General features: G+C 48.1%; 45 protein-coding genes (1 of these 45 running past the window's edge). 35 read left to right on the top strand and 10 right to left on the bottom strand.

What is annotated here, in order from left to right; genetic code table 11:
* From H7A02_08990 to H7A02_08940, 11 genes are all read left to right on the top strand, one after another.
* Positions 1-120, top strand: the end of a protein-coding gene (locus H7A02_08990; protein MCP5172387.1) for an enoyl-CoA hydratase/isomerase family protein. Its footprint begins 666 nt before the window's first position; the window shows 120 of its 786 coding nt (coding positions 667-786); its start codon lies off the left edge, out of view; it ends in the stop codon at positions 118-120.
* A 35-nt stretch (positions 121-155) separates the two neighbouring features.
* Positions 156-1,133 carry a nitronate monooxygenase gene (locus H7A02_08985; protein ID MCP5172386.1) on the top strand — a complete coding sequence of 326 codons (978 nt, stop codon included), beginning with the start codon at positions 156-158 and terminating at the stop codon, positions 1,131-1,133.
* Positions 1,134-1,304: 171 nt separating this feature from the next.
* Positions 1,305-2,372, top strand: coding sequence for an AraC family transcriptional regulator (locus H7A02_08980; protein MCP5172385.1), 1,068 nt, complete (start codon positions 1,305-1,307; stop codon positions 2,370-2,372).
* Between the two features lie 149 nt (positions 2,373-2,521).
* On the top strand, positions 2,522-3,790 hold the full coding sequence (locus tag H7A02_08975) for an MFS transporter (protein ID MCP5172384.1): 1,269 nt from the start codon (positions 2,522-2,524) through the stop codon (positions 3,788-3,790).
* A gap of 53 nt (positions 3,791-3,843) precedes the next feature.
* Positions 3,844-5,019 carry an alpha-hydroxy-acid oxidizing protein gene (locus tag H7A02_08970; GenBank protein ID MCP5172383.1) on the top strand — a complete coding sequence of 392 codons (1,176 nt, stop codon included), beginning with the start codon at positions 3,844-3,846 and terminating at the stop codon, positions 5,017-5,019.
* A gap of 319 nt (positions 5,020-5,338) precedes the next feature.
* Positions 5,339-7,714: a TonB-dependent receptor gene (locus tag H7A02_08965; GenBank protein ID MCP5172382.1), complete on the top strand. Its 2,376-nt coding sequence runs from the start codon at positions 5,339-5,341 to the stop codon at positions 7,712-7,714.
* 24 nt (positions 7,715-7,738) lie between these two features.
* Complete coding sequence (locus tag H7A02_08960; GenBank protein MCP5172381.1) at positions 7,739-9,823, top strand: PQQ-dependent dehydrogenase, methanol/ethanol family; 2,085 nt, start codon at positions 7,739-7,741, stop codon at positions 9,821-9,823.
* A gap of 326 nt (positions 9,824-10,149) precedes the next feature.
* Positions 10,150-11,298, top strand: a complete 1,149-nt coding sequence (locus tag H7A02_08955; protein MCP5172380.1) for an acyl-CoA dehydrogenase family protein — start codon at positions 10,150-10,152, stop codon at positions 11,296-11,298.
* 105 nt (positions 11,299-11,403) lie between these two features.
* On the top strand, positions 11,404-12,918 hold the full coding sequence (locus H7A02_08950; protein ID MCP5172379.1) for an aldehyde dehydrogenase: 1,515 nt from the start codon (positions 11,404-11,406) through the stop codon (positions 12,916-12,918).
* Positions 12,919-12,968: 50 nt separating this feature from the next.
* Positions 12,969-14,168: an iron-containing alcohol dehydrogenase gene (locus tag H7A02_08945; GenBank protein MCP5172378.1), complete on the top strand. Its 1,200-nt coding sequence runs from the start codon at positions 12,969-12,971 to the stop codon at positions 14,166-14,168.
* Between the two features lie 478 nt (positions 14,169-14,646).
* Positions 14,647-15,678 carry a GGDEF domain-containing protein gene (locus tag H7A02_08940; protein ID MCP5172377.1) on the top strand — a complete coding sequence of 344 codons (1,032 nt, stop codon included), beginning with the start codon at positions 14,647-14,649 and terminating at the stop codon, positions 15,676-15,678.
* Between the two features lies 1 nt (position 15,679).
* Here the strand turns inward: H7A02_08940 and H7A02_08935 are convergent, their stop codons facing one another.
* Positions 15,680-15,856: a rubredoxin gene (locus H7A02_08935; protein ID MCP5172376.1), complete on the bottom strand. Its 177-nt coding sequence runs from the start codon at positions 15,854-15,856 to the stop codon at positions 15,680-15,682.
* Positions 15,857-15,871: 15 nt separating this feature from the next.
* On the bottom strand, positions 15,872-17,155 hold the full coding sequence (locus H7A02_08930; protein MCP5172375.1) for a cytochrome P450: 1,284 nt from the start codon (positions 17,153-17,155) through the stop codon (positions 15,872-15,874).
* A 232-nt stretch (positions 17,156-17,387) separates the two neighbouring features.
* Here H7A02_08930 and H7A02_08925 point away from each other — a divergent pair, with 232 nt between their 5' ends.
* The 7 genes from H7A02_08925 (at position 17,388) to H7A02_08895 (ending at position 23,010) form a co-directional block, all read left to right on the top strand.
* Positions 17,388-18,503, top strand: a complete 1,116-nt coding sequence (locus H7A02_08925; protein ID MCP5172374.1) for a hypothetical protein — start codon at positions 17,388-17,390, stop codon at positions 18,501-18,503.
* Entirely contained in the window at positions 18,500-19,549 is a 1,050-nt protein-coding gene (locus H7A02_08920) for a phosphotransferase (GenBank protein MCP5172373.1), read from the top strand. The genes H7A02_08925 and H7A02_08920 overlap by 4 nt, the downstream gene beginning before the upstream one ends.
* A 17-nt stretch (positions 19,550-19,566) precedes the next feature.
* Positions 19,567-20,202 carry a Crp/Fnr family transcriptional regulator gene (locus tag H7A02_08915; GenBank protein MCP5172372.1) on the top strand — a complete coding sequence of 212 codons (636 nt, stop codon included), beginning with the start codon at positions 19,567-19,569 and terminating at the stop codon, positions 20,200-20,202.
* 157 nt (positions 20,203-20,359) lie between these two features.
* A complete protein-coding gene (locus H7A02_08910) occupies positions 20,360-21,379 on the top strand; it encodes a nitronate monooxygenase (protein MCP5172371.1) in 1,020 nt (339 codons plus the stop codon).
* A gap of 329 nt (positions 21,380-21,708) precedes the next feature.
* On the top strand, positions 21,709-22,431 hold the full coding sequence (locus tag H7A02_08905) for a hypothetical protein (protein ID MCP5172370.1): 723 nt from the start codon (positions 21,709-21,711) through the stop codon (positions 22,429-22,431).
* Positions 22,432-22,501: 70 nt separating this feature from the next.
* Positions 22,502-22,789: a BrnT family toxin gene (locus H7A02_08900; GenBank protein ID MCP5172369.1), complete on the top strand. Its 288-nt coding sequence runs from the start codon at positions 22,502-22,504 to the stop codon at positions 22,787-22,789.
* Positions 22,786-23,010 carry a BrnA antitoxin family protein gene (locus tag H7A02_08895; GenBank protein MCP5172368.1) on the top strand — a complete coding sequence of 75 codons (225 nt, stop codon included), beginning with the start codon at positions 22,786-22,788 and terminating at the stop codon, positions 23,008-23,010. The genes H7A02_08900 and H7A02_08895 overlap by 4 nt, the downstream gene beginning before the upstream one ends.
* A gap of 79 nt (positions 23,011-23,089) precedes the next feature.
* Here the strand turns inward: H7A02_08895 and H7A02_08890 are convergent, their stop codons facing one another.
* The 3 genes from H7A02_08890 to H7A02_08880 all read right to left on the bottom strand — a co-directional run bounded on the left by H7A02_08890 (position 23,090) and on the right by H7A02_08880 (position 28,737).
* The gene (locus tag H7A02_08890) at positions 23,090-24,631 is read right to left on the bottom strand and encodes a long-chain fatty acid--CoA ligase (GenBank protein ID MCP5172367.1); all 1,542 of its coding nucleotides are present in this window, start codon (positions 24,629-24,631) and stop codon (positions 23,090-23,092) included.
* A gap of 171 nt (positions 24,632-24,802) precedes the next feature.
* Positions 24,803-27,469 (bottom strand): AAA family ATPase, encoded by a 2,667-nt coding sequence (locus H7A02_08885; GenBank protein ID MCP5172366.1) that lies wholly within the window; start codon positions 27,467-27,469, stop codon positions 24,803-24,805.
* A gap of 245 nt (positions 27,470-27,714) precedes the next feature.
* Complete coding sequence (locus tag H7A02_08880) at positions 27,715-28,737, bottom strand: AraC family transcriptional regulator (protein MCP5172365.1); 1,023 nt, start codon at positions 28,735-28,737, stop codon at positions 27,715-27,717.
* Positions 28,738-28,937: 200 nt separating this feature from the next.
* Between H7A02_08880 and H7A02_08875 the strand changes: the two genes are divergently transcribed.
* The 7 genes from H7A02_08875 (at position 28,938) to H7A02_08845 (ending at position 35,718) form a co-directional block, all read left to right on the top strand.
* Positions 28,938-30,122 carry a thiolase family protein gene (locus tag H7A02_08875; GenBank protein ID MCP5172364.1) on the top strand — a complete coding sequence of 395 codons (1,185 nt, stop codon included), beginning with the start codon at positions 28,938-28,940 and terminating at the stop codon, positions 30,120-30,122.
* 10 nt (positions 30,123-30,132) lie between these two features.
* A complete protein-coding gene (locus H7A02_08870; protein ID MCP5172363.1) occupies positions 30,133-31,287 on the top strand; it encodes an acyl-CoA dehydrogenase family protein in 1,155 nt (384 codons plus the stop codon).
* A gap of 70 nt (positions 31,288-31,357) precedes the next feature.
* Positions 31,358-32,179 (top strand): SDR family oxidoreductase, encoded by an 822-nt coding sequence (locus tag H7A02_08865; GenBank protein ID MCP5172362.1) that lies wholly within the window; start codon positions 31,358-31,360, stop codon positions 32,177-32,179.
* A 34-nt stretch (positions 32,180-32,213) separates the two neighbouring features.
* A complete protein-coding gene (locus H7A02_08860) occupies positions 32,214-32,633 on the top strand; it encodes a DUF4345 domain-containing protein (protein MCP5172361.1) in 420 nt (139 codons plus the stop codon).
* A 103-nt stretch (positions 32,634-32,736) separates the two neighbouring features.
* The gene (locus H7A02_08855) at positions 32,737-33,414 is read left to right on the top strand and encodes a nitroreductase (GenBank protein MCP5172360.1); all 678 of its coding nucleotides are present in this window, start codon (positions 32,737-32,739) and stop codon (positions 33,412-33,414) included.
* 95 nt (positions 33,415-33,509) lie between these two features.
* On the top strand, positions 33,510-34,610 hold the full coding sequence (locus tag H7A02_08850; protein ID MCP5172359.1) for an AraC family transcriptional regulator: 1,101 nt from the start codon (positions 33,510-33,512) through the stop codon (positions 34,608-34,610).
* A 343-nt stretch (positions 34,611-34,953) separates the two neighbouring features.
* Positions 34,954-35,718, top strand: coding sequence for a response regulator transcription factor (locus H7A02_08845; protein MCP5172358.1), 765 nt, complete (start codon positions 34,954-34,956; stop codon positions 35,716-35,718).
* Positions 35,719-35,858: 140 nt separating this feature from the next.
* Here the strand turns inward: H7A02_08845 and H7A02_08840 are convergent, their stop codons facing one another.
* From H7A02_08840 to H7A02_08825, 4 genes are all read right to left on the bottom strand, one after another.
* Complete coding sequence (locus H7A02_08840; protein ID MCP5172357.1) at positions 35,859-36,416, bottom strand: hypothetical protein; 558 nt, start codon at positions 36,414-36,416, stop codon at positions 35,859-35,861.
* Between the two features lie 4 nt (positions 36,417-36,420).
* Positions 36,421-37,584: a phosphotransferase family protein gene (locus H7A02_08835; GenBank protein MCP5172356.1), complete on the bottom strand. Its 1,164-nt coding sequence runs from the start codon at positions 37,582-37,584 to the stop codon at positions 36,421-36,423.
* Between the two features lie 22 nt (positions 37,585-37,606).
* Positions 37,607-38,539, bottom strand: coding sequence for a hypothetical protein (locus tag H7A02_08830; GenBank protein ID MCP5172355.1), 933 nt, complete (start codon positions 38,537-38,539; stop codon positions 37,607-37,609).
* 132 nt (positions 38,540-38,671) lie between these two features.
* Positions 38,672-41,047 (bottom strand): TonB-dependent receptor, encoded by a 2,376-nt coding sequence (locus H7A02_08825; GenBank protein MCP5172354.1) that lies wholly within the window; start codon positions 41,045-41,047, stop codon positions 38,672-38,674.
* Between the two features lie 614 nt (positions 41,048-41,661).
* On the opposite strand from H7A02_08825, the gene H7A02_08820 reads away from it, so the two are divergent.
* The 10 genes from H7A02_08820 (at position 41,662) to H7A02_08775 (ending at position 54,304) form a co-directional block, all read left to right on the top strand.
* Positions 41,662-45,201 carry an indolepyruvate ferredoxin oxidoreductase family protein gene (locus tag H7A02_08820; protein MCP5172353.1) on the top strand — a complete coding sequence of 1,180 codons (3,540 nt, stop codon included), beginning with the start codon at positions 41,662-41,664 and terminating at the stop codon, positions 45,199-45,201.
* 177 nt (positions 45,202-45,378) lie between these two features.
* On the top strand, positions 45,379-46,782 hold the full coding sequence (locus H7A02_08815; protein ID MCP5172352.1) for an aldehyde dehydrogenase family protein: 1,404 nt from the start codon (positions 45,379-45,381) through the stop codon (positions 46,780-46,782).
* A gap of 31 nt (positions 46,783-46,813) precedes the next feature.
* Complete coding sequence (locus tag H7A02_08810; protein MCP5172351.1) at positions 46,814-47,575, top strand: SDR family oxidoreductase; 762 nt, start codon at positions 46,814-46,816, stop codon at positions 47,573-47,575.
* 141 nt (positions 47,576-47,716) lie between these two features.
* The gene (locus H7A02_08805; GenBank protein ID MCP5172350.1) at positions 47,717-48,133 is read left to right on the top strand and encodes a nuclear transport factor 2 family protein; all 417 of its coding nucleotides are present in this window, start codon (positions 47,717-47,719) and stop codon (positions 48,131-48,133) included.
* Positions 48,134-48,206: 73 nt separating this feature from the next.
* A complete protein-coding gene (locus tag H7A02_08800) occupies positions 48,207-49,406 on the top strand; it encodes a cytochrome P450 (GenBank protein MCP5172349.1) in 1,200 nt (399 codons plus the stop codon).
* 54 nt (positions 49,407-49,460) lie between these two features.
* The gene (locus H7A02_08795; protein MCP5172348.1) at positions 49,461-49,775 is read left to right on the top strand and encodes a Rieske (2Fe-2S) protein; all 315 of its coding nucleotides are present in this window, start codon (positions 49,461-49,463) and stop codon (positions 49,773-49,775) included.
* A 55-nt stretch (positions 49,776-49,830) separates the two neighbouring features.
* Positions 49,831-51,234, top strand: coding sequence for an FAD-binding oxidoreductase (locus H7A02_08790; protein ID MCP5172347.1), 1,404 nt, complete (start codon positions 49,831-49,833; stop codon positions 51,232-51,234).
* 35 nt (positions 51,235-51,269) lie between these two features.
* Complete coding sequence (locus H7A02_08785; protein MCP5172346.1) at positions 51,270-51,944, top strand: glutathione S-transferase family protein; 675 nt, start codon at positions 51,270-51,272, stop codon at positions 51,942-51,944.
* Between the two features lie 52 nt (positions 51,945-51,996).
* Positions 51,997-52,962, top strand: a complete 966-nt coding sequence (locus H7A02_08780; GenBank protein ID MCP5172345.1) for an EthD domain-containing protein — start codon at positions 51,997-51,999, stop codon at positions 52,960-52,962.
* A gap of 85 nt (positions 52,963-53,047) precedes the next feature.
* On the top strand, positions 53,048-54,304 hold the full coding sequence (locus tag H7A02_08775) for an MFS transporter (protein ID MCP5172344.1): 1,257 nt from the start codon (positions 53,048-53,050) through the stop codon (positions 54,302-54,304).
* A gap of 544 nt (positions 54,305-54,848) precedes the next feature.
* On the opposite strand, the gene H7A02_08770 is transcribed toward H7A02_08775, so the two are convergent.
* A complete protein-coding gene (locus H7A02_08770; GenBank protein ID MCP5172343.1) occupies positions 54,849-57,305 on the bottom strand; it encodes a TonB-dependent receptor in 2,457 nt (818 codons plus the stop codon).
* Positions 57,306-57,671 lie beyond the last annotated feature (366 nt).

Below are 57,671 nucleotides of genomic sequence, written 5' to 3'. Positions count from 1 at the left end.
TTGAATCACGCCTTTACCTACGAAGCCTCATTGCAATCGATAGTCACTGCCAGTGAAGATGCCAAAGAGGGTATTAGCGCATTTGTTGAAAAGCGCAAACCTGTCTTCAAAGGTCGATAACAATAAACAATCATGAGTAGAGGATGGGACGTACGATGAAAACGCGCATTACGGAATTGTTAGGTATTAAGTACCCCATTGTTCAGGGCGGTATGATGTGGGTCGGTACTGCTGAGTTGGCGTCGGCAGTTTCCAATGCTGGCGGGCTGGGAATTCTGACGGCGCTTACCCAGCCAACACCGGAAGATTTAAGAAAGGAGATTTTGCGGTGCCGGGAAATGACCGACAAACCTTTCGGTGTGAATTTAACCATTTTGCCATCCATCAAGCCCCCGCCCTATGAAGAGTACTGTCAGGCAGCTGTCGAAAATGGCGTCAAAATTATTGAAACTGCGGGTCGCAACCCTGAACCTTTTATGCCTTTCTTTAAGAAAAATGGCGTCAAAGTGATTCATAAATGCACCTCTGTCCGGCATTCGTTGAAAGCCGAGAGAATCGGTGTGGATGCCGTCAGCGTTGATGGTTTCGAGTGCGCCGGTCACCCTGGTGAAGACGATGTACCCAACCTGATATTACTGGCCGCCGCCAAGGAGAAGCTAACCATACCCATGCTGGCTTCCGGAGGAATCGGTAACGGTTACCAAATGGCCGCAACCATGGCGCTTGGAGCGGAAGGCGTGAATATGGGCACCCGGTTTGTGGCGACCAAAGAAGCACCAGTGCATCAGAACATGAAGCAGGCAATGGTCGATGCTGACGAGCGTTGCACCACATTGATGTTCAGAACGTTGAAGAATACTGTCCGGGTTTACCGAAACCCCGTTTCGGCAAAAGTCCTTGAAATTGAAGGGCTTCCCGGAGAAACCGATTTTGCCGACCTGCAAGAGCTGGTGGCAGGCGCGCGCGGCCGCGAGCGCTGTATCGAGAAGGGAGATATTGACGATGGCGTCTGGACTGCCGGGCTGGTGATGGGCCTGATTCACGATATTCCCAGCTGTGAAGAACTTATCGAAAGAATGGTGGCAGAAGCTCGTGAAGCGATATCTGATCGTTTGATGAGGTTGCTTGACTGAGCGAGTCAATGACAGAGTAGGTGGCGATACTTAATCTTTTTAACTGGGATAACGTAGTTAATGTTAATAGCCAACTGCATGATCACGATCTAATTTCTAGAGGAAGAAGCCGAATAAAAGTTAAGGTTTTGTATCGCTAATAATTATAGTTCAACTGGACATATACCAATTATGGGGAACTCAGCGTTTGACTCTTTATCAGAGGTAAATCCTACCGGGCATACAACATTGTCCGGTTATGTTCTGGCCATTTGCCATGCTATCGAAGATGCTGGTGTGGACTACCTGCGCTTGTTGACCCAAGTGGGTATCGATCATAACCATTTGCGAGATTTTGGGTTTCGGTTCAGTCAGGAAAAAGTAACTGCCCTATGGCATGCGGCGATAGAGATTACCGGGGATCAAAACTTTAGTTTAAAAGTGGCACGTCAAATTCGACCTTCCAGTTATCATGTTGTTGGCCAAGCGATGTTGTTTAGTGGAACTCTGCGTGCAGCGAGTCGAAGGTTTGCACGCTTTTCCCGTCTAATTTCTGATTCTGCGAGCATCGATCTTGTAGAAGATAGCGACATGCTTAAACTTAGTATTACAGTCGATACCGGGGGCGCACTGTTACCATACCAAACGGTTGATACAGTCTTGGCAGGTTTTTTGGAGTATTGCCGGTGGATAATGCAGGGAACGTTCGATCCGCTGGAAATCTATTTTTCGCACCAATTGTCAGAGCATGCGGAGGAGTATCAACAATTATTCCGTTGCCCTATACATTACGGGCAGAGCTTTGATGCCGTTATCTTCTCAGCTGCAGATATGGACCAACCAATACCTTGTGCGAATGAAGAGCTTGCCTCCCTTTTGGATCAATTGGCTGCTCGGTATATGGTCGAGCGTTTGGGTGGACGATTCTCCCGTAAAATTCGTGAATTTCTCCTTGTTAAGCTGCCTGATGGTGAGCCTTCTCGCGCTGATGCCGCAGAGAGCCTTCATATGTCAGAACGAACGTTGGCGCGACGATTGAGTGATGAAAATACCACTTATTATGAAATCCTGAAGCAGGTGCGAGAGGAAAAGGCTTACGGCTACCTCAAACATACAGAGGCGAGTATTGAAGAGATAGCTCATTTGTTAGGTTTTTCTGACGGGGGCAGTTTTTCCAGGGCTTTTAAAGGTTGGAGTGGTAAGCGACCAAGTCAGTGGCGCATAGAACAATTACAATTTTTAGACCTTTCGACTAGTTAATGTCCCCCCGCTGTCCGTAATTGCGACATATTGACCTCATATAACCTTATTAGACCTGTACTGCCATAATATCCATTCCCGCATTATTGTAGATTATTCGCGTCATTTTACGTGTCTGTACGAGGTTCAAATCGGATCTTTAATCGTTGATGCAAAATTGGCATAAGAGAGTCAACAGCAATGGTGATGTTGAAACGATAATCAAAGGTCGGTCTATGGGTGTCAGGACTCAGGTTCAAGAATTGAAAGGTAAGTCCCTACTATTATTTGCTTCAGCGTTGGGACTCACGACAGGTATGTCAGCCACCATGTTTTATAGTTTGGGCGCCTTTATTCCTTCGTTGCAGCAAGAGTTTGGCTGGAGCCGAAGCGAGTTATCTTTTGGTGCTACGGTGCTTACCCTGTCACTTTTTATCGTAGGTTCTTTTGTCGGTCGATTGTGTGATCGTTACGGTGCAGCTTTAGTCGGGACTGTTAGCTTAGTGAGTCATGCTTTGGCCATTGTGCTGTTGGCCAGTCAGATGAACAACCTCTATCAATTCTGGATTGGTTATTTTGTTATCGCGGTATTAGGCGCGGGTTCGACACCTATTGTTATGGTCAGGCCCATTAGTGCCTGCTTTGACCGGGCGAGAGGTTTTTCTCTGGGCCTGGCATTAACTGGCGCAGGCGTTGCCGGTTTTTGGGTGCCACGCTTGGTGGCGGGAGTAGTGGAAACCTATGGGTGGCGAGAAGCTTACTACGCGCTGGCTGCTGTGGCGCTGGCAGCGTCGCCTATTGTTTGGGCAGGTTTTCGGCATTTGCCGGAACTGACGCCTCACCAAACTTTTCAGCAGACGCAGGGGGATACTCACTCTGCGGCACGCCGAACCGCTGTTTATTGGTTGTTGTCAGCGATTGGTCTAATGATGGCTCTTGGCGTGGCCGGGATTATTGTTCATTTAATACCCATTTTTATTGATCTGGGTCTGACGATGGTGAACGCGGCCGCCATTGCTTCAATTCTGGGTATCACCAGTGTGGTTGGTCGTTTGGTTATCGGGTATTTGCTAGATCACTTGCCTATGGTGCTCGTGAGTTCGGCAGTGCTGTTGTTGGCCAGTACCGGTATTTTTCTGTTGTGGCAGTTTGGTTTGCAGTTTGCGTGGTTAGCTACGGCATTGCTGGGCTTGGCTGCTGGTGCAGAAGTGGATTTGATTGCATATCTCACCGTTTCCTATTTTGGGAGGCGTCACTACGGCGCCATTTATGGTTGGCAATACAGTGTTTTTATTTTCGGTTATGGCCTTAGTCCCTGGTTGTTGGGGATGTTGCACGATGTCTATGGCAGTTACCAAAGACCATTGATGTTCAGTACATTTTTAGCTGGCTTGGCCGTACTGCTCTGCCTTGCTTTGCCAAAAACGCAGCGCGCATAACGAAAGAAGACGAAACCTCAAACACATGTATATGATTCCAGGAACTGCGCGTTATGTCGAAACTAGATCGATGTTTTAATATTAATGATCTGCGTGACAGGGCTCGACGCTATTTGCCTGCACCATTGTTTCATTACATTGAGGGAGGGGCAGACGATGAATATTCCCTCGCAAAAAATACCGCAGCTTTTAACAAATTCGAGTTTATACCCAATTATTTGAGAGATATGTGTGATGTGGATATGCGTTCCACTGTGCTCGGCAGGCAGTTGAGCTGGCCGTTAGTTTTGTCCCCCACAGGTATGACTCAGCTGTTTCATCCGGGCGGTGAAAGTGCAGTAGCGGTGGAGGCTGCCAGATCTGGTGTGGGATACAGTTTGTCCACTATGGCGACAACGAGTATTGAGGATATTGCCAAAGTCAGTGATGGCCTGAAAATGTTTCAGCTGTATTTGCTCACTGATGACGGTTTGAATTACGAGACAATTGATCGCTGTAAAGCTGCGGGTTATGACGCCTTGTGCCTCACCGTTGACACCGTTGTGGCTGGTAATAGAGAGCGCGACCATCGATCGGGTTTGGCGGTGCCTCCAAAAATGGGTCCGCGCGCCTTAATGAATTTTTCATTAAGGCCAAAGTGGTGTTTGGATTATTTGCTGGGCAAGAAATTTGATTTGCCAAACTGCAAACGCCAAGAAGTTAATTGCGATGCGGACTTGTCGACCTTAACAGCGTTCTTTTTGTCTATTATGGATCGCAACTTGAATTGGGATCGAGCAGAAAAGCTGATTGAGTATTGGGGTAAACCCTTTGCAATCAAAGGTATTCTGTCTGTTGACGATGCTCGTCGTGCGGTTGGTATTGGTGCTTCAGCTATTATCGTTTCCAATCATGGTGGCCGCCAATTAGATGGTGCAGTAAGTGCTGTCGATGCTCTACCAGACATTGTTGATGCCGTAGGTGGAGAAGTTGAAATCATTCTGGATGGTGGTATTCGCAGGGGTTCGCACATAGTGAAAGCGCTGGCTTTAGGGGCATCTGCTTGTATGGTAGGCAGACCCTATTTATACGGGCTGGCTACGGCAGGGCGCGAGGGTGTCGAAAAGGCCTTGTGCTTGTTGCACGCAGAGACTGAGCGAACATTGGCGTTATTAGGTTGTGCCAGTATTGCCGAAGTCGGTCGAAGTCATTTGCGAGCCGCCAATTCGCTGCCGTCTTTTCTTCAATAAAATGCTTCTGAAATCAGCGGGCTGAATACCTGTGCCTCTTTTTCCCGTAAGTTTAAATTAATCAATTGTTTCTAGTGCAACGCTATTAACTTTCTGGCTTGCTGAAACCTTTCTAGGCACTTTTTATGGCGGCTCTTGGAGAGAAAGGGACGAATAAAGTGACCTTCAATGACGGTTTATGACACATAAGGGCATGCCCATAAAGGTAGTGTCCTCCTAGAATCCCTGTTGACTCATCAAAAGCTTTAAAAGGGCTTTTTTGAGAGCGCTATTAAAAGAAATTAGCAGTTATTAAGCACTGGTATTACACGGGGATAAAATGATGGATATCAAAAATGATAAGTCCGGAAAGGGTTCTTTCCGAGGCTGTAGAGCGGCTGTTGTTCCACTGGTATTTATGTCGGTATTTTCACTAGATGCATTTGCTCAGCTGGAAGAGGTTATCGTTACCGCACAAAAGCGTGCCCAGAGCGCCGATGATGTCGGGATGTCGATTCAGGCTATTTCGGGCAGTGCGCTAAAAGATAATGGTGTAGTTGATGCATCAGATCTTACGCAACTGATCTCAGGGTTTACCTTTAGCCGTTCAAATGCAAACACCCCTATTTTTACGTTGCGGGGTATTGGTTTCCAGACCCCTAATCTTTCGTCTTCCAGCCCGGTCGGCGTTTACCTCGATGAAGTAGCTTTAGCTTATCCGTACATGGCAAACGGACCGTTGTTTGATATTGAGCGAGTCGAGGTTTTGAAAGGGCCGCAGGGTACGCTGTATGGCAGGAATACTACGGGTGGACTGGTGAACTTTATTGCCGCCAAGCCAACTCAGGATTTTGAAAGCTCTGTAACCATGGAGGCGGGTAACTACGACACCTATAACTTTGAAGGTTTTGTTAATGGGGCAATATCGGACACAGTTAGTGTACGTCTGGCCGCCAGAAGTGAAAACAGCGATGAAGGTTGGCAGAAAAGTCGGAGTCGAAATGATGAGCTGGGTGAAAAGGAGCGAGCGGCTGCACGCCTGTCCGTGTTGTGGGAACCTAACGATAGATTGACCGCCAACTTTGGAGCTTCCTGGTGGCAGGATAAGTCTGACACTGTGGCAACTCAGGCGTCAGCCTTCATTCCGGATGAGCCGGCATTTATCAACCCGGGGATTCCGGCTAGTGTTTATTCCGATTGGGATAATGACGAAGCTGACTGGGGTGCGAGTGCACCGGGTCGGCCGGAGTATCGCACTGATTCGAGATTTTATTCCCTGACAGCCCGCTTTGATTATCAGCTCACCGATTCAACGACGCTGGTATCTTTGACAAGTTACAACGATTTGGAACGCCGGGATTTTACCGATGCCGACGGAACTTCACTCGAAGTTATCGATTTTGATTCCATGGGCGAAATTCAGAGCTTTTCTCAGGAGTTTCGGATTCACGGCGAAACCGATAATACGAAATGGCTTGTTGGGGCTTTTTATGCGGAAGATGAAATTGTTGACAATCAGGTCGGCTATTATGACGAAGGTTCAACTGTTGAATTTTTGCGATTTGTTGGATTAACAATACCTCAAACGGAGTTTACCCCGGAAGAAATTAGCAATGGTTTTGCGAGGTTTGGCAATAAATCCGATCATGATATCCGTTCGTATTCGATTTTGGGTAATGTTGAGTGGATGTTGAATGAGCAGGTCACCATTCTTGCTGGCCTTCGTTATACCAAAGACCGTACCGAATTTGCTGGATGCTCCACCGATCATGAGGGTAATACCAGGCCGGTCTGGAACACCACACTTGATCTGGTGGCATCCGGCGTGGGTGGTAGTGCGAATGTGGGTGTTAACGAATGTCTGACATTTAACGAATCACTTACCGATAACGTGTTGGTTCAGAACACGCTTGAAGAAGAGAACGTGTCTGGTCGTATTGGTATCAACTACATGCCTAATGAAGACATGCTGATATACGCCTCATTAGCCCAGGGGTACAAAACTGGTGCTTTCCCTGTTGTTCCAGGAAACTCTGAAGTTCAATTTGAACCAGCCGTTCAGGAAAAGCTTGTTGCTTATGAGGTGGGGGTTAAATCTTCTCTGTTTGACCGAGCGGCGCAACTGAACGCCAGTGTTTTTTTCTACGATTACACCGACAAGCAGCTCTATGGCAATGTTATAGACCCAGTGTTTACCACGCTAGAGCTGGTGGTTAATGTTCCGGAATCTGAGGTTTATGGTGGTGAAATAGAGCTAACTGTTAGCCCGACAGATTCCTTGCGGTTTGGTCTTAACGCCTCCTATACGCATAGTGAAATCACTGACTTTATTGGTATAAATAGCTTGGGCGAAGCGGAAGATTTTGCCGGGTCAGACTTCCCTTACACACCGGAATGGCAGGTAAATGGTCAAATCAGCTATTTGTTGCCGGTGGGAAGTGAGTTCAATTTGATATCAAACCTAAGCGCCCATTATCAGACGTTTTCAGAAGGGGTTATTGGTGGGGAACATGACTTCAGAATTGGCTCTTACACGACGGTGAATGCCACGATGAACCTGGTAAAAAATGATGATTCATTTCAGGTGGGTTTGTACGCACGTAACCTCTTTGACGAAAATTACTGGACCAATGCTGATACGCTTCAGGATACGATCTTTAGAGTGCCTGGCATGCCGCGTACTTACGGTGTATCAGTTAGCTATAACTTTGATTAACAATAACGAAGTAGGTAAGTGTTGATGAAGCTTTTACGCCTGTCCGCTTTAGCGCTGATTTTATTTTTCAGTTTGATAGGTTGTGGTGGCGAATCACACAAATTTGAAAGTTCAGCCAGAGTTGATGCCCAAAGGCTACTGGCTGCTGATCAGGAGTCGGGTCAGTGGATGTCCACTGGCCGTACCTATGATGAGCAACGCTTTAGCCCATTGGCTTTGATTCATGATGGGAATGTTGGTGAGCTTGCGCTTGAGAGTTACTACGATATTCCTACTCAGCTGGGGCAGGAATCAACACCGATAGTTGTTGATGGCATCATGTATATATCGACTGACTGGAGTGTGGTCAGTGCCCATGATGCCAGAACCGGAGAGTTGCTTTGGCGATTCGACCCGGACGTAAAGAGCGCTTTGGTCAAGAGTTGTTGTGGGCCAAATAACCGGGGTGTAGCCGTTTGGGAGGGCAAAGTGTTTGTCGGTGTCCTCGACGGTAGATTGATCGCTCTTGATGCAACTAACGGCAAACCGGTGTGGGAAACGCTGACAGTGGACCCAGATAAGGCTTATACCATTACGGGTGCTCCACGTGTTGTAAAAGGGTTGGTCGTTATTGGTAATGGTGGTGGAGAATTTGGCGTTCGCGGTTATGTTTCTGCTTATAACGTCAACACTGGTGAACAGGTTTGGCGTTTTTATACAGTACCAGCTCAACCCGGTAAGAGCGATGGCGAGGTTTCTGATCCTGTATTAGAACAGCTGGCTGCGCCAACCTGGCATGGCGAGTTTTGGGTTCATGGTGGCGGTGGTACGGTTTGGGATTCGATGGCTTACGACCCCGCGTTGGATCTACTCTATATCGGCGTGGGGAATGGAGGCCCTTGGAACCAGGGGGTGCGAAGCGATGGTAAGGGAGACAACCTGTTTCTGGCTTCCATTGTTGCGTTGCGGGCTACTACCGGTGAATACGTTTGGCATTATCAGACGACACCCGGCGAGACCTGGGATTTTAACGCCACGCAAAGTATGATTCTGGCAGAGGTAGAAAACGAAGGTCAGCTTCGGCAGGTGTTGATGCAAGCACCCAAGAACGGTTATTTCTATGTGATTGATCGGGAAACGGGCGAGCTGTTGTCAGCGACTGCTTTTGTGCCCATGACCTGGAGTACCGGTGTTGATATGGCAACGGGGAGGCCCGTTGAGAACCCTGCTGCCCGATTTTATGAAACCGGAGAGCCGTTTCTTTTGACTCCCAGTGGGCTGGGCGCGCACAGTTGGCAACCCATGTCGTTTAGCCCGGAAACGGGCCTAGCATACATACCGGTGCAACAGCTTCCCGTTATTTACAAAGACAACAGCGATGAGCCGCGCGGTGACAAGAAGTTTAATCTTAACGTTTCTTTTTCTTTCGTAACACCTCCAAAAGAGTTAGCGATAGGCGGCTGGCTGGCCGCTTGGGATCCAGTGTTAGCTAAAGAAGTTTGGCGTGTTCCTTACCCTGGACCGGTAAACGGTGGGACATTGGTTACTGCGGGTAACCTTGTATTTCAGGGGAGTGGGCAAGGCGAGTTTCTCGCTTACGACGCATCTTCTGGTAAATCGCTTTGGCGTTTCGATGCAGGTACAGGCATTGTAGCTGCACCGATCACTTACACGGTTGAGGGTGATCAATATGTAGCATTGATGGCGGGTTGGGGAGGGAATCTGGCCTTTCTTGGAGGGGCAAAATTTGGCGTTTCCGGTAAAAACAGGTTGTTAATATTTAAGCTGAATGGGTCTGCAATCTTACCGGCGAAGACCGTGGTTACTGATCTAGAAGTGCCGGTAATTAAAGATTTCCTTGGCGAAGGCGATGTGCAGTTGGGCGGTGAGTTATATGAACGATACTGTAGCCGTTGTCATGGTGCTACTGCGATAAGTGGCGGAATCGTGCCAGATCTTCGCTACAGCAGCTTTCTTGCGTCGGAAGAAAGCTGGTTGGCTGTGGTGCGTGATGGCGCGCTCTCAAGTAATGGTATGGCAAGTTTCCAGTCGCAGTTGAGTGATACGGAAATTAAGTTTGTTCGTTCCTATGTTGTCCATGCCGCGAAGCGATTGTCCACAACTAAGTAAAGGCTTTGCTCTTTAGGTGCGCCAGTTAGCTGAAAATAAAACTGGGTGTTTTTGTAAAAACCTAGGCTTCTTTTTCTCTTATTATCAAAGTTTGATCCTTTATCGCATGCTTTAACGTATGTTGTTGTCTTTCCGTTTTTTTACTGTAATGGATCTAATCTTTTGCGGCACTCCCGTCTGATTTATTAAAGGGCTGGTTTTCTAAATTAGCTATATCCCAACCCAAAGTATGGGTTGTTGCTGAACTGATATCGTTATATTACCTGGCATATTATCGTTGAGTCGGCCGTCAGGTATGATCGACGTTCGGCGATTCGGAGCAATGCATGAGTTATCTATCAAATAATGAGGAAATAACAATCTTCCGAGAAATGGTTTTACGGTTTCTTGAGCAAGAGGTTGCACCTCATTTTGAAACCTGGGAAAAGCAGGGCATTACCCCGCGCAGTTTCTGGAACAAGCTGGGTGAGGCTGGCATGTTATGTGTAGACATGCCCGAGCAATATGGTGCTGCCGGGGCGGACTATCTGGTTTGCCAAATGATTATCGAGGAACTGGCGCGCCTAGGTTATTCCGGGCTATCCAGTGGCTACAATATCCATTCCAGTATTGTGGCCCCTTATATTTTGCATATTGGTACCGAAGAGCAACAGCAGCAATGGCTGCCCGCCATGGTGTCGGGTGATGCTGTTGGCGCAATAGCCATGACTGAACCCGGAGCGGGGAGTGATTTGGCGGCGTTGAGAACAACGGCTATTCGGGATGGCGACGAATATGTGATTAACGGCTCAAAAGTTTTTATCACTAACGGTATTCATGCCGATGTGGTGATAGTTGCCGCGAAAACTGATCCGAGTGCGGGCGCAAAAGGGATTTCACTATTTCTGGTTGATACCAGGTTGCCAGGTTTTGTGAAGGGCAAAAAAATTGAAAAACTGGGGCAACACAGTAGCGATACCGCAGAATTGTTTTTTGACAACCTGAGGGTGCCTTCGAGTGCCTTGCTCGGTGAGACAGGAAAGGGGTTTGTTTACCTGATGCAGGAACTGCCGCGAGAGCGCCTTGGAATCGCTGCGACGGCCATTGGCGCCGCGCAGGGTGCTTTGGATATTACGATTGATTATGTGGGCGAGCGAGCTGCGTTCGGCAAAAAACTTTCGGCGTTGCAGAATACGCGTTTCAAACTGGCTGAAGCCAAAGCTGAGTTGGAGTTATGTAGAGCTTATGTTGAAAAGTGTGCTTTCAGGTATGCGTCAGGGGCTATGACCGTTGAGGAGGCGGCTCTGGTCAAGCTCACAGCTACAGAGATGCAGTGCCAGGTGACTAACACCTGTTTACAACTTTTTGGTGGTTATGGGTACACAAAAGAATACCCGATATCACGTTTTTATATCGACGCCAGAGTTCAAACGATCTATGGCGGTACCTCGGAAATTATGAAAGAGGTGATTGCACGCTCAATTCTGGACAAGTAAATAGCCAGGTAAGCCCGGGTTGAGATCAGTGGAAATCTGATGTTTGTTGGAAAATATTAATAACAATTAGTGAATCATGAATGACGATTCCAGGGGGAATAACCTATGTCAAACTCCGAAATACCCGTGTATCAGCATGTGATAAATGGCCAAAATTGCGAGCCGCAAAGTGGTGAATATGCCGATGTGATTAACCCGGCCAATGGCGCCGTTGTTGGTCGGGCTGCAATGGGGAATACAGCCGATGTCGATGCTGCCGTTGCCGCAGCCAGAGCGGCGTTCAATGATCGTGGCTGGCGACACATGCCTCCCTCTGAGCGATCAAAAATACTCTATCGCTGTGCGCAGCTTGTGATAGCCAATGCCCCAGAGCTGATTGGTCTCGAAATTTCATGTTCCGGCGCTACGGTTAACCGGGCGGCGAATATGGATATTCCGGCCATTGCCGACTTGTGGATGAATCTGGCAGAAACAGTTAAAACCTACCCGTTTGTGGAAAATCATGCGCCGCGGATTCTGCCAGAACTGTGGCATACGCAAGTGTGGAAGGAGCCGGTTGGTGTTTGTGGTTTGATTACCGCCTGGAACTTTCCGCTGTTGCTGTTTTCGTGGAAGGTAGGCCCAGCACTGGCAGCAGGTAACACCATTGTGCTTAAGCCCTCTGAGTTAACACCCACTTCGTCAATTCGTCTGGCTGAAATATTGCAGCAGGTGTTGCCGCCCGGGGTGTTGAATATTGTCAACGGCGCTGGTCACGTTGTGGGTGAAGCGATGAGTCTGCACCCGGATATCGACAAAATGTCATTTACCGGTTCCACACGGGTGGGCCGTTTAATTCAGGCAAATTGTGCTGCAACTATGAAGCGCTGCACACTGGAATTGGGTGGTAAGGGACCGGGTATTGTGATGCCTGATGCCAATCTGGATATGGTCGCTCAGGGAGCTCTTTTTGGTGTCTATATGAATGCGGGGCAGGCCTGTGAATCGGGTACTCGGCTGTTAGTACATGAGTCCGTATACGACGAGCTATTGGAGAAACTGGTATCCAGGTCTGCGGGTGTGGTTGTGGGTAACCCTGCCGAGCCCTCTACCGGTATGGGACCAATGTCCACCGAGGCCCATTTCAACAAAGTGATGGGTTACATCGAATCAGGTGTTAACGAAGGTGCACGGTTGCTCTGTGGCGGAAAACAGGCGCAAGTGGCCGGTTGCGACGGTGGCTTTTATGTGGAGCCTACAGTGCTTGCCGACGTAACAAATGATATGAAAGTTGCACGGGAAGAGATTTTTGGTCCTGTACTTTCAGTGATTAAATTCAGTGATGTTGAAGAAGCGGTTGCGCTGGCTAACGACACAGAATACGGGTTGTCAGCGGGTATCTGGACGGATGATCTGGTGCTGGCGCAACAACTGGCTCGAGATCTCAGGGCCGGATCAATCTGGATTAACGATTGGCACATGTTGCGTACCGACGCGCCGTTCGGTGGTTACAAACAAAGCGGGTTTGGTCGGGAGCTTGGCAAGTACAGCCTCGATTCCTACGTTGAGACCAAGGCCGTTTCCATGTCCTTTGAACAGTCGCCCGAGAGCAAGGCGATGCATCGGTTGGTGTACCCATAAGTCGCTATCGATAAAAACTGAAAAGTATAAAGATTACAGGGGTATCTCTTATGTCCAGCACTGGATATTTTCAATACAACTTACGCACTGTTATTCACAGTGGTTACGGTAGTGTTATTCGTGTTCCGGCTTTATTGCAGGGGTTAGGCGCTCGTCGGGTTTTGTTAATCAGCGATCAGGGGTTAAAAAATGTAGGTATCGTTGACCGGGTTGCTGCGACGTTCGACATGCCTCAATCGGGAACCATGCCAACCCTGGCGGCAATTTACACAGATATTTTGCCAGATGCAGGCAGCAGTAACGTCAATGACTGCATCGCGTTTGCCCGAGCGAATGCCATTGATTCGATTCTCGCTGTGGGTGGGGGTAGTGTGCTTGATGCGGCTAAGGCCGTTAAATATGCGCTGTGCCATCAATTGCTTGATATTGCTGAATCTTTGCAGGCGGGTATCAAAATGGAAACCTGGCCGGAAGCCCAGCATATGGGTATTCCTCACTTGGCCGTACCGACTACCGCAGGTACCGGAGCCGAAGTCAGCCCGGCGGCTGTTATTCTTAATGAGGAAGCGGGGTTTAAAGGTGGCTTGGTCGCACCGTTTCTGGATGCTGATATCGCGGTTCTCGACGCTCAACTTACACTCGGGTTGCCGCCCGGACTAACCGGGTCTACCGGCATGGATGCGCTGACTCATGCGCTTGAAGGGGTTGCCTCTCCCAATGCAAACCCGTTCAGCGATGCCCATTCTATTTTGGCGGCACAGCTAATTGAACAATATCTGCCAAAAGCCGTTGCCAACGGACAGGATGTCGAAGCCAGAACGCAAATGATTAATGCCAGCTGCATGGCTATTAACGGTTATGTGGCCGCATTAAACGCTACGCCTGTACACAACTGCTCACATGCTTTTGGCGCGCTATATCATGTGCCTCATGGTGACGGTAATGCCGTGCTATTGCCCATTGTGATGGAATGTCTGCCAGAGCTTTATGTGGGGAATGCGGAACGTCTTGCTAATGCGTTAAACATGGCGCCCAACGGCAAAACGGGTGTAGATCGGCTCGCCGAGGTGATAGAAAAAATCCGCAGCCTTCAGAGAGAGATTGGTTGTGCGACAGACTTCTCTCGATGGAATGTAAAAGAAGAGGATATGGAAAAAATTATCACTGCGGTGGTAAATGATCCTATGGCTGTGTTCTACCCCATCCCAGTAGAAAAAATAAGGGAAATAACACTCAAAGCTATTGGTTAAAGGTGATAGCTGAAGTTCGATAGCATGGTTATTGGTAGGCGCCGCTGAATTAGCCAGCGGCGTCTTAATATCTTGTCTTGCCGGTAAATTGATGCATCTTTTGTTCTGTAGCGCCGCTTTTCCTTCAGTGTCTGTATGTATTGTAACCAGTTTCGCTTTTTTTGAAGAGTATGAACGCTTATACTCGTGAGCCGCTCTATCTGTAGTGTTGAGTGAGTACAATATGGAAAAGGGCGCGTACGGAACACTTCGGTAGCTCACAATAGAAAATCCAGCTGGGCGCTCGCAAAAATGACAACTAATAATAACTGTTGGGATGTTTAGAAACCCGATTCCGGAACAACTGCAATCAGAGTATGTTGCCCACCTCTCCGGTGCGCGTCTTCGTGCCGCTCGGCAGTTGTTTCTGCTCGCCGTAATACTTTACGCTGCTTTTGCGCCGGTGGACCTTTGGGCGCTTCCTTCGGCATTAATCACTGTGTGGAAAATTCGTGCGGTGGTGGTTGTGCTTTTGATTGCGTTGATAATTTCTACTTATTACAGCTTCTTCCTGAAACATTACTCACTTCTGATGTTGGCAAGTTTCCTTATTACCGGCGGTGGAATAGATGCAATGTTGTTCATTACCGGCCCTGAAGATCCGGCTAAGAACTTCTATTATGCAGGAATGCTGTTAGTAATTATGGGGCTCTACAGTTTTAGTTTTTCTCCGATTTGGCACGATGCTTTAGCCGGGTTTAGCCTTGTGGTCAGTTACCTTTTAATGCTCAGCTTGATCAGAGATATGAGTGATCAAAGGGAGTTTTTTATCGTTATTACTAACGGTGTTTTTCTTGTGTCAGCGAATGTTCTTGGTATCTTTTCTGCACTTAAGCGTAACGAATATATCCGGGAAAGTTTTTTGCTGAGACAAAAGCTTTCTGAAGATTTGGCCCGAACCCGACAGGAGAAACAACAAAGCGAATTCTTGTCAGAGCACGATGCGCTGACGGAGTTATGTAATCGTAAAAAATTGATGAAGGACTTGTACGAGAATCTAGAAATAGCTCGTTCTTCCGGGCAATGTGTTGCTTTACTGTTCATTGACTTGGATGGCTTTAAGGCTATCAATGACAATTATGGCCATGCAGTCGGAGATGACGCTCTGAAGGCGATCGCTGGGAGGATAACGGCTTGCGTCAGAGGTGATGACCTTGTCGCTCGATATGGTGGAGACGAATTTGCCATCATCTTGAATATTGATCCGGCCCATCGTGAGGTTGCTGTGCGTGTTGCAAACTCTGTCCTGGCGAGTATTGAGAAACCTGTTCGACACTCGGCAATGACACTCAAACTATCGGCCAGCATAGGAGTTGCTTTTTTCCCTGATCATGCTTCGGATGCAGACATGTTAATTCGGGCTGCGGATAAAAGTATGTATGAAGCGAAAGGCATGGGTAAAGGCAGGGTGTCGATAACATCAAACGACAAAGAACCTGCCAGTAGCCAGGAGCTGGTAACTGAGGTGTGAGTTACTCCTCCAAAACAATAAAATCGGATTTCTGTGAACCGCAGGCGGGACAAATCCAGTCTTCAGGAAGATCTTCAAACCGGGTGCCTGCCGGAACTCCCTCAAAGGGGAGTCCTAGCTCTTCGTCATAAATTTCACCACAGGAAATACACTGCCATTTTTTATAACTGGTGGACATGTAATACCTCCCTAATTACGCCATTTTGAAACGAATAGGCACTTCTTTAGGCCCGGCAACAAATTCCGATTCAGCCATTTTCGGTTCGCCTGTAAGCTCTACAGATTCGATTCGTGGAATGGCTTCTTCCCAGAACTTGATCATTTCCAGGCGCGCCAGGTGTTGGCCCAAACAGATGTGAGAACCATAACCTAAACCAGCATGCCGGTTTGGTTGCCGGGTGGGGTTGAATGTGTCGGGGTCTTCAAAGGCATCGTCATCAAAGTTTGCAGCAAGGAACGAGAGATAAACCATGTCGCCTTTTTTAATCGTTTCGCCGTGGAACTCATAGTCTTCAGCCGCAGAGCGGGTGAACTGCTGTACAGGGCTCGCCCAGCGGATGGATTCTTCGACGAAACCCTTGATTAACGCGGGATCATTTTTTAACTGCTGCAATAACTCAGGGCTTTGTGCCAGTTGCCACATGGAGTGAGCAGTGGTGGCGGCAGTTGTGTCGTGGCCAGCACTGGAGGCGATAATCAGGTAAGAAACCATAGCCCGCTCTTCCATCGGGCAGCCATTGATTTTGCTGTTAGCAATAACCGATGCAATATCCGATTTTGGGCAAGCCCGGCGATTTTCTACCAGGTCCAGAAAATAGTCTTTCCATTCGTTGTAGGCGATATCCCAAGTGCGAATAATTTCTTCCGGATCACTCAGGTCAGCTCCCGGGCGCTTCAGGTCGGGGTCCGCGTAAGTAAACATCCACTGGGTAAGGCGCAGCATTTTTTGGTGGTCTTCTTCCGGAAGGCCAATTAAATTACAAACCACCTCCAGAGGGTATTGGAAGGCGATATCTTTCGCGAAATCACATTCGGGGCCAATCTCTTCGAGTCGGTCAACCCATTTTTTTGCAGTTACGCTCACGGTGTCAGCCAGTTTCGCGATTTCCTGTGGCATAAACATACTAGCAGTGACATCGCGGTAGTCTTTATGCATGGGTTCATCCATATGGACCAGCGTTTGGAAAATATGGGGTTTACCGCCAGAGTACTCGCGCATCATGCGTTCGGCCACTTTTGATGCCAGTGTTTTGGAGCGCTGCGCGTTCAGGAAAATATCATCGCGGCGCGTGATTTCGCGAACGTCCTCAAATTTGGTAATGATCCAGTGCGGGTCGTAACCGGGAACTTCGGCAATGCCTACCGGGTACTCTTTTTGTATGGTTTTGAACAGTTTTCTTACCGTGTCCCGATTGCCAAAGGTATGAGGGTTATATAACGGTGCGATTAACTCAGTGGGGATGATGGGGGCGGTCATGCGAATTACCTCTGGTTTGCTTTTATTTATTTTTTTAGATTAAGCGCTTTTCATAGTGCTAGCTGAATAAAGATTAACATCGAAAAAGTCCACCCCAACCATCCTAAAGGATGGTAATTAATCGGGGATGCCTTACTGGATTATAGCAACCACAACCAACCTTTAGTCTGGTGAACGGGGCTGGTGTATAAAAGATAGTTGCCCCCAACAAATATTATATAAAGGCAAAATTATGTTAACGGGTGCAGACGAATATCCTTTTCATCAAACGGCAGAGCCTATGGCCTATGCGGGTACTGATCGCAATTTTTATGATCGTTTCTGGTTTGGCGGCTATACCAAAGACCGGTCGCTGTTTTTCTCATTAGCGTTTGGCCTCTATCCGCAGCTGGATATTATGGATGCGTCATTTTGCGTACTCTGGAAGGGTAAACAACATAATTTGCGCGCATCAAGGCATATGAATGGTGATCGTTCCGTGCTGACAGTTGGGCCTGTTTCTATTGAAATTATTTCGCCTCTGAAGAGCTCGCGCGTTGTGATCAATGATGAGAAACACGGGATAAAAGCGGATTTAGTGTTTAGTGCGCGGCATCTTCCTATTGAAGAACCCAGATTCACCAGGCGTATAGGCACTCGCGCGTTTATGGATTACACCCGAATGACTCAAAACGTGACCTGGCAGGGTAGCATTGATGTTGCCGGGGAGCGTATTGCGCTATCTGCAGAGGATTGCGTTGGTACTCGTGATCGAAGCTGGGGGGTTAGGCCTGTAGGGAAAGCTGATTCTCAGCCGCCGGTGGGCGGCGACGATTTTGGCAATCAGTTTTTCTGGTTGTGGACCCCCACGAATTTTGACTCCCATGTAGTATTTTCGCACACCAACGACGACAACTTCGGGCGGCCCTGGAACAGAAGGGCGGTTATTCAGCCCATTGGTGAACCTGCTTTGGAGTTTGAAGATATTATTTATGATTATACCTGGCGCCCGAACAGTCGTCGTATTGATACGCTCACGTGCTCTTTACGTGGTGACAATGGCGAAGCGGTGTTGCGTTTTAAAACCGGCAGCCACTTCTATATGTCCGGTCTCGGGTATTTTCATCCTGCTTGGGGGCATGGGCGAGATCATGGCCCATTGGCCGTTGAATATGACGTTGTTGATGTTGGCGGGGTTGATGAGAGTGATCCGCTCTGGTGGCATATTCAGGCATTGTCTACTGCCGAACTGGAGGTGTTAGGAAAAAGTTACCGTGGCGTCGGTTTAGTTGAGCAAATGTTTATTGGTGCTCACCAACCCACGGGGATGTTGGAATCTTTTGGTCCGGCAGGAGAAGGCGGTAAATGAATATTACGCCCCGGTCTCCTGAAGAGTTTTCCAATCAATGGTTTGAGCACTGTTTGAAGGCTCCGCCTGGCAGTTTGGAAAACTGGTCTGCTCAAGCGATTGGTGATGGGCATATAGCAGGTAGTTATCGTGTTCTGTTGAAATGGAAGCATGACGGGCAGCCATTGAGTGTGGTGGTAAAGTGTCCGCACCCGGGTGACCAGAATCGGCAAATAGCAAAGGAATTATGGCTTTACCGCCGGGAGGTGGCCTGGTATCAGGTGTTTGCGGAGCAATCCAGGGTTCGTTGCCCGAAATGTTATTTTGTCAGTATTAATGCCGCCGGTGACGAGTTTGCTCTGATTCTGGAAGATTGTGCTCCGGCTAAACAGGGTGACCAGTTGTCGGGGGCAACGACTAACATCGTGGCTAAGGCACTGCGTGAGATGGCTTTGTTGCACACTCCTTTTTTCTTAAACCCGAGTGCTCTCAACAATGAATGCTTGCAGTACGACTTCAAGCACAGAAAGGAAAAAGTTGCCCAGTTTGATTGGGCCTGGCCGCTGTTCAAGGAGCGTTATAGGGGCAGGTTTGATCAGGATTTTTTTGAAATGGGCGACCGTTTTTGCGCCAGTTTTGAGAAGTTTGTTTATATGGAATCTTCCCAAAATACACTGATTCACAATGATGTCAGGCTCGACAATATGCTTGTTGGCGGAGCTGATGGCCGAATCATTATTCTTGATTGGCAAACCGTCGGTATAGGCAGCCCTATGTGCGATGTGGCCTACCTTATCGGGACCAGCTTTTCTGATTCGGCAATAAGAAAGCGTGAAGAGAAAAGCTTGTTTAACCAATATGTCGATACGCTAAAAACACTGGGCGGAGTAGTTGATGAAGATCGTTTATGGAAGGAGTATCGTATTCAGTCATTTTCCGGATTTGTTCAGGCGGTGTGTGCGGGTATGCTTGTTGAACGTACCGAACGAGGCGATGAGATGTTTGCAGTAATGGCTGAAAGGCCGGGCCAGCAGGTTTTGGATCTGGATAGTTTGGAGTTGCTGTAGATTATTATCGAAACTTTATGACTGACTCTTTATTGAAATCGGATACAGAAACGATAGCTGATCGTTTAAATAAATCACAGATGTACCAGCAATTGGATAGACTGGTGGGCCTGTCTGCGGCCGACTGGCAGACCATTTTGCGTTATCTCTCTGTTGAAACAGTCCCTCCCCGGTATTGTTTACAGGCTGTGGGTTCGCCAGTCAAAAAACACTACTTTATTACACAGGGGTTGGTACGGCTTTTTTATATCACGCCGGAAGGTAAGGATATTAACAAAGGGTTTTACAGCGAGGGCCACATTGCAGGCAGTTTGAGCGGATTGATTTTAAGAGAGCCAAGTCGCTTCGGAATTGAAACCCTTGAAGCCTGCACACTGATTGCAATGAATCTGGAAAATTTCGACGACTTGATGAAAACCTGTGATGGCTGGGCGCGAATATTCAATCACAGCTGCCAGATGATGCTTATTCGGAATGAGCGCAGAGAGGCAGAGTTACTCTCATTGTCTTCAAAAGCGAGGTTTCTTCAGTTTGTGAAAAATTTTGGTGCCGATATGGCACGTATCCCTCAGTATCACATCGCATCCTACCTCGGCATCACCCCCACAGCGTTGTCGCGCTATAAAGATCAATGGTTGCAGCAGGGCAGTTAAGCACAGTTGCCGTAAAAGTTGCTTTCATCTTGTACTAGTACAACGACATGCCCCTTCCGTTTTTATAACCTGATTGCCTGCAAAGTACGTCCGCCAGCTCCGGCTTGCCATTGGTGGACATCATTTTTAAAACGTCAGCAAGAAAGCGAGTGTGCCCATGTCTGAAGAACTTATGATAAAAACCCCCATTACCGAAATGTTTAATATTCAATACCCCATTATCTGTGGGGCCATGATGTGGCTGGGGGTGCCGCAGTTATGTGAAGTGGTTGCCGATGCAGGAGGTATGGGCACGGTAACGGCGGCTATTTATAAAACCGAGCAGGAGTTTAGAGCCGCTATCGTCGATACCAAACGCCGCCTCGACGGGCGCTCCTTTATGGTGGGTGTCACAATACTGCCTTCGGCAACACTCGACCAGGAACATTACAAAATGTATTTGCGGGTGTGCGCAGAAGAGAAAGTGCCAGGTGTTGAAGTGAGTGGTCAGCCAATTGACCGCGCTTGCAGCCGCAACGAAATAGATATGCTGAAAAATGCTGGCGTCAAGTTGTTCCAGAAGCTGGGATCTTTGCGGCACGCACTGCACTGCGAAAAGGTCGGCTACGATGGTATCTATGCGGCGGGCTTTGAAGAGGGTGGCCACCCGCTAAATGATGACGTCACCACAATGGTCCTGACACCAAGAATTGCAGAAGAAGTATCCATACCAGTGGTAACCGTTGGTGGTATTGCCGACGGGCGCACCATGGCTGCGGCGCTAACGCTGGGGGCATCCGGTGTGATGATGGCAACACGCTTTTTGGCCACTACTGACTGCTGTGAAATTCACGACAATCATCGCGCAGAATTTGTAAAACGGCAGGAATACGAAACTGAAATGATTGCCAAAAACCTCGGCCTGCAATGCCGCGCGCTGTCCAACGGTATTGTGAAAGAAATTAATGTGGTTGAGGCCGCCAATGGCGGGCTTGATCAAATGATGCCGCTAATGACCGGGCAGCGAGTGCGTGAGTCGTGGGTTAATGGTGATGTGAATTACGGAGTAGAAACACTCGGCCAGAGTGTTGGGCTGATCAAAGATATTCCCACCACCGCCGAGCTGCTTGAGCGTATGGCCAAAGAAGCACTGGCCAGTGTCGACAAAACACGGGCGCTGTTTCAGGGCGGCCGGTAATCTTTCTTTGAAATACTGAAACGTCTAAAGCCGGGTGCCTGCTCTCATTTGGAGGCGGGCACTCAGGCTCTTATCTCGTTGCCACTCTTCACTCAAAATCGCCCCCGCAGACAACCTATCCAGCGGTTGCCAAAGATTCTGTTCGTTTTATACTCAACGAATGTGCGTTACGCACCTCGCCTTGTTTCGGATGGAATCGGAAATGCCAGAAATATTCATTTCAAATCAGATGCTCCGAATACAAGGTTTGGCAAAATCTTTGTACATTTATAATTTTTAGGTTATGCGAGATATATGAATGCTATGTATTCTACAAGGCAGGCAGGTCTATGGATAAGCGTTGGGGTCTAAGCATTGATATAGAGGGATTTTCTAACCTTTATGAATATAGCGATGCAACCCAGGCTAAAGCTATTTGGGGCTTACACAAACTCATGGATGCTGTTATCAAGATTGGGCAAAAGGTTTATCCTGGCGACCCTAATAAGAACTATGGAGACAGAATTTTTGCGCACCAATTCGGCGATGGTTTTATCCTTGTCTCTGCTTTCGGAGAGCAGGATCCGAGTCGTTGCATAGCAATTGCCACTTCTCTTTCAAGGCATATGTTACTTCAAGGATTTGCCGTTAAAGCAGCTATTTCTACCGGAAGTATGAGTGATATTAACGGTTGCTATCCGGACGCAATGAAGAATGCTCAAAACAATACTTTGCATTTGGGGATGGGGCTAATGACTTCCATTCCGGTTATGGGTACCGCTCTCACAAAATCTCACAAACTCGGCGGCAGGGTTTCTGGGAACGTTGTAGTAATTGATGTGACTCAATTCTCGAATATTCCTGAAAATTTGATAATAGAGCGCCAAGGTAATGTTGGATACATAAACTGGATGTCAGATAAAAATAGCCTCGCTCAAGAAATATCAGAAAAAGCAGGCCTGCAATTTGGGAGCGAAACGCAGTTATTTAGTCAGTTTTCAGCTTATATAAACACTGATCCCTGCCCGCCATATAAATGGATTGAAGGTAGTCAAAGATGTCAAAGCACATAACAAGTGACTATGGTTTTCTGTTAAGGGTTCAGGCCCTTGACTCAAATTTTTTTGTACATACACTGTAAATATGATTGAGTTTGAATGGGATCCTGAAAAGGCCAGATCTAACCTGAGAAAGCACGGTGTTTCCTTCGAGGAGGCAAAATCCGTTTTCTATGATGAGTTTGCGATTCAGTTCGATGATCACGATGAATCCGTTCAAGAAGAGCGCTTTCTCATGCTTGGTCTGAGCAATGATCTACGCATTTTGATGGTATGTCATTGTGAGCGCGGCTCAGGAGAATCAATTCGAATCATTTCTGCGCGCAAAGCAACTAAGAAGGAATCCAAATTTTACTCTGGTGGTGCCCAATGAAATCAGAATACGACCTGTCAAAAATGAAGTCTCGCAAAAACCCTTATGCATCAAAGCTTAAGAAGCCGGTTACTATGCGGCTTAGTGAAGATGTGGTTGAGTATTTCAAACGCATGGCTGAAAAAAAGGACGTTCCCTATCAAAGTCTAATCAACCTCTATCTTCGTGATTGTGTGGCTCACCATCGAGAGATTGATATATCCTGGCAAGACAAGCCTTAACAATCGAATCAAAAACATTGCATCGATTTTTTGCGCCGTTTCATTGAAAGCGGCGTCAATACCTCTTGACGGTTTTCACTCACCGCTTCCAATACGGATCACGCAACTCATTCTTTTTAACCTTGCCCGCCCCGGTCATGGGGAGTGCTTCCACAATGTCCATGCTGCGTGGGCATTTGTAGCCCGCAATTTGTTGTTTGCAATGAGCGGTTAGCTCTTCAATGGTGAGTGCGCTGCCGGGTTTCAATACAACAGCGGCATGCACGGCTTCGCCCCATTCTTCGCTGGGAATGCCAAACACGGCAGAGGTTGTCACGGAGGGGTGTTTGCTGATGGCATTTTCCACTTCGGTGCAATACACATTTTCGCCGCCGGAGATAATCATGTCTTTTGAGCGGTCGATGACAAAGACATAGCCTTCGTCATTGATGTAGCCCACATCACCGGTATGCATCCAGCCGTTGCGCAGGGCTTCTTCGGTGGCTTCAGGTTTGTTCAGGTAACCCTGCATGACGCCGGGCGAGCGGAAGATAATTTCACCCACTTCGCCAGCGGCAAGCGGGGCTTCGTTTTCATCCACAATGCGCAACTGTGTGTGCAGGGCGGGGCGGCCTCCTGATCGGGTGTGACCTTTATGACGGTTCTCGGGGTAGTGCTGATCCCAGGGCAGCACGGTAATAATGGCTGAGGATTCTGTCATGCCGTAACCCTGCATGAATTTGGCATTGGGCAGTGCCGCCAGTGCGCGATCCAGTGCGGCCTCGGCAAAGGGTGAGCCGCCATAATAGACGCGCTGCAAAGAGCTGGTGTCGTAATCGCCAAAGTCGGGGTGGTCGATCATCATTTGCAGCATGGTGGGCACTATCAAAAGGTCTGTTACGTTGTGCTTGGTAATGTCTGTCAGCACATTCTCGGGTGTGAAAACCGCTTGCATCACATGGGTGCAGCCTCTCAACAGCAGGCTCATGGTTTGCATCATGTCGGCCAGATGGAACATGGGGGCCACGTGCAGGCCAATGCAGCCATCCGGGAAGCCGCCCTCAGCCAGAAACCCGAAAGGTGCGGTGCAGAGATTGTCGTGGCTCAACATCACCCCTTTGGGGAAGCCGGTTGTGCCGCCGGTGTAGAAAACACCGAATAGGGAGTTGTCTCCATAATTGCCGTCTGCAACAGGCTCGCTTTCAGTAATCAGGGATTCCAGCGGTGCCAGTTCAGGAAATTGTTCAGCGTTCTCACCAGCGTAGTACAAATGCTGGAGCGTCGGGCAGGCTGCTTTGATCTCTGCGGCCATGGGTGCAAAGCGGTCGTCCAGTATGATGCCAACGGCCTCTGAATCATTGAGCGAGTATATGATTTCTTCACTGCTCCAGCGGAAGTTAACCGGGTTGGCGATCACTCCGCTCCAGGCACAGGCCAGATAGTATTGCAGGTAGTAATCTGAGTTCAGCCCCAGCATGGCAACAGTTTGCCCCGCAGATATGCCTTGCGCTGCAAACCCTCCAGCGATGCGAGATACCCGGTCTGCCAGTTGCGTGAAGGTGAGTTTTCGGTCTTCGCAAATAGTGGCGATAGCATCTGGATGAAGTTGAATTGCTCTGTGTAAACCCTGGGTAAATTGCATATTGATCCCTTGTTATTATCTGGTTGTATCCGTAATTGCCTAACGGCACTTTCGCTTTAAGTTATTTCTCTTTAAGTTCTTTTTCTTTATGTTCTTTCTCTTTATGTTTTTTCGCTTTGCGGTTTGAGCCGCTGCGTTTCCACTTGGTTTGAGTGGCAATAGTGCTTCTGATTAATAAATAAGCCCTTTGCTTTTCGCTACGCTCAGAGCGCCTGTCCGGTTATTAACACCAAGTTTTTTGTAAATGTTGTTTAAGTGCCATTTTACTGTGGCCTTGGACAGGAACACATAATCGGCTATGCCTTGTATAGACAGAGGGCTTTTTAGCAGCTCCAGTAGCTCGGTTTCTCTGGCTGAAAGCGATAAGTCTTCACTGTTATCCGGTCCGGTCTTTTTTGTTGCCAGCCCAAGAGCCAGGCTGATTCGTTCCATTAAATCATCTTCTGGCAAAATATTTGAATCCTGGCGCTGTTTTCTTAGCTCTTTAATAGCGGGAATAGTGAATAGTTTAAGGTCAATAAATGTCTGATAGAAACCGTTTTCCACGGCTTTTTTAAGCGCTTTGCTCAGTTGGCGGCCCGATAGCTTTTTCTCCTGATTTGTTGCCAAAAGCGCGCTATGGATGATCAGGCACTCGGTATGAAATAAGGGCCGCTGAGAGGTCTGTGGTTTTTCAAGAAGTTTTTTGATTTCTTTGAGTGCAGATTTATGACGGTTCTTGGCGTATAAAAGCGTAATGCCAAGGCGGACTTTCTCCGTTTCGATCAATGGTGAAGTGACGTTTTTCATTTCAATGCCGTCTTCATCATTAATGCGAACACCGGCCAACCGGGCTTCTCTTTCGGCGAGCTCAACCTGCCCGTTTTGAATCAGCAGTTCGGCTTTTAACTTTCTGATCAGGAAGGTTAGCCGTGGTGAGTGATGCCCGGCGGTGAACTCGGCATTTTTCAATGCCGACAAAGCATCGCTGAAACTGTTTTGTTGAGCCAGCTTTGTTTCAACAAAAATTCCCGCTATGGCTGTTTCTGTCAGGCCGTGATCGTGGATGTGCGCCTTGCCTTCCCGAAGGTGGTTCTCAGCACTTGTCATGTCGCCCATTTCATAACTGGTTTTGGCGAGTAGCAGCGCAATGGTAGAAACAATGGGAGACACCTGTTCTTCGAATGTCAGATATTGGTCGTGAGCGCGTGTAAGGATTTTATGGGCAACTTGATAATTGCCAAACTCCATTTCGGAAATACCGTCCAGAGTTTGCAACCACATGGTGCCATAGGGGCTGTTTAGGCCTGCGAGTTTTTCTTTGGCGCTAACGATACTGGCGTGCGCTTCATGCTGGTTTAACAGTAAGAATGCGCTGACAAAACGTACAGAGAACGCCAGGGCCACATCGTAGGGGTCTGCAATATCCTGGTATTTTTTTAACCAAAGTTCTGATTGCTTGAAACACCACTCGCCTTGATCCTGATAAACACGCAGTGTGATTTTCAGCCCCCAGATCTGGCCTTCCAGCAGAAATCTCTCCTCTTTCCCAAGTGAGCGTGTTCGGGCCAGTTGTTGTTCCAGTTTGAGTATATTGCGTTCGGCGAGTTCTAACTGGTGGGAGAAGGTTAATGACCATGCCAGCCAGAAATTCATGTAAATGGCCGTTGGGCTGTTGTCCGCAGGAATGCGTTGACACCACTGAATGAGTTTTGGTGGTAGTCCCTGATCTCTGACAATGATTTGAGCAGACTGAACAATCAGCCTTTTTGCCAATGTAAAATCGCTTGCTGACAGTGCGTATTCTATAGCGTTAATGGTCAAGTTTTGCTCTTCAGCCCACAGCGCTGCGGCCTGATAGATGGCGCGGGATTGTTTCTTGTTGGGTTGCCATTTTGTTGTAGCCAGAAAATCCCGAAACATGGGGTGAAATCGAAAACGGGTTTGATTTCGATCGAGCGAAGTTATGAATAGCTTACGCTGGTTGAGCTCGAAAATATTCTCTCTGGCAGTTGAGGTGTCGAGCGCCTCGTTAATTTGATCTATGGAAAAATCGTCAAACAAGGCTGCTTGTGCAGCGAATTGCATCAGTGGTTCGGGGGTTTGTGGCAGAACGTGCTCATTAAAGAAGCTGGTAAGGAACTGATCCTGACCAGAGAATTGCTCCAGAAAATGTGTGTCGCCGTATTGGTTTAACAGCACGGCAGCCAACTGAACAGCAACTGGCCAGCCTTCGGTACGCTGATAGATGGTGTCAATGGTCTGCGGGTCAATGGGCATGCTTTTTACATGGGATTCCAGAAATAGGCGGATATCTGCCTGACGCAAGCTCAGGTCTCCCGTGTTAAAAACAACAGCGTCTCCCGACAGCATCAATTTGCTGTAAGCAAAGCCGGGTTCGGCTGAACAACACATGGCGATGTGCAAAAAATCAGTTTTTATGCTGAGAAGAGTCTCCACCAGATGCTTGACGGATTCAGTGTGTTTTTGCGAATAGTTGTCAATAAGAATATAAACGGGGCTATCCAGAGAGTGAATAATGCCGGGTAGTTGGGGTAGAGAGGCCTCTTCGCGAAGATGGCTGTTGTCGTTAGTCAATTTGCTCAGTAAAGCATTCGCCAGGTAATCATCATACTGGCTGGATTGCTGCGCGTTGATGGAAATAACATTGCTGTTTTGTAAGGCCAGTTGCTCTGCCATCCGTTCCAGCAGAGTGCTCTTGCCGTAACCGGACGGTGCAATAAACAACGTGAGGCGACACTTCTGCAACGACTGGAGTGACTGCCCAATTAAGGGCAGTCGGGGCTCCACGGCGGGTCTTTTTTCAAGGCTCAGCTTTTGATCGGGCGTTGTTGGCATTGAGATTGACTCATGTCTATCGGGCGATTGTTTACTTTTTGTTATCTACACCTGCATAGTTGAGCTGATAGTATCGGTTAAATATTGCCGATAAACCAACCTAAAGGTTGGGGTTGGGTGGTTGGTGGCTTAATGCGGAGCAATTATCAATGATGGCCGGTGAAATTGTTCAAGCATTGCTCTGGTGTTTAACTGTTTACTGGCGATGCCCTTTCGTGATCAAGCGCATTGTCAGCGCTTTATTTTCAAAGATGGGTGTGTTGTGGCTTTCCCGTTTTCTGATACTGGCTGGGAGAAACCCCCGTCCATTGCTTGAATGCCCGGGTAAAAGAGCGTGGCTCTGCAAAACCCAGTAAGCCCGCCACCTGAGTGACAGTCAGGCCCTGCACATATAGTTTTTCTATTGCCAGGTCTCTACGAATCATGTCTTTTATGCGCTGAAAACTGGTGCCTTCCTGTTTGAGTTTACGTCTGAGAGTTTGCGGGCTCATGTTTAGCAGCGTTGCAACCTCATCAAAATCAGGTGCTGCAAAAGAGTCACCGGATTTATTCAGAATCAGCATTTTGATTTTTCGGTTGAGGCTATTGTCATCGCCGGGAATAGTCATAATGCCCGATGGTGACGAGCGCAAAAAATGCGAAAGCTCTCTCGATGTTCTAACGAGAGGTTGAGCCAGATAAATATTGCTGAAAATGAGTTGAGTACGTTGCTGGTTGAACTGGCATGGGCAGGGGTACAGATACTTGAATTCGTCAAAGTGAGGGGGTTTTGGGTAAGTGAAATTTGCCTGAACCAGCGGTAGTTTCTTGCCGGTAATCCAGCTCGCAAGCCGATGCCAGATAACCAGCCAGAATTCGAGATAAAAATGGTCTGGATCAAGCTCGGGGTTACTCATCTCAACTTCAAAGACGGACTCTGTGTCGCCAGTGATCAGTTTCATCTTTATGTCGTCAGTGACCAGTTCGTAAAAACGAATACCTTGATGGAACAACCCCTCAAGATTTTCACAATGGCTTACCACCTGACACATCATGGCAAAACAGCCCTGTTTACAGGGTGAGGCGGTGAACCCCATAAATTCGTCTTCGAGACGGCTCCAGATTAGTTGGACCAGGCGCGTGAGTTGTTTGTCTGTCACGCGGGCGTTGGGGTTGGTCCGCAGTTTTGCATCAATACCTGCTTCACTTAACAGCGCTTGGATATCAATTCCCTGGCGTGCAGCACCAGCCAGAGCAGAAAAAGCGTAGTGTGCATTGGTTGTACTCATAGCATTTGCGGACCTGCGATTGCTGGGCCGTTAGTCTAACATCACGATAAAATTGGTGAGTAGTTTAGTTTCTTTTTGCCCTGTTATTGGCGGACAGTCCTGCGTGATAATCGATGCGATTAGAGAGGATTTCAGGTTCGGGCTGGGGCTGCTGCACCACCGTTTGTTTTTACCGAAAAAGGTTAATAAGAAAACATTCCATGAAAGAAAAGCAAATTGTTATTGTCGGTGCTGCTCGTACCCCGATGGGGGGTATGCAGGGTGAACTTGGAGAATTAAGTGCTGCCGAGCTGGGTTCTGTTGCTATCAGGGCGGCGGTCGAACGCGCTGGAGTTTCCGCAGATGCGGTTGACGAGCTTTATTTTGGATCGGTAGTGACTGCGGGACAAAAGCAGGCTCCTGCCCGGCAGGCATCGTTGGGTGCCGGATTGCCAGATTCCGTGCCTTGTACCACGATTAATAAAGTATGCGGCTCCAGCATGAAGGCGGTAATGATTGCCCACGACCAACTGCTGGTGGGTAACGGTGAGGCTATCGTCGCTGGCGGTATGGAAAGCATGAGCCGCACACCTTATTTGATTGAAAAGGCACGGCAGGGCTTGAGAATGGGGCACGCGGAGCTGAAAGACAGCCTGTTTCTGGACGGTCTGGAAGACGCGGGCAGCGGCGGTTTGATGGGCAGCTTTGCTCAGAAAGCGGCAGATGACAATCAAATTACCCGTGAAGCCATGGACGCCTTTGCGGTGCAATCTCTGGCCAGGGCTAATCAAGCAATTACGTCAGGGTGGCTAGCGGGAGAAATTGCGCCGGTTGTGCTGAAAACCCGTCAGGGAGAGCGAACCGTAGCGGTTGATGAGCAGCCCGGTAACGCTCGACCCGAAAAAATACCGCACCTTCGACCAGCATTTAAGCGGGATGGCAGTGTTACAGCTGCCAACGCTAGCTCGATGTCGGATGGTGCTGCCGCGCTGGTATTGATGGATGTATCGGCAGCCGCCACAAGAGGCTTAACACCTTTGGCCCGTATTGTGGGGCACGCGACTCATGCGCAGAACCCTTCCGAGTTTACTTTGGCACCGATTGGCGCCATCAAGAAATTACTCGACAAAACGGGCTGGAAAATTGATGACGTTGACCTTTTTGAAATTAATGAAGCTTTTGCGGTAGTAACCTTGTTGGCAATCGATGCACTTGGGCTGGACCCTGAGAAGGTTAATGTAAATGGGGGTGCCTGCGCGCTGGGACATCCGCTGGGAGCATCTGGTGCGCGCATTCTCGTGACACTGTTGTACGCATTGCGGCGTTTGGGTAAAAAACGCGGTATTGCTACCTTATGCCTTGGTGGTGGCGAAGCTACCGCCGTTGCCATTGAATTGATTGATTAGGAGTATTCGGATGGATTTGTCTCTGACGGACGAGCAGCAGATGATTCAGAGTACTGCCAGGCAGTTTGCCGATGCAGAGCTCGTGCCGACGGCTGCTAAAGTCGACCGAGACGGCGATCGCAGCGGGTTTCTTGCTCGCCTAAAGCAGCTGGCTGAATTGGGGTTTATGGGGCTCAATGTCGAAGCTGAATATGGCGGCAGCGAAGCAGGAAGCATTGCATTTAGTCTGGCGATCACTGAGGTGGCGCGGGCTTGTGCATCTACCGCGGTGACCATGTCGGTGACCAATATGGTGGGTGAGGTGATACAGGCCGTGGGCAACGAGGCGCAGAAACGTCGCTATCTACCCAGGCTTTGTTCGGGCGAATATTCTGCTGGTGGATTCTGCCTTTCGGAAGCCGGTGCCGGTTCTGACCCTTCGGGTATGAAAACCCGGGCAGTAAAAGACGGTGATAGTTGGGTGCTAAATGGCACCAAAATGTGGATCACCAGTGCAGAATACGCGGGCGTCTTTGTGGTGTGGGCGGTTACCGACGCCGATGCGCCGAAAGGGAAAGGTATTTCCTGCTTTTTGGTAGAAGCGGACACACCCGGCATCTCGCTAGGCAAAGCTGAAGATAAAATGGGGCAGCATGGTTCTGCAACCAATATGGTTATTTTCGAAGACTGCCGAATTCCGGCGTCGGCTTTAATGGGAAGCTTAAACGATGGCTTTCGTATTGCCGTGAGTGAGCTCGCCGGAGGACGCATTGGTATTGCTTCGCTGGCTTTGGGTGTTGGTCAGGCAGCAATGGATTATGCCCGGCAGTACATCACAGAACGGGAACAGTTCGGTCAAAAAATTGCCAGCATGCAGGGGCCCCAATGGATGATGGCTGATGCGTATACCGAGTTGGAGGCGGCCCGGTTGTTGACAATGAATGCTGCGTATCTGAAGCAGGGAGGGCAGGCGTTTTCCAAAGCAGCATCAATGGCGAAGCTGCATGCCAGCGAAACAGTCAATAAGGTTTGTTATACCGCCATTCAACTGATGGGAGGTGTTGGTTACACGCGTGAATACCCACTGGAAAGGTTTGCCAGAGATGCTCGAGTCACCTCAATCTACGAAGGCACCAGCGAAATACAGAGGGTGATCATTGCTCGGGAATTATTGCGGGAGTTATAGAAGCGCGAATAGCTACAAATGATAAAAACAGCACTGGATGTATACGCATAACCAGAGCACAGGAATTTACATGAGGAAAACAATGTCAGGGTTTGATTTAAGTAATCGAAAAATTTTAATCACAGGTGCCGCTCAGGGATTAGGTGCCGAGATGGCATCTGTGTTGGCGGCAATGGGGGCCGAGTTAGCCATAACAGATATTGACGAGGCTGGCCTGCAAACGACAGTAGACAAGATAGAGCAACAAGGGGGGATTCGCCCCCTTACTTTTCGGCATGATGTGAGCAGTGCTGCCGACTGGAAACAACTCTATGAACAGCTGGAGCCACGCTGGCAACTCTTGCATGGGTTGGTGAATAATGCGGGCATTATGTTGCATCGACCATTTACTGAAACCACATTGGAAATGTTTCAAAAAACCCAAAGCATTAATGTTGATAGTGTGTTTATCGGCTCTCAGACATTTCTGCCAATGTTGAAGAACGCCGGGGAGCAAGGAAGTGCGTCATCCATTGTGAATGTGTCGTCTATTTTCGGTCAGGTTGCCGGACCGTTGCATTCGGCTTATTGTGCATCCAAAGGTGCGGTAAGGTTGCTGACCAAATCGATAGCAACCGAATTGCCCCGGTTAGGTTATAACGTGCGCTGTAATTCGATTCACCCCGGTATTATGGATACGGGTGTATCGCTGACCGGGTTGCAGACGATGGTGGATATGGGCACTTTTGCCGATGTAGAGGAAGCAGCTAACTATTTCTCTGCGGTTATTCCAATGGGGCGTCCTGGCAGCGCTCCCGAGATTGCCAACGGAGTGGCCTATTTGTTGTCTGATGCTTCTTCACTTATGACTGGCGCCGAACTAACACTGGATGGCGGTTATACCGCCGTTTAGCCAATTTGATAATAATGTTAAAAAGGGGAAGCTGATGAAAGGATTTAAAATTGCGATCATTATTTGGGCATTACTGCCAATCATTACCGGTGTAATGGATGTCATTGTGGGCCCTTCTGCCTGGCAGGGTATTGGCGTTGGCTTGTCGGCGCAGGCATTTGGCGATTCGGTCCTCGATAGCCAGGTACGCTTTTTGGGAACGGTCTGGATCAGCTACGGTGCGTTGCTGCTGGTTTGCGTTAAAGATTTACAGAAGTACGCAAATATTCTTCGTGGTGCGTTATTAGTCGTATTTATCGGCGGTATTGCCCGCGTTATTTCGGTTGCTCAGGTTGGTATGCCGGATACAGAAGCTGGTCCCGGCTTTATTGTGTTTGCTCTGGTGATAGAGCTTGCCGTGATGCCCGCGTTGCTGTTATGGCAGCATAAGGTGATGAAAAGCGACCCGTTGTAACCACCCGTTTATGGGGTATTGCTAATCCGGAAAGTGAATGATTTTGGGCGTTACCTTCTGGTGATGCCTTTTTCTTTTAAATTTTCAATTGGAATTGATTCAGATGAATGCAGAGATGGCCGACGTTTTCACCGGTATTGTCAATCAAAGACGGTCGATCAGGGCTTTTCGTAACGAGCCGGTACCAGCGGATTTGCTTGAAAGAGTATTTGAATCCGCATTGCGTTCGCCTTCCAACTGCAATACTCAGCCGTGGCAAGTGCATGTCGCCTCGGGACAAGCTGTTGAGAATTTGCGTCAGGTATTGCCGGGTTGTTTTTTGCGAGGCGAGCACAGTTTGGATTTTCCTTATGATGGGAAATATCAGGGGGTTTATCAAGAGCGCCAATATGCAGCCGCCAATGCGCTTTACGAAGCTATGGGCATTCCCCGCGCTGACAAACAACAACGGCAGGAAGCGCTGTTACGAAATTTTACTTTCTTTGGTGCGCCCCATGTTGCGTTTCTGTTTTTGCCAGAGCCTTTTGGTTTGCGAGAAGCCTGTGACCTGGGCATGTACGCGCAGACGGTGATGCTTTCCATGACAGCGCATGGCTTGGCGAGCTGCCCGCAGACAGCATTGGGGTTTCTGTCGGACCCGGTTCGTGAAACCCTGGGTGTTGATGCCTCCCAAAAGCTGGTATTTGGTATTTCTTTTGGTTTTGAAGACATTGGTGCTGATATAAACGAATGTGCCACAGATAGAGGCAATCTCGCGGATTTTGTTTATTTCCACTCCTGAAACTGGAAATCTGGCCTGGTTTTGATTTGTTTCATTGCCAGCCCCCCTCCGCTAGAATAGTGTTTATATTGTGAGCACATAATAATAAGCACTGCATGATCAAGCTAACTGAGCCACCCATTACATCCGCGAATACCCGTACCGCTCTGTCCGGTTATGTGCTTGCTATGGCTCACGCCATGACGGAAGCCGGAGTCGACTACAAGCAGTTAATGGCAAGTGTGGGGCTTGATCATAGTCACCTGGAAGACTTTGGTTATCGTTACAGTCAGGAAAAGGTCACTGAATTATGGCGGCTGGCAATTGCTGAAACCGGTGATGAGAATTTTGGTCTCAAAGTCGCCAAGCATATTCGCCCTTCAAGCTTGCATGTCGTCGGACAGGCCATGATTTGTAGTGACACTTTGCGTTCTTCGGCGAAGCGTTTTGCCCGATTTGCCCGGCTGGTTTCAGATTCTGCGGTTGTTAGCTTTACCGAAGATGATCAGCAATGTGAGCTTTCAATTGCACTGGAAACCGGAGGAACAGTTCCTCTGTATCAGGCTTTTGACACCGTACTTGCCGGGTTTCTGGAGTACTGCCGATGGATAACTCACGACGAACTGGTTCCGTTGGCCGTTAATTTTACTCATTCACCGGTTAATGATCCGACGGAGTACGAAGCGCTTTTTCGCTGCCCAATCAATTACCAGCAAGATATTAATTCACTGGTTTTGAGAACCGAGGATATGGACCGGTCCATTCCCGGTGCAAACGAAGAGTTGGCCTCTCTTCTTGATGAGCTTGCAGCGAGATATCTTCAGGACCGCGTTCAAGGGCGGTTTTCCCGGCGTGTCAGACAAGTATTGTTGGTTAAACTGCCCAATGGAGAGCCGAGTCGGGCTGAAACAGCGCAGAGTATGGCGATGACCGAGCGTACTCTGGCCCGGCGCCTTACCGAAGAGAATACGACTTTCTACGAAATTCTTAAACAGCTCAGAGAAGAGCAAGCCTACGCTTACCTGAAGCATACCGAAATGAACATTGAAGAGATCGCCTATAGTTTGGGCTTCTCTGATCGCGGTTCGTTTTCCCGAGCCTTTAAAAGCTGGACTGGAACGCGTCCCAGCGACTGGCGTGCCCAGCAAGCTCACCTGATGGGTGATGATCTCGAGGATGAGTCAGCTGATCCAGTGGATCCAGGCAGGTTGAATTAGCGCCATTCTTTTTGTTCCGCACCGATCCATTTGCCATCGGTTTTCGACTATAGAAAATATTGTGTATCGCCGCGTACCATTTTAGAACTGAGTGTTTTGCGATATCCATTCTCTCGACTGGTGATTGCCTATCGGTGTCGAATCGAATGGTGTTATTCGAAGATGTAATAATACTTAATATTTACGCTATAATCTGGTGAACCATGGAATTGTAACTATTTGTTTTAAAAGTATATTAAAAGTTTGAGTTTAGTCATACTAAATAAATAGAAAGTAAGGGAATATGCCTTTAAATGGGTGATAGGCTTGTCAGTACCCTGCTGGCAGTCAGGAGAGGTGATCAATGGAATCGTATAATTTTTCACTAGAAAATAGCTCATATGCGCAACAAGTAAGTTATAAGGCAAAGTCCGATGGCATTTGCCTTTTGCTATATGACAATCGTCTAGCAGAGCAAAAACCGGTGTCATTTATTTTCCATCATGGCCAGCCTTCTAAGGCAATGAATTTGTATACAGAATTCTTATACAAATTTGATCCATCGCTCCCTCATTTAAAATCTATTCGCCGGAGTTGTAAGAGTTACACTACAGTGAATTTAGAGAAAAAGAACCCCAGTATTAAAGACCTTCATGACAGAATGGTTGATAGCACAGAGTATTGGAAGCACCTTAAGCCCTATGGGTATATGGAAACAGCAACAAGCGTGTATGCAATATCCGATAATATCTTTTTGGTAGTAGGGATGCATTCTTTAGACCGGAAGAAGCATTTGCGCATTGAGCGAGCGATGCCTGCAATCGAAAACTGGTTGCGTGAAAGTAGTATGTATATAGTTGATGAGTCCGTTAGAAATTTTCAGTCGGGGTTTTCACAAAATACGTTGATTTATGACCTCAAAGGTCCTGCGGATTTGCTGACTAATCGCGAAATACAAGTGGTATATGAACTTTTAAAAGGGAAAAGCAATAAACAAATCGCGGTTGCGTTGTCTTTGTCTAATTTTACAGTGGACAACCATCTCCGGCGTATTTACAAGAAATTTGGGGTTAATAATCGAACTGCCTTGGTAGCCAGAGTCAGTTCGACGGCTCAATTTGAGATCTAAATCAGGACGGCAGTGCTTCCTTGCGCTTAAAACCCCTCGTTTCCTAATGCAGTCAGCTGATAAGTTGAGAGGTTATCAGCTGGCCTTGAGCTCTTTGTTTTTTCAGTCCTTATTAATGGAAAAATGACAGTATTTTCCGGTTAGGTTGTGTGTGCTGTGAATTTATAAACATTGGTAAACAGCATTTCTTCCATAGTTGATAAATCGGTGATATCAGGATCAAGCTTATTAGCCCCAAACCAGATTCTTTCTCGAGCCGATTGTTTAGCGTTGTAATCTAAAACTATGTTGGTAAGTGCAGTTTTGAACGTTTCACTCCCACTACGAAAACAATCCGTGATCACCCGATCCACAATATTTCCCAAATTAGCAGTTAAGGTGCTAATGCCGCTAACAGTTAATGGCAATTCGTCAGGCATAGTGCCTAAAGTTTCAGAAAGTTCCAATGTGGTACTTTTCCCAGGCTCATATTTTTCAGCAAGAGAAACGAGATGTGCGCTCAGTGCGCGCATATTTTCATAGGATCCCTTTTCATACAGATAAGCGGTATCCCATTGCTGATCGAGCATTCTCAGGTGGCTCACCACCAGCGCGGCCTGTTCTTTTGCCAGACCATTATCGGGATCAATGGCCGGCGCAATGGTCTTCTCCATCGCTTTGATCAAATTATTAATACGAATTGAAATATCCGGTAACATGCGCTTAAGCCTCCCGTATCAATTTTTCTATTTGATCCAAAAACACGGCACCGGCTGATGCCAGCCAGGTAATCAATAGATCCTGATGATTGTTGCTGTTTTTGCCAGCAATAATGGCACTGCTGTAGTCCATCACTGCGCACTTCCAGGCATTGAGCACTTCGTAGTAACGCAACGTATCCGGGTTGATCGTACGGCCTGACAGACGTTGGTACTGATCGATAAACATGTCTCTTTTCATTAACCCGCACACCAGAAAATCGCCTTGCTCACTCCATGTGCCAAACAGCTTTTGCAGTATCCAGGCAAGGTCTTCGTGGAAGTCGCCAAAGTGGGCCAGCTCCCAATCCAGAATGGTGGTGATCTTGCCGGAGGGCTCTTCAAACATAAAATTGCCCAAACGATAATCGCAATGAACTAGACAAGGGGCTTCGCAGACCGGTGCATTTTCCCGCAGCCAGTTTTCAGTCAACGTCATCATGGGCACAGGCTCAACAAAATCATCCCGCCAGACTCTGGACCAAGCGTTGACTTGGTACATAGCTGCTTCTTTAGTGCTAGGTTTGGGTATTGAAAATGAGGGTAATGACGCTTTATCCCAGTCATTTTTAGAGTGCAGTGACACCAGAATATTCAGGAATTGCGGTGCAATGATTTCAGCGTAACGACCATAGCTGGAACCGATACCTGACACACTCTGGCTCGCCTGGTCCGTCGGCTTGGTCACACCCGGCACAAACTGGGTGATCACACCCGGCAGGCCGAGGTAATCACCTTCAGGATCAACGGATAGCACTGGCGGAACCGGCACAACACCTTGCAACGCGTTGAGCAATTCCGCTTCCCGTAAGCGACAGGTTTCCACAATGCCCTCCAGTGGATCCATCCGTAAAACATAGCGCTGTGGCTCTGGTTGTTGGCGATGACTGAGGGTGAAGGCAAATTGCTCCTTTGAGGCACCGCCCGTCATGCGGGCCAGTTTGCTGATCACAACATCACTCAAGCCTTCGGCATGGAAGAGGCGGAGAAGTCCCGCTTCAACTTCTTCATTGGTTCTGGGAGAATAAGGTCCCTGCTGGCGGTGAACCAGCTTGCGCTCATAAATGTACTCGATTCTGGGCTCTATCGATAATGTCTCGCCGGATACACTGGCTGGCTTTATGTTCATATCGGTTAACCTGGTTGATTCATCAATTACCGTTACCCTGCCATGGAAAGCTGAAACCGCCTTCGCCCATGCCATACCCCTTGGTGCCATCCGACAGTGTGTATTCCATCATCTGTTCGACAAACATAAAGGAGTCATAGGGGAACTGCCAGCGGAACAGAGGCTTACCCGTGAACTCCCAAACACGACCAGTCTCATCCGTCAGCTTCCAGTAAACATGTTTGAAGCCTATATCGTCATCTTCAAAGGTGATTTTCTCTTCCACCTTATCAATCGCCAGCCAGCGTTCACCGTCGTGCAGAATCTTCTGGTAACTGTCGCCTCCGGTAGTGATGCCGTGAACTGCGACGCAGGCCATACCATTATCAAAAATGGGCCAGGCCAGGCGGTAGTGAAGCAAGCCAGTCCAGTTGCGGGGGCCTACACTCAGGTCACGAAACCCTTTGTCATTAATCGTAATGGTTTCCCCCGTCCTCAGCTTGATGTCACCGGTGACATGGCAGAAACCTTCCGGGTGCACGTAGCATAACTCCCGGGCAATGGCATCATCATCCGCCAGATTACTCAGTGCGATACTGTCACCCATGGGGTGAATAAGATCCCATTCCAGCTCGGCAAAAAAGTCTTCGGCTTCCACTTTTACCACCGCCGTTTGCTGCGACTTGATCGCTTTCATGGTGATACCCGCAACGGTTATCCCCGGATCCAGCCGATCATTGGTGTAAGGCAGGTTCATATTCAGGCGGGTAAACAACGGTTTGCCGTCGCGGAAGAAGATTGCAAAACAATTCACTTCACCCACATTTTCAAGAATGCCTATGCGGAAAAACCCGCCTGTTTTCTGGTGACGATCATAAAAATTGAAATAAAAGCTCTGGTTCCACTTGGGAATATCCGGATTGGAGATCAGGCGCTCGATATTCTCTGCCATGTATTCGGTAGTAAGCTCTGTCATCTAAAACTCCTAAACAAACGATAGTGCGTCGCTTTTTGGGGGCAAAAAAAAGGCGAGCCAGTCATAGCCGATTCGCCCGTTATGAGTCATTAAACTGCCCGACGAAGTTCTCAAAGAACCTCGCCGGGATTTTTAATACTTGTAACTTACGGTCAGGCCGTAGGTTCTTGGGCGACCTGCAAACCAGGCTGTTGAGTCAGATGCGCCAATAACATTAGTGACATAATACTCATCAGTCAGGTTTTTGCCCCACAGCATTACCTTCCATTGCCCATCACTGGACTCATAACCTAGACGGCCACCTAATACCGCGTAGCTATCCATTTCATAGAAATTTTCGGTGATAGAGCTGGCACCACTGGCCATTTGTGTGGGTGTCCAGCCAATACGTCCAGCACCAAATGCTGCGTCAGATTCTGACTGGCCAGTAAGATTCAAACCCATGAATAACAGGCCGCCGTTATCCAGTTCAACCCGGTAATCTACATCAAGGGTGTAAGTCCATTCGGGGGTAAACGGAATTGGATCACCGGAGAAATCCTCAAATTCAACCACTGAAAAACTGCCGGGAGCGCCGGTTCTTTCACTGGCAAAGCTGGTCGCCTGGTCCGCCGGGCCGTACTCTGTTACTTCAGAATCAAGATAAGTAATACTGGCTGTAAATGTCAGCTCATCGGTAGCCTGAACAGTTAAATCCGCTTCAAAACCAAGTGTTTCTGTTTTCGGAACATTCGCAAGCGTGTCCAAAAAACCAAAAGTGGGGTCGAGAACCTTGGTGCGTAACTGTTTGTCTTCATACTTGTAGAAGAACACAGCCGTATTTAACTGAATCGTATCCTCGGCGAACAAACTTTTCATACCGGCTTCATAAGAGAGTACAGATTCTTGTACAACAGGTGCCAGAGCAGATGTGCCTGCCGCAGCAAGTGCGGGGAAACTACCTGACTTATAGCCTTTAGATATATTGGCATATAAAAGTGTATCGTCATTGAAGTGATAATCGATACCAACACGCCAGGAAACATTGTCTTCAGACAGTTCTTCCACGAATGGTTTGCCATTTGAAAAATCCGGGAAGAATGTGTAACAAACGGGCGGTCTTGAATCAACGGGCAGCCCAAATAGAGTGTTTACCGCGCCGTCACCAGAGCCATATCCACAGTTTTCAGCGTCAATGGTGGAGTCGGTATACCGTGCGCCTACTTTCAGAGTTAGTACATCAGACAGATCGAAATCAACATTACCAAAAACAGCGTAGGTTTCAATTTCCTGATCTAGGGTAACGCCACTCGAATTAATAAACAGTTGAACATCTGTGGAGTTGGTACTGTCTGTATATCTTAAATTTTGGTCTTCAAAGGTATTGCTTTGTTCGTAGTTGGCACCAACAATCCAGCGGAGTGAATCCTGTTCGCCAGTAAGTCGAGCTTCAACTATAAGAGAGTCAACGTCAGCTACACCTTTATCAAGATCGAATAGTACTAATGGCAAACCGTCGCCGTCGGTCATTTGATCTTGTTTAAACTCGCTATAAGTAGCAAGGGTTGTAAAGGTCATATCTTCATTCAGATCAAAGTCGCCGCGCACGACTACTTGATAGAACTCTCTGTCGCCTTTCGGAGATATGGATTCAGACCAATCAGCTGCACGGGGGTCCTTTTTAGTGAACGGGGCCGCCAATAAAGGTGCCAGATTTACTGGGGGCGCACCAAGAGCTGGGTCAAACGGAATCTGAGGATTTACCGCCGCATACTGCTGAGCTTGGGGTTCGGTTTTATCAGTCCAGCCATTGACGTTAAGAGACAGGTGAGCGGTGTCATTTAGATCATAAGCCAGGATTAAACGTGCAGCGGTATATTCTTCAGCACCATTTTCATCACTTCTGCTGGCACTTTTTTGCCAACCATCAGAGTCTACTGTGGTTACAGCCAGGCGTGCGCCAAGCTTGTCAGTTAATGGTCCGCTAACAAAACCGTTTATTTCTTTTTTATTAAAGCGGCTGTAACTAACATCGCCGCCATAAGAGAGCTCATCTGTGGGCTTGGCAGCAATAAAGTTAACAGCGCCACCAGTGGAGTTTTGCCCAAATAAAATGCCCTGAGGCCCTTTGAGGACTTCCACCCGCTCGAGATCATAAGCCGTGTGGCTAGCCATAACAGGAAAGGGAAGCGGGGCTTCATCTATATAAATACTTGTTGCTGGATAAACACCTACAGAGCTTTCGTTAAATCCTACGCCTCTCAAAGTGATAATAGGTGTATTGCCTGTGCTTGAAGAAAAAACCAGCCCTGGCACAGCAGAGGCAATATCTTCGATTGATGTAAGTTTTTGTTCTGCAATTTTATCACCGGAAACTGCAGAAATGGCAAGACCTACATCATTAGCGCTTTCTGACCTTTTGTTTGCCGTTACGATGATTTCTTCGAGTGCTGCATAGGCTGAACTTGACGCTAGCAAAGTAGCACTCAGTGCAATTATTGTTGATATTTGTTTGCGTTTAGCGAACATGTTTTTGTCTCCCTCATAATGAAAAAACTTCTTTTGTGATTAGGTAAAGAAGCAAGTTTTTATTGTCAATAATGTGATGTGCGAGGGGTTTGACCATTATTATGGGGTTGCTTTTTTGCAAGCTCCCTTTAGCTTATGGTTGCCGTGAAGAAATCAAACTAATTGCGCACAACGCACCCTAAGAAGAATATCTTTCTCTAGCCAAGGCTGAAACAGACGTATTTACGTCAATTTTGAATAAGGAGTGGATTAGAATAGGCGGCTATTCAGCGGCTTGACAGACAATAAATATCATCGACGTTAAGATCTGATTGATGTCCTTTAAGCACAATTTCCATTTAATTGGCAATCATTATTGTTCCAGATATTAGGGTGAACCCTTAACAATCGGTAACGACGCCCAGGATATAGAGGCGCAACAAATCAACGTTGGGCTGCCGAGGGTGTATTAACAGGCAATATATCCGGGACTGTTCATAGTGAACGCAGAATACTAGGCTTGAATATTCGAATAATTTGTCACGTTTGGCCAAGCGGCGGCTTTCAGCGTTATTTGGCAAATCCGGGTGTAGTTCTATAGTGATAACACTATAAAGACTACAGTTGGAAATCCTATGCCTCTCAGACAGGTTGCACTAGAAGATAAATACGTCGCTGACAAAAAAACCGTATTGATGTCCGGAACCCAGGCGCTGGTGCGTTTGCCGCTATTACAGAAAGCACTGGACATGGCTGCGGGCCTCAATACCGGGGGCTATATCTCGGGATATCGGGGCTCTCCCATTGGAGGTTATGATCAGGAGCTTTGGCGTCAAAAAAAGCTGCTGGAAGAAAATCAGGTGGTATTTGAGCCTGGTGTGAATGAAGACATTGCTGCGACGGCCGTATGGGGAACCCAGCAACTTGATGATACGCCGGAAACGACCGTCGATGGCGTATTTGCTATCTGGTATGCCAAAGCGCCCGGAGTGGACCGCTCGTGTGATCCATTAAAGCACGGGAACTACGGTGGTAGTCACGCAAACGGTGGTGTGTTGGTTGTTGCTGGTGATGATCACGCCGGTAAATCTTCCACGATGGCAGCTCAGAGTGAACATGCGTTGATGCATTGTGGTATTCCCATTCTTGCGCCTGCCAATGTGCAGGATTGCCTGGATTTCGGTATTGCCGGATTTGCCATGTCGCGATATTCCGGTCTCTACACGGCATTTAAAGCCACCAACGAAACGCTAGAACTGACCGCTACTGTCGATGTGGATTCCTCTCGCTACCAGTTTGTATATCCAGACAAAGGCGAGTTACCTCCCGAAGGGATTCATTTTGTTTCCACACATATCGATCGCCAACGCAGTGACGTGGTATTGACCCGTTACCGGATGCCGCTGGTGCATCGTTTTGTGCGGGCTAACAATATCAATCGGATTCTGATTGATTCTCCGCAGCGCAAATTTGGCATCGTCACGGCTGGCAAGGCGACACAGGATACACTTCAGGCGCTAACCAAGTTGGGTATTGATCGTGAGCGGGCCAGGAGCCTGGGCATATCGGTTTATCAGGTGGGTTGTGTCTGGCCTCTGGAACCGGAGGGATTGAAAGAGTTTGCACAGAACCACGACGAATTGATGTTTATCGAAGAAAAGCGTGCCATTGTTCAGCCTCAAGCCACCAATATTCTTTATGGCTCCGATAATGCGCCGCGCATCAGTGGTAAGCAGGATGACAAGGGTCAGCAATTGCTGCCGGAGGATGTGCAGCTAGATCAATCTGAAGTAGCGTTAGCTATTTTTCAGCGCCTGTTAAGGGCCGAGATGGTAGATGAAGACATTCGTCGCCATGCAGAGGCTATTCGTGCAGAGAAGACGTTTGCTGACCAGAACCCTGTGGCTTCAATTAGTCGGGCGCCATTCTTCTGCTCTGGGTGCCCGCATAATTCCAGCCTTAAAAAACCGGATGGCAGTTATTCGGCGGGTGGTATTGGCTGCCACGCCATGGCGCTGTATCACCATGACTATATGATGCCCAACACCCATATGGGTGGTGAGGGTGGGCAGTGGATTGGTCTGGCGCACTTCACCAAGTTGCCGCATATCTTCCAGAATATGGGTGACGGTACTTATTATCATTCGGGTTTGCTGGCGATTCGAGCCGCCGCCGCTTCCGGACAGAATATTACCTACAAGATTCTCTTTAATGATGCAGTGGCGATGACGGGTGGGCAACCAGTAGAGGGCAATTTGACCGTCGGTGAAATCTCACGTCAGGTGTTGGCGGAAGGTGCTAAAGAGTGTGTGGTAGTTTCTGACAGGCCTCACCTCTTCAATGAGGCCAGTGGCCTTGCGCCAGGTGTGAAGGTGCATCATCGTGATGATCTACTGGAAATCGAAAACCGTTTGCGCGAGGTTCCCGGTTTAACGGTTTTAATCTATGAGCAGACTTGTGCCGCGGAAAAGCGCCGTCGCCGCAAGCGTGGAAAGTTTCCCGATCCGGCTAAACGCATGTTTATTAACCCCGCTGTTTGTGAGGGTTGTGGTGATTGCTCGGTGCAATCCAGCTGTGTCAGCCTTGTCCCCCTCGAAACAGAGCTGGGTCGCAAACGTGCAGTGGATCAATCTACCTGTAATAAAGATTACAGCTGTGTAAAAGGGTTCTGCCCATCGTTCGTTACGGTGCTGGGTGGCGAGCCACGCAAGCCTGAAAAGGCGGAGCTTGGTGCGCATCTGTTTGCTGATATTCCAACACCTTTATTACCCGCTATTGAAAACAGTTATGGCGTTATGATTTCCGGTATTGGTGGTACAGGTGTGGTTACTGTTGGCTCGGTGCTGGCAATGGCCGCGCATTTGGACCAAAAGCACTCGTCAGTATTTGATATGACGGGCCTGTCGCAGAAAAACGGTGCGGTATACAGCCATCTGCGTATTGCCGACAGTCGCGATAATATCGGTTCCCAGCGTTTGGGGGCGGGTGAGGGTGATCTGATTCTTGCCTTTGATATGGTGGCGGCTCAATCAGCAGAACCGCTATTAGCGATTAGTCAAAATAAATCAAAAATAATTGCCAATACCCGAGTGATGCCGACCGCCGCATTTCAGTACAACCCGGATTTACAGTTCAATAGCCGTGAGTTGCTTGATCGCTTTATCGAAATGGTGGGAGAGGATTCAGTGTTTCCTCTGGATGCCAGTAGTTTGGGGCAAAGTCTTTCCGGAGATTCTATCGCTGCAAATATGATGCTGGTTGGTTATGCCTGTCAGCTCGGTTTGCTGCCATTGTCGGTCGAGGCTATCGAGCGTGCTATTGAGCTTAACGGGGTCGCTGTTAAATTTAATATAGAAGCATTTAATCTGGGTCGACTCTGTGTTCATGCCCCCGAAAAAGTGGAAGCTTTGCTGGATAGTGTCCATCGTATAGAACCAGTAGCGAAACTTGAGTCACTCGAAGAGGTTGTGGCTTATCGCAGCGACTTGTTGAGCAATTATCAGAATGCCGGATACGCGCAGCGTTATAAAAATTTGGTGGACAGTGTCGTTTCTATTGATTCGGGCTTTCCAGAAAAGGCTCAAGCCCTTTCGCTGGCGGTAGCCCGTTATGGAGCCAAGCTAATGGCCTATAAAGATGAATACGAGGTAGCCAGGTTGTATAGCTCGCCAGAGTTCATGCGCCAGCTCACCGAAACTTTCCAGGGTGATGTTAAATTGAAGTTCAATCTGGCGCCGCCACTGCTTTCCAAGACCGACCGTTACAGTGGGTTACCTAAAAAGAAAGAGTATGGCAGTTGGATGCTTCGCTCGTTCAAGCTGTTAAGCCGGTTGAAGTTCTTGAGGGGTACCTCTTTTGACATATTCGGGTATACCGCAGAACGAAAAATGGAGCGAGAGCTCGTTGCTGAGTATTTCGATACAGTTGCCAGGCTAGTTCGTGAAGTCACGCCGAATACCTATGATACGGCTGTGGAAATTGCCTCGTTACCAGAGCAAATTCGTGGTTATGGTCATGTTAAAGAACGGCACCTGAAATCAGTAAAACAAATTCAGGCGCGGCTCTGGAAACGGTTTGAGAATAATGGTGTTGACGCCGACAGTAACGAAGCAAAGAGTGGCGTAATTGAGAGCAAGGCTTCATCGGTTGAGGTGGTGGAAATATTTGAACCGTAAGGGTTTGGATTAAAGCTATCTCGGAACAGCTTAACGACATTTGTCACGTTCTGCGCCCTGTTGTGGTGATTAGCCATTCAGTTTTTGTGGTTATGACACGTAAGGTTATGGCCGGTATACGGGGCTGACTATTAACCACCCCGATAGCTCAATAATGAAAAATAGGATTAAGGGGATATTATGGGTTTTAAGCTTCTGGTTGGGGGCCAGCTTGTTGATGGCGCTTCAGCAATTGATGTTATTAATCCGGCGAATGAAACTGTTGTTGCCAGCTGTCCTGTAGCTGATCAGACGTTGCTTGATCAAGCTGTTAGTGCGGCCAAAAAGGCACAGCCTGGTTGGGCCGCGACGCCATTGAAAGAGCGTGCTGCGTGTCTGAAAAAACTCGGCGCGGTGGTGGCGGAGCACGAAGCAGAGATCTCCCGGATTATTACCCAGGAAATGGGTCGTCCATTGCCTCTGGCGCATTTTGAGGCGCAGTTGGTTCAGAAAAGTTGTGCATTTTATAGTGAGCAAAATCTGGATGCGGATGTTGTTCATGAGGATGACGCCATACGTGTGGAATTACACCGTATTCCGGTTGGTGTCGTCGCCGCAATTTTGCCCTGGAATGCTCCCTTATATCTGGCAATTAACAAGCTGGCGCCAGCAGTATTGGCGGGGAATACCATCATCTTGAAACCTGCCCCGACCACGCCGTTATCGACGCTTAAACTGGGTGAGTTGATGGCAGATATTTTTCCAGCCGGTGTTGTCAACATTATCACGGACAACAATGATCTTGGGGCTGCACTGGTTAGCCATCCCGATGTCGACAAAATAGCCTTTACCGGCTCGACGGTTACCGGTCGTAAAATTCTCGAATCTGCGGCCAGCAATCTGAAAAAAGTAACCCTGGAACTGAGTGGTAATGACGCCGCTATTTTGTTGCCAGATGTGGATGTGGCGGCGATTGCGCCGGACATTATTTTTGGTGCTTTTTTCAACAGCGCGCAAATCTGTGCGGTCATCAAGCGCCTTTATGTGCATGAGTCTATTTACGATCAGGTGTGTGAAACGTTGGCTGCCGGGTTATCGCAGGCAGTTACCGGGAATGGAATGGACCCTGATGTTCAGTTTGGCCCGATTCAGAATATTGCGCAGTTTGAGAAGGTGAAAGGCTTCCTGAGTGAAGCCAGAGAAACCGGCAAAATTATCTGTGGCGGCGAAGTGCCAGAGGGCAAAGGCTATTTTGTGACGCCAACACTAGTGCGTGATGTGACAGACGGAGACCGATTGGTGGACGAAGAACCCTTTGGCCCTATTCTGCCTATTATTAAGTACAGTGATATTGATGATGCGGTAGCGCGCGCCAATGCATCACCCTTCGGACTTGGCGGTTCGGTTTGGTCGGCAGACGCTGCCAAGGCTCGTGAGATAGCGAATCGAATTGAAGCTGGCACTGTGTGGGTTAATCAGCACTGTGCGATTGACCCCGCCATTCCTTTTCCTACCAGCAAATGCTCCGGGCAGGGAGTCGAGGCCGGACGTGAAGGTCTGCTGGAATATACCAATGTGAAAGTGATCAGCATTAAAAAATAGTTGTGGGGAATTAACTGTGGGTAGTCATCAAATGGATAACAATTACCTGACTTCGTTGTTTGGTCTGGAAGGAAAAGTGGCACTGGTCACTGGTGGGCACAAGGGCATTGGCAAAATGATAGCCGATGCATTGGCTAAAGCTGGATGTAAAGTTTACGTCGCTTCGCGTTCGGCAAGTAATACATCAGGTCATGAAGCAATTGGCTGTGATCTTTCCAGCGAAGCAGGCATTGATGAACTGGTTGAAGCAATCAAAAGCAAAGAGCAAAAGCTACATATTTTGATTAACAACGCAGGTTATTTTTCCGGTGCACCTATCGATGCTGTTGATAGTAACGATTGGGATGCCGTCATGGGGCTCAATATCAAAGCACCGTTTTTTCTGGTGCAGAAATTAATGCCGCTGCTGTTAGCCGCGGGTAATGCACAAGACCCTGCACGGGTGATTAATATCGGTTCAATTGCGGGGATTATGGGTGGCAGTAATACGGCCTACGCTTATGGCGCGAGCAAGGCGGCGTTGCATCAGCTTACACGTACGCTGGCGAGTGATTTAACCAGTCAACATATTACCGTGAATGCTATCGCACCTGGATTTTTCCCCAGTGAAATGACCGACGGTTTTTTTGCGGCGCAGCCCGGATTGCAGGACGCCATTGTGGAGTCTACTCCACGAGGACGTCTGGGAACTGCCGAAGATATGGGTGGCTTGTGTATTGCTTATTGCAGTAGAGCAGGTGCTTTTCTGTCTGGTCAGATCACCGTTCTGGATGGCGGCGTTTTATTAAAATGAGTTTTGTAAGGGCAAGGTGCGCTTTTGTCTCAAAGGGCTTCTGGTTGGCCTTCTGAGCTATTTTGGTTATCGGTCGAGCCGCTAAACTCAGGCCGATAATAGTGAGATAAACAGTTGTTTCGAGAATAAGGGGTATAACAAATGAATAAAGATTGGGCGCAGGCCTGGATTAAACGTTTTGATCGTCAGCTAGATGATTTGATGAGCCTTTACTCACCTGAGTTTTATTTTATCGATATTAACTTTGAGCTGGAAATTGTTAACGATAAAGCAGCACTTCGTGAGTTTTTCTCAGTATTTGATAATTCAAATCCGGCAGTGAAATACGATGACTTTGACGTGTTTGATTACGCCGGGGACGAACGCCGGGGTACATTTCAATGGACCTGGAAAGCAAAACACGCAGACGATTTTTTAGGCATTCCTGCGGCGGGTATAGAAACGGAAACTCGCGGCATGACGCTAATGGAATGGAATGAGGACGGAAAAATTATTCGTGAAGAGAGTATCTGGGATCTCGTACGTATTTTGAAGACACTCGGCGTGATTAAGATATAAGACGTTAAGCGTCTTTTCGATGAAAGGTTCAATATAAAACTATGCGGTGGATTCATCGCTTGAGGTAGAGAAAATGCAATTTAATCCGATGGATCCCGAGTTTCAGCAAAATCCATACCCTTTTTACGAGCAGCTCAGGGAGAAAGCCCCGGTTGTATGGTCAGATGCTCTGCAAGGTTATTGTCTGGCAGACTACGATGATATTGTCACGGTGCTAAGCGAGGCCGATAAATATTCGTCTTCAAAATTCTGGCCAATTTTATTGGGTGAATACGACCCCGCGCCAGAAGTCCAACCGATGATTTCCCTTGATCCACCGGACCACCTTCGCACTCGCACACTGGCTCAGAAGGCCTTTTTGCCACGAGAATTGAAAAAGCTGGAAGAAAAAATTGAAGCCATCAGTGATGAGCTGGTTGATCACGCGATCGCTGTTAATGCTGACAATACTTTTGATATGGCCTGGGATTTCGCAGCGCTGTTTCCCGTAAGTGTCATCGCAGAAATGCTCGGAATTGATAAATCAAAGCGGCTGGATTTTAAACATTGGGTGGACAATCTGCTGGCGGCTTCTAATCGTGCTATCTACGATGACGAGCGATTGGCGGAGATCAAACACTCTTCCGACAGCCTGCGTGCTTATTTCAGCAAAATAGTTGATGAGCGTACAGAAAACCCGGGCGATGACATGATCAGCTCTTTTATTAAAGCGGAAGTGGATGGCGATCGCCTCAGCAAAATCGAAGTGATTAACCTGTCTATTCTGTTGTTGATCGGCGGCGTTGAAACCACAACAAACCTGTTGGGCGGGCTATTCGCCTATTACCATGATCACCCTGAAGATTTCCAAAAAGCGCGTGAAGACAGGTCTCTGGTTCCACAATTACTGGAAGAGCAGTTGCGGTTTAACTCGCCCGTACAAAGTTTATTTCGCCACACCAATTGCGAAGTGGAATTGAGCGGTGTGAAAATTCCCGCAGATGCCCTTGTGATGCCATTGCTGGGTAGCGCTAATAGGGACCCCAATAAATATCCTGACCCGGACAAGTTCGATCTCAGCCGTGACGTTCGTGGTTATATGACCTTTGGTGGCGGGCCACATTTCTGCATGGGTTCTTATCTCAGTAAATTTGAAGCAGCCATTGCGGTTAACAAATTGTTTGATCGCTTTAAAGTGCTTGAGCCTATTCAAAAGACTGAAGAAGTCGTGTGGATTGATTCTTACTTCGCGCGCGGTCCGAAGACCTTGCCTGTGCGTTATGAGCTGTCTTAATGAGCTAACCTTCGGGTTGGTACCGAATAAAAATCTAATAAGAGGAGAGCAGCAATGCCTGAATTGATTACTGCTGGTCAGGTCAACCAATTTGAATCCGGCAAAATTCACAAAATTGAGCACGGCGAAACAGTGATTGCTCTGGTGAATATCGACAATACTTTTTACGCTGTTGATGGCGTCTGTGGTCATGCGGGTGGTCCGTTGTGTCGTGGAGAAGTGATAGAAAAAGAATGTGTTATTACTTGCCCATGGCATGGCTGGGAGTACGATTTGAAAAGCGGAGAGTGTTTGATGGACCCTTCGTTGAGTCAGAAAACCTTTGCTGTCTCAGTTGAGGGAGATAATGTCCAGATAACTCTGGACTGATGTTATGGATCTCAGCCGTAATGAATTAATAGAAAAGGGTGTTTCTGCGCCCGCTATGCCTCGTGCGGAGCTGGTTCGGCGCCTTCGTGAAATCGTTGGTGATGCCTCCGTTTTAGAGGGGGAGCAGGTCACTTCGCGATACCCCGGCTATTTTATGGACAAGATTGAAAGTCAGCTATTGGTGCGCCCCGGTACAACTGAGCAGGTATCGTTAGTTCTTCAGCTTTGTAACAGTATTGGCCAGTCGGTGGTAACGCAGGGTGGTATGTCAGGCTGGGTGCGAGCGACCCAAACGACAGCGGATGATTTGATTCTGTCGATGGAAAAAATGAATCAAATTGAGGAAATCGATACTGTTAACCGCACGGTTACGGCGCAGGCGGGGGTGATTTTGCATACCCTGCAGGACAGGCTTGAAGATCACGATCTTATATTTCCCCTTGATCTGGGCGGCCGAGGTTCCTGCCAAATCGGTGGTAACGCCTCTACCAATGCAGGCGGTATCAGAGTTATTCGCTACGGGATGATGCGACAACTGGTTCTTGGTGTAGAGGCTGTACTCGCGGATGGTACGGTTATCAGCTCAATGAACAAAATGCTGAAAAACAACTCGGGTTACGATATTAAGCAGCTATTTCTGGGCAGTGAAGGCACGTTGGGGGTGATTACCCGCCTGGTGTTGCGCCTCTACGAAAAGCCACTCAGTGACAATGCCGCTATGGTGGCGTTAAACAATTTCGACAGTGTTGCGAATTTTCTCCGCTATATGGACAGAAATTTGGGCGGCAACCTTAGTGCCTTCGAAGTGATTGATGAAGATTTTTACAAAATCAATACTTCTCCTGGGCGGCATGGCGCGCCCATTGATGGCGACTACCCTTATTATGTTATTACCGAGTCTCTGGGGTTTGATCCCGACAAGGATTCGGAGCATTTCGAGCAAGTGCTTTTTCGTGCATTGGAGGAAGGCATTATTGCCGATGCAGTGGTGGCCAAATCAGAGGCAGACAGGGAAGCTCTCTGGCAGATTCGAGAAGATCTCGAACATGTTGTAAGAGATATTCAGCCGTTTCAGGCATTTGATGTCAGTATGCCGATTGGTGATATGGAATCCTATATGTGCGAGGTTCGCAGGCGTTTTAATGCCGAGTGGCCGGAAGGGAACATCTGTTTTCTCGGCCATGTGGGGGATGGCAACTTGCATATTGCAGCCGGTAGTGGGAGTCGTGACCCTTCGGCTATTCGTGCAGTTGAACGCTGTGTTTACGAGCCGTTGGAAAGTATTGGCGGTAGTGTTTCGGCAGAACATGGAATTGGCCTTGAGAAGAAAGATTTTTTAAGTCTGTCCAGAAATGCCGATGAGATTGCCTTAATGCAAGTATTAAAAAGAACGCTGGATCCGAACGGTGTCTTAAATCCGGGTAAAGTTCTTGATTCGCCTTCTTGTGCGATATCCTGAAGTTTTTAGTAACGCCAATAGGGAGCCCGGTCAGCGTGATTGAAATCTATGGTTCACCAGTTAGCAATTGCTACAACACGGTGTTAGCGGCTTTGCGTTTTAAGGACTTAATGCATAAGGAATTCCATGTCGGTGCGTCAATGGATTCCTCGTTTCTATCCCGCAGTCCGATGGGAAAAATTCCGTATATTGTTCATGCCGGTCAGAGTATTTCTGAAACTTCCGCAATAGTGGAGTACCTGGATGAAGTGACTCCAGGGCCAGCTCTCTTTCCCGGTGATGCTTTGATGCGTGCACGCCAGCGGCAGTTGATGAAGTTTGTAGAGCTTTATGTAGAGTCCCCCGCCAGACGTTTGTTTCCCGGCGTGTTTTGGGGGCAGGAGAACGAAGCAGTTGCGGTTAGCGAAGTGCGTCCTGTGATGGAACGTGGGCTGGATGCTGTCGATATTTTGCTGGGAGACAATAAGTTTTTTCACGACGAGCCTTTTAGTGTAGCGGATTTCTACACTTTTTTTTCGCTCGCATTGGCGGCTTTGGTTACCGAAAAGCAATATGGTTGGAGCCTGTTGGCTAATCGTCCCATTCTCGCTCGTTATCTGGATAAACTTAATGGTGTTAAATTCGTTGACAAAATTGTTGCTCAGAGAGACGGAGCCATGCAAGCGTATCTGGAAAAGAAAGCCGCAGAAGCAGCAGCTCAAGATCAGTAAACTTCAAATAACCGTTTAACAGGGAACTGTTAAGGTAGGAGGAATACGCAAATTGAAAACGATTAATCGTTATTTTGTCACACTATTTTTTCTACTGATCTCTTTCCATTCGTCCGGCTCGGAAGTTATTCCCGAGTGCGTTGAAAGAAGGGCCGGGCCTTACGCAACGATTGCGTTGCTGACAAAAAAAGCAGAGCTGTCTGACGCCGATTTTTATGCTTACTGGCGAGACATTCATGGCATGCTGGCTACTCGTATTCCAGGCTTCTGGAGTTACCGTCAGTATCATCTTGATGGGGAGCTGACCACACTTCGTCGGGTGCCAATGGATGACAACAAGAGTATCGAGTCGATTCAGGGTTTTGCCGATGTCAGTTTCTGCAGCGAAGAGGCCATCATGGGGTTGGCTGCCAGCCCCCAGGCTGAGTTGATTAAACACGATGAGCAGAATGTTTTTGCCAGTAGTTATCTTTATGCGGTTTCTCCTGGCGATAGCCAAACATTAATGACTGACGCACCGCTGGCGGAGTTAGCTAAAGACGAATCTGGTTATGCGTTGGTGATGTTGTTGGCAAAAGGTGAAGACGAAACGCTCGATGCATTTAATGTCTCGTTAAACACAACACTCAAAGGCTTACCGGTAAGTTGTCCCACGCTACAGCGTTTGCGAATGAACGCTTTCCAGCCCTACAACGCGGCTGCCTGGCCCGCTCCGGGAGTTAATCATAGCCCATCTCAGGTTATGCATGCCTCGATCGAATTCCAGTTTCCAGATCGCAAAACAGCCCTTGAGTGCCTAAGTCATACTGATCAATTCAGCCTTTCTGCTAAAGGAGTCCAAACACGTTTGCAGCTTGTGTACGTTGCAGGAAGGCGTTACGCGATGGTAGTGGATGGTCATATCAGTGAAATAGGTCTCCGAGGGTTGCCTGCGTTGGAGCTTATTCAGCGTGTTGGCGCGGATAATCAACGCAGTAGCGCAGTACTTGAGGCTGTGTTTGGAAAGGCCGCTCAATAATCAAATACAGTTTGATGGAGCGATTATCATTTAAAGCTCATACAATACGAAGCCATAATAAATCCACAATAACGGATCGTACCGCATGTTAAATACCCTGCAACGCCGAGAACTGATTAGTCTTCAGCGATTACTGTATGCCTCGGCGATAGGTTCAACAGCCGGGATGACTGCAGTGATGGTTTACAGCCTTGGAGCCTTTATTCCTTCTTTACAGGCTGAATTCGGCTGGTCTCGTGGTGATATCTCTCTCGGTGCTACATCCCTTACTCTGGCGTTGTTTTTTACGGGCTCTATTGCCGGGCGTTTATGTGACCGCTATGGCGCTGCGGTTGTTGGGGCTGTCAGCCTGGTTGCTTATGCGATTGCGGTAGTGGTGATGGTTTCGTTTATGCGTGAGCTACATCATTTCTGGATAGGGTATTTTCTGGTTGCTGTGCTTGGTGTTGGTTCTACACCCATTGTGCTGGTGCGACCCGTGGCTACCGAGTTTCAGGCGGCACGAGGAGTGGCACTGGGTATTGCGCTTACCGGTGCCGGAATAGCCGGTTTTTGGGTGCCGCGTTTAGTGGCCCATGTTACTGCAGATTATGGGTGGCGTGAGGCGTACTTCGCACTTGCAGGGATCGCAATGCTAACGGCCCCTATTGTCTGGTTTGGCTTTCGTCCTCGTTCACAACATCCAGCGCTGCACAATGCTACAGATAACACGACAGGCGATTCGGAAGATGTGTTAATCGCCCCCGCCGAAGAAGGGATGTCTCACAGCGAAGCCAGACGTAGTCGAGGTTATTGGGTGTTATCGCTTATGTCATTTGCGATGGCTGCGGGTATGGCTGGAATAGTGATTCACCTGGTGCCATTGTTTATTGATTTGGGCGTCAACCAATTAGAGGCGGCTAAAATGGCCTCGGTAGTTGGTGTGGCGAGTGTGATTGGCCGCATGGGGATAGGCTATCTGTTGGATAAGCTACCAACCGTGCTGGTGACAATTTCGGTGTTGTTGCTGTCATCATTAGGCATGTTTTTACTCTGGGGTTTTGGGCTTGGCGTGAGTTATGTTTCTGTGGCTCTGTTAGGGCTGGCTGCGGGCGCAGAAATTGATTTACTGGCGTACCTTACATACAGCTATTTTGGCCGTCGCCACTACGGCGCGATATACGGATGGCAGTACAGTATTTTTGCGTTGGGTTATGGTATCAGCCCTTATCTGATTGGTCGTTTGTACGATGTTTCCGGTGACTATCAGTTGCCCTTAATTTTCAGCGGTTGTCTTATTGTTTTGGCTGCGATCAGTTGCCTCTGGTTACCGAAAAAGGGTAGCCGTGAACGAGTTACTTGACGACGATCTCTTCGGGGGACATTGCAGTTCCCTGTGATAGCGAAGCTTTGTTGCTGTTTTTTTGATGCACAGCTTTTAGTCATTCGTAATGTTCTTCTGTGTAATATTTTTTGATGTTTTTACATTGAAAATTCAATTGCTTAAACAGTACCTGTATTTAATAGGTAGCTGTATTAAATAGCGCCTGTATCAATAGCCCTGTTTAGCGCGGCCGTCATTTTATTGCCAATGGTCACGGTGTCTGTGGAGAGGTCTAGGCGCAAAGTAAGAACCGAGTAGTTTGATTTTTTACAGAGATGTTTTCAGGGTATCTGTTGGAGAAGTAAGAAGAAGCCAGAATTTTGCCAAAAAAATACCGGCTGTGAGAGAGGGGTCAGCCGGCAGAGGAGTCATGAATGTGTCAATGACTAGAGGTTAAAACGTGGGATATTTTGTGTTTGCTCTTTGTTGCGATCTTTTCTAACGAAGACCCTGCGCAGGTGTTAATCGCAGCAGGGTCCAGTGTTAGTCAACTAAAATAATACCCTTTTAGAAACGGTACTTTTTAGAAACGGTACTTTGCTTCCAGAGACAGGATACGCCCGTGACTGATCTGTACGATCGGGTTCAGACGACCTGCGGTGTTGGGATCACCATTGGGATGATCAATTACCTGCAGGTTAACAGTGCGCTTGTCCGTCAGGTTCTGTCCCACCAATGCCAGCTGCCAGGTACCGTCGATATCTTCGATACTGAAAGACGCATCGTATTTGGTAAAGCCGCCCTGGTGATAGGAGTCCAGATAATTACCCGCGCGGAAGTCACTGCGGAAGTTGGCGCGGGTAGTCAGATTAAGCACTACTGAATCCATGGGGTAGGAATAATCAAGGCCAACCGTACCTGCCCACTTGGAGTTGCCTGTCGCATCTTCGCCATCCATGTTGTCTTCTCCGCCAGCGCTGTTAGGGGCAAAGAAATCATCGGTAAAGCGAGAGTCAGTGTAGGTGAGCACTGAGGTCAGTGTCAGGCCTTCAGCCAGTTCCCAGGTCAGATCTGCTTCAATACCATCACTGGTTAATTCACCGGCATTACCGGTAAAGAATGTCAGAGTTGTGGCATCAAAGGTCTGAACTTGTAAATCTTCAACCACATAATGGAAGACAGCCAGATTTAAACGCATGGTATCGTCCAGAAGGTCGGCTTTCATACCAAACTCAAAACCTTTTGCTTCTTCTGAATCAAAGACGGCTTCTGCTTCCAAGCGGGCGTCATTGATTGGGCCGATCGGAAGAAGACTGTTATCGATACCTCCGGATTTAAAGCCGGTTTTATAGGCGGCGTAAAAATTGAGGTTGTCCTGAGGCCGCCAGGAGATAGTCACTTCCGGTGACACATTTTCATCGGTAAATTTTGCGGAGGCTGTTGATCCTGCTGGTGTGAGGATTCCTGTGCCAGCGAAGTGTGACAGGATGATATCAACATCATTCTCGTGCTCTTCGCGACTCCATCGGGCACCGGCGGAGATTTCGATAGTATCGGTAGGACGGAATATCACATTACCAAAGAAAGAAATGGCTTCGGTATCAGTGGTGTGCTCACGGTAATAATCCAGAGCAGAGCCGTTATCAAGTCCGGCAACAAAGGCTAGGCCCAAAGGATTTTGAGAGACATTAAAACTGAGCTCCCGTTCCTGATAGTAAGCGCCAACCGCGAAATCAAATGAGCCGCCAAGATCGCTTTCCAGACGGAACTCCTGAGACCAGTTCTCGCGAGTGTTTTGCTGATAAGGGGTGGTGCCGACAGGAGCTGTAGTGAAAGTGAAGGTGTCACTGCCCGTACTTTCGATATCAAACCAGTTGGATACCGAGACCAGTGTCAGTTCATCGGAAATATCGTAGTTCGCTTTCAGAGTGATATTGGTAATTTCCTGCTCAAAGAAAGGCCTGCTGCCTTTTGCGTCAGACAGGTTTCCGCCGTTGTCGAGAAGGTCTCCCATATCGCCTATTTGAACTTCTGCATCTAGCGCATCGCAATCAGCTTCATATGGCAAGGCGCCGATGGGCGTAATGCTGCCGGTAGTGAAGGAGTTACCTGGCAAACAAACCAGGTCAGCCAACAGGTTAATACCATCCTGTTTGTATTCACCAGTGTGTGCCTTGAAGTTAAAATTCAGGTTGTCACTGGCTTCCCATGTCAGAGTCAGGCGAACATCCTGGGACTCGTTGCCGCGCCAGCTTTTTGGCTGTGAGCTTGATGGGGCAGTAAAGGTGCCACCGCCATCGGCACCACCAACTATGGCTGGTCCGGCAGTGTTCTTGACGATTTCATCAACTTCGGTAGCACGAAATGCCAGCCTTGCGCCTACGGTGTCCGACAACGGGCCGGAAATAAAGCCGTCTATTTGCTGGCCTTTTTCTTCGAATTCATAAGAGGCGGCAATTTCCGCTTCAAACTCATCAGTAGGGTCGTTGGACCTCAGGGTGATTACGCCAGCAGAAGAGCTTTTACCGAAGAACAAAGACTGTGGCCCTTTCAGAACCTCCACCTGTGATACATCGAACATTGCCGATTGCATAATACGCCCGGTATTGAACTGAGCACCGTCGATATTAAAGGACACGGCAGTATCAAATGCAGCGCTGTTGGCATCGTTACCGATACCCCGCAGGCGGACAGAAGAGCCGGAGCCGACACCGGCAGATGTTTGCAAGGTCAGATTTGGAACCAGCGATGTCAGTTCTTCAACTTCATCAATTTTTAAAGCATCAAGGGTGCGCTCACTCACAGCATTTACCGTGACGGGAACGTCTTGCAGGCTTTCTTCTTTCTTACGTGCGGTAACAACGATTTCCTCAAGAGCCGCCATAGCTGTGTCGGCGAGGAATAATGTGCTTAATGCGGCGACCGCACAATTGACACTAATCCGTTTTGCCAGCGGCTTTTTCTCTACGCGCAGTGGCGCAGGTCCGGTTGCCATCTCTTTTCCACGAAGTGGAAAAAGATGAGATGTGTTTATCTTCATTAATATGTCCCCTCTTTCATTTAATTATTTAGCTGGTTGGAGATGATTCTCATTTATCAGCGGGTTAAAACTATACCGATTCGACTACTGTTGAAGAGGCAAATTGCGACATAAGGTTGCTATTTGCGACATTTTTTAATGCCTTGCGATCATTTTATTAAATTAAATTCATTTAAAAATAAAATCACGATTTCGTTCTTTAACAAATAAGTCGTCCTTCCATGAGCACGTAAAATCCGTGCTATCGCATAATATAGTGAATTTTTTTAACAATCAAAAGAGTTTTTGTGCGGTTCGTCGCTATTTTTGATTTTAATCAATCGCAGTTAATGAGTATGACTTATTTTCGCTTTGGTTGGCGCGTCT

The organism is Pseudomonadales bacterium (genome assembly GCA_024234435.1).
Lineage (GTDB): Bacteria > Pseudomonadota > Gammaproteobacteria > Pseudomonadales > Porticoccaceae > JACKOF01.
The sequence above is the reverse complement of the archived record's forward strand: the minus strand, read 5'-3'. Positions and strand labels throughout refer to the sequence as shown.

What these genes read in the sequence shown, in the direction of transcription:
- H7A02_08935 (MCP5172376.1), bottom strand. Translation starts at nt 15,856, where the DNA reads ATGTCCACCAGTTATAAAAAATGGCAGTGTATTTCCTGTGGTGAAATT.
- H7A02_08860 (MCP5172361.1), top strand. Translation starts at nt 32,214, where the DNA reads ATGAAAGGATTTAAAATTGCGATCATTATTTGGGCATTACTGCCAATC.
- H7A02_08920 (MCP5172373.1), top strand. Translation starts at nt 18,500, where the DNA reads ATGAATATTACGCCCCGGTCTCCTGAAGAGTTTTCCAATCAATGGTTT.
- H7A02_08915 (MCP5172372.1), top strand. Translation starts at nt 19,567, where the DNA reads ATGACTGACTCTTTATTGAAATCGGATACAGAAACGATAGCTGATCGT.
- H7A02_08910 (MCP5172371.1), top strand. Translation starts at nt 20,360, where the DNA reads ATGTCTGAAGAACTTATGATAAAAACCCCCATTACCGAAATGTTTAAT.
- H7A02_08875 (MCP5172364.1), top strand. Translation starts at nt 28,938, where the DNA reads ATGAAAGAAAAGCAAATTGTTATTGTCGGTGCTGCTCGTACCCCGATG.
- H7A02_08795 (MCP5172348.1), top strand. Translation starts at nt 49,461, where the DNA reads ATGCCTGAATTGATTACTGCTGGTCAGGTCAACCAATTTGAATCCGGC.
- H7A02_08925 (MCP5172374.1), top strand. Translation starts at nt 17,388, where the DNA reads ATGTTAACGGGTGCAGACGAATATCCTTTTCATCAAACGGCAGAGCCT.
- H7A02_08870 (MCP5172363.1), top strand. Translation starts at nt 30,133, where the DNA reads ATGGATTTGTCTCTGACGGACGAGCAGCAGATGATTCAGAGTACTGCC.
- H7A02_08845 (MCP5172358.1), top strand. Translation starts at nt 34,954, where the DNA reads ATGGAATCGTATAATTTTTCACTAGAAAATAGCTCATATGCGCAACAA.
- H7A02_08770 (MCP5172343.1), bottom strand. Translation starts at nt 57,305, where the DNA reads ATGAAGATAAACACATCTCATCTTTTTCCACTTCGTGGAAAAGAGATG.
- H7A02_08825 (MCP5172354.1), bottom strand. Translation starts at nt 41,047, where the DNA reads ATGTTCGCTAAACGCAAACAAATATCAACAATAATTGCACTGAGTGCT.
- H7A02_08980 (MCP5172385.1), top strand. Translation starts at nt 1,305, where the DNA reads ATGGGGAACTCAGCGTTTGACTCTTTATCAGAGGTAAATCCTACCGGG.
- H7A02_08950 (MCP5172379.1), top strand. Translation starts at nt 11,404, where the DNA reads ATGTCAAACTCCGAAATACCCGTGTATCAGCATGTGATAAATGGCCAA.
- H7A02_08930 (MCP5172375.1), bottom strand. Translation starts at nt 17,155, where the DNA reads ATGACCGCCCCCATCATCCCCACTGAGTTAATCGCACCGTTATATAAC.
- H7A02_08850 (MCP5172359.1), top strand. Translation starts at nt 33,510, where the DNA reads ATGATCAAGCTAACTGAGCCACCCATTACATCCGCGAATACCCGTACC.
- H7A02_08820 (MCP5172353.1), top strand. Translation starts at nt 41,662, where the DNA reads ATGCCTCTCAGACAGGTTGCACTAGAAGATAAATACGTCGCTGACAAA.
- H7A02_08810 (MCP5172351.1), top strand. Translation starts at nt 46,814, where the DNA reads ATGGATAACAATTACCTGACTTCGTTGTTTGGTCTGGAAGGAAAAGTG.
- H7A02_08790 (MCP5172347.1), top strand. Translation starts at nt 49,831, where the DNA reads ATGCCTCGTGCGGAGCTGGTTCGGCGCCTTCGTGAAATCGTTGGTGAT.
- H7A02_08800 (MCP5172349.1), top strand. Translation starts at nt 48,207, where the DNA reads ATGCAATTTAATCCGATGGATCCCGAGTTTCAGCAAAATCCATACCCT.
- H7A02_08945 (MCP5172378.1), top strand. Translation starts at nt 12,969, where the DNA reads ATGTCCAGCACTGGATATTTTCAATACAACTTACGCACTGTTATTCAC.
- H7A02_08905 (MCP5172370.1), top strand. Translation starts at nt 21,709, where the DNA reads ATGGATAAGCGTTGGGGTCTAAGCATTGATATAGAGGGATTTTCTAAC.
- H7A02_08885 (MCP5172366.1), bottom strand. Translation starts at nt 27,469, where the DNA reads ATGCCAACAACGCCCGATCAAAAGCTGAGCCTTGAAAAAAGACCCGCC.
- H7A02_08855 (MCP5172360.1), top strand. Translation starts at nt 32,737, where the DNA reads ATGAATGCAGAGATGGCCGACGTTTTCACCGGTATTGTCAATCAAAGA.
- H7A02_08775 (MCP5172344.1), top strand. Translation starts at nt 53,048, where the DNA reads ATGTTAAATACCCTGCAACGCCGAGAACTGATTAGTCTTCAGCGATTA.
- H7A02_08965 (MCP5172382.1), top strand. Translation starts at nt 5,339, where the DNA reads ATGATGGATATCAAAAATGATAAGTCCGGAAAGGGTTCTTTCCGAGGC.
- H7A02_08900 (MCP5172369.1), top strand. Translation starts at nt 22,502, where the DNA reads ATGATTGAGTTTGAATGGGATCCTGAAAAGGCCAGATCTAACCTGAGA.
- H7A02_08865 (MCP5172362.1), top strand. Translation starts at nt 31,358, where the DNA reads ATGAGGAAAACAATGTCAGGGTTTGATTTAAGTAATCGAAAAATTTTA.
- H7A02_08830 (MCP5172355.1), bottom strand. Translation starts at nt 38,539, where the DNA reads ATGACAGAGCTTACTACCGAATACATGGCAGAGAATATCGAGCGCCTG.
- H7A02_08805 (MCP5172350.1), top strand. Translation starts at nt 47,717, where the DNA reads ATGAATAAAGATTGGGCGCAGGCCTGGATTAAACGTTTTGATCGTCAG.
- H7A02_08975 (MCP5172384.1), top strand. Translation starts at nt 2,522, where the DNA reads ATGCAAAATTGGCATAAGAGAGTCAACAGCAATGGTGATGTTGAAACG.
- H7A02_08890 (MCP5172367.1), bottom strand. Translation starts at nt 24,631, where the DNA reads ATGCAATTTACCCAGGGTTTACACAGAGCAATTCAACTTCATCCAGAT.
- H7A02_08960 (MCP5172381.1), top strand. Translation starts at nt 7,739, where the DNA reads ATGAAGCTTTTACGCCTGTCCGCTTTAGCGCTGATTTTATTTTTCAGT.
- H7A02_08880 (MCP5172365.1), bottom strand. Translation starts at nt 28,737, where the DNA reads ATGAGTACAACCAATGCACACTACGCTTTTTCTGCTCTGGCTGGTGCT.
- H7A02_08985 (MCP5172386.1), top strand. Translation starts at nt 156, where the DNA reads ATGAAAACGCGCATTACGGAATTGTTAGGTATTAAGTACCCCATTGTT.
- H7A02_08970 (MCP5172383.1), top strand. Translation starts at nt 3,844, where the DNA reads ATGTCGAAACTAGATCGATGTTTTAATATTAATGATCTGCGTGACAGG.
- H7A02_08835 (MCP5172356.1), bottom strand. Translation starts at nt 37,584, where the DNA reads ATGAACATAAAGCCAGCCAGTGTATCCGGCGAGACATTATCGATAGAG.
- H7A02_08895 (MCP5172368.1), top strand. Translation starts at nt 22,786, where the DNA reads ATGAAATCAGAATACGACCTGTCAAAAATGAAGTCTCGCAAAAACCCT.
- H7A02_08840 (MCP5172357.1), bottom strand. Translation starts at nt 36,416, where the DNA reads ATGTTACCGGATATTTCAATTCGTATTAATAATTTGATCAAAGCGATG.
- H7A02_08955 (MCP5172380.1), top strand. Translation starts at nt 10,150, where the DNA reads ATGAGTTATCTATCAAATAATGAGGAAATAACAATCTTCCGAGAAATG.